General features: G+C 37.1%; 42 protein-coding genes, 5 tRNA genes and 1 pseudogene (1 of these 48 running past the window's edge). 20 read left to right on the top strand and 28 right to left on the bottom strand.

Annotation, left to right across the window (positions count from 1 at the left end):
* Both EDM02_RS02680 and lpxD read right to left on the bottom strand, forming a co-directional pair.
* Nucleotides 1-467, bottom strand: partial view of a bifunctional UDP-3-O-[3-hydroxymyristoyl] N-acetylglucosamine deacetylase/3-hydroxyacyl-ACP dehydratase gene (locus EDM02_RS02680; protein WP_123662869.1) — the start only. The gene continues 961 nt to the left of window position 1, outside the view; 467 of the gene's 1,428 nt are visible here — the first part of the coding sequence; its start codon is at nucleotides 465-467; the stop codon falls past the left edge of the window.
* 675 nt (nucleotides 468-1,142) lie between these two features.
* Complete coding sequence (lpxD, locus tag EDM02_RS02675; protein WP_123662867.1) at nucleotides 1,143-2,168, bottom strand: UDP-3-O-(3-hydroxymyristoyl)glucosamine N-acyltransferase; 1,026 nt, start codon at nucleotides 2,166-2,168, stop codon at nucleotides 1,143-1,145.
* Nucleotides 2,169-3,071: 903 nt separating this feature from the next.
* Here lpxD and EDM02_RS02670 point away from each other — a divergent pair.
* Nucleotides 3,072-3,728, top strand: coding sequence for a hypothetical protein (locus EDM02_RS02670; RefSeq protein WP_123662864.1), 657 nt, complete (start codon nucleotides 3,072-3,074; stop codon nucleotides 3,726-3,728).
* 342 nt (nucleotides 3,729-4,070) lie between these two features.
* Here the strand turns inward: EDM02_RS02670 and EDM02_RS02665 are convergent, their stop codons facing one another.
* The 4 genes from EDM02_RS02665 to EDM02_RS02650 form a co-directional block, all read right to left on the bottom strand.
* The gene (locus tag EDM02_RS02665; protein ID WP_123662862.1) at nucleotides 4,071-5,084 is read right to left on the bottom strand and encodes an IS110 family RNA-guided transposase; all 1,014 of its coding nucleotides are present in this window, start codon (nucleotides 5,082-5,084) and stop codon (nucleotides 4,071-4,073) included.
* A 673-nt stretch (nucleotides 5,085-5,757) separates the two neighbouring features.
* Nucleotides 5,758-7,917: a MutS-related protein gene (locus EDM02_RS02660; RefSeq protein WP_123662860.1), complete on the bottom strand. Its 2,160-nt coding sequence runs from the start codon at nucleotides 7,915-7,917 to the stop codon at nucleotides 5,758-5,760.
* A gap of 259 nt (nucleotides 7,918-8,176) precedes the next feature.
* Nucleotides 8,177-9,886, bottom strand: a complete 1,710-nt coding sequence (locus EDM02_RS02655) for an ankyrin repeat domain-containing protein (protein ID WP_184891102.1) — start codon at nucleotides 9,884-9,886, stop codon at nucleotides 8,177-8,179.
* A 105-nt stretch (nucleotides 9,887-9,991) separates the two neighbouring features.
* On the bottom strand, nucleotides 9,992-10,939 hold the full coding sequence (locus tag EDM02_RS02650; RefSeq protein WP_123662856.1) for a leucine-rich repeat domain-containing protein: 948 nt from the start codon (nucleotides 10,937-10,939) through the stop codon (nucleotides 9,992-9,994).
* A gap of 452 nt (nucleotides 10,940-11,391) precedes the next feature.
* On the opposite strand from EDM02_RS02650, the gene EDM02_RS02645 reads away from it, so the two are divergent.
* Nucleotides 11,392-12,216 carry a hypothetical protein gene (locus EDM02_RS02645; RefSeq protein ID WP_123662854.1) on the top strand — a complete coding sequence of 275 codons (825 nt, stop codon included), beginning with the start codon at nucleotides 11,392-11,394 and terminating at the stop codon, nucleotides 12,214-12,216.
* Between the two features lie 89 nt (nucleotides 12,217-12,305).
* On the opposite strand, the gene EDM02_RS02640 is transcribed toward EDM02_RS02645, so the two are convergent.
* Nucleotides 12,306-14,435: an ankyrin repeat domain-containing protein gene (locus tag EDM02_RS02640; protein WP_123662852.1), complete on the bottom strand. Its 2,130-nt coding sequence runs from the start codon at nucleotides 14,433-14,435 to the stop codon at nucleotides 12,306-12,308.
* Between the two features lie 484 nt (nucleotides 14,436-14,919).
* On the opposite strand from EDM02_RS02640, the gene EDM02_RS02635 reads away from it, so the two are divergent.
* The 9 genes from EDM02_RS02635 (at nucleotide 14,920) to thrS (ending at nucleotide 27,942) form a co-directional block, all read left to right on the top strand.
* On the top strand, nucleotides 14,920-16,500 hold the full coding sequence (locus tag EDM02_RS02635) for a J domain-containing protein (protein ID WP_123662850.1): 1,581 nt from the start codon (nucleotides 14,920-14,922) through the stop codon (nucleotides 16,498-16,500).
* A gap of 894 nt (nucleotides 16,501-17,394) precedes the next feature.
* A complete protein-coding gene (locus tag EDM02_RS02630; RefSeq protein ID WP_123662849.1) occupies nucleotides 17,395-19,302 on the top strand; it encodes a hypothetical protein in 1,908 nt (635 codons plus the stop codon).
* A gap of 685 nt (nucleotides 19,303-19,987) precedes the next feature.
* Nucleotides 19,988-20,515 (top strand): inorganic diphosphatase, encoded by a 528-nt coding sequence (gene ppa, locus EDM02_RS02625; RefSeq protein ID WP_123662847.1) that lies wholly within the window; start codon nucleotides 19,988-19,990, stop codon nucleotides 20,513-20,515.
* A 50-nt stretch (nucleotides 20,516-20,565) separates the two neighbouring features.
* Nucleotides 20,566-23,073 carry a DNA gyrase/topoisomerase IV subunit A gene (locus EDM02_RS02620; protein WP_123662844.1) on the top strand — a complete coding sequence of 836 codons (2,508 nt, stop codon included), beginning with the start codon at nucleotides 20,566-20,568 and terminating at the stop codon, nucleotides 23,071-23,073.
* A 261-nt stretch (nucleotides 23,074-23,334) separates the two neighbouring features.
* Complete coding sequence (locus EDM02_RS02615) at nucleotides 23,335-23,994, top strand: hypothetical protein (RefSeq protein WP_123662842.1); 660 nt, start codon at nucleotides 23,335-23,337, stop codon at nucleotides 23,992-23,994.
* Between the two features lie 138 nt (nucleotides 23,995-24,132).
* On the top strand, nucleotides 24,133-24,927 hold the full coding sequence (locus EDM02_RS02610; protein WP_221179598.1) for a hypothetical protein: 795 nt from the start codon (nucleotides 24,133-24,135) through the stop codon (nucleotides 24,925-24,927).
* A 253-nt stretch (nucleotides 24,928-25,180) separates the two neighbouring features.
* Nucleotides 25,181-25,690 carry a porin family protein gene (locus EDM02_RS02605; RefSeq protein ID WP_123662839.1) on the top strand — a complete coding sequence of 170 codons (510 nt, stop codon included), beginning with the start codon at nucleotides 25,181-25,183 and terminating at the stop codon, nucleotides 25,688-25,690.
* Nucleotides 25,691-25,707: 17 nt separating this feature from the next.
* The gene (locus EDM02_RS02600) at nucleotides 25,708-25,890 is read left to right on the top strand and encodes a hypothetical protein (RefSeq protein WP_123662837.1); all 183 of its coding nucleotides are present in this window, start codon (nucleotides 25,708-25,710) and stop codon (nucleotides 25,888-25,890) included.
* 99 nt (nucleotides 25,891-25,989) lie between these two features.
* Entirely contained in the window at nucleotides 25,990-27,942 is a 1,953-nt protein-coding gene (gene thrS, locus EDM02_RS02595; protein WP_260215030.1) for a threonine--tRNA ligase, read from the top strand.
* Between the two features lie 998 nt (nucleotides 27,943-28,940).
* On the opposite strand, the gene rpoC is transcribed toward thrS, so the two are convergent.
* The 14 genes from rpoC to EDM02_RS02520 all read right to left on the bottom strand — a co-directional run bounded on the left by rpoC (nucleotide 28,941) and on the right by EDM02_RS02520 (nucleotide 43,642).
* A complete protein-coding gene (gene rpoC, locus EDM02_RS02585) occupies nucleotides 28,941-33,251 on the bottom strand; it encodes a DNA-directed RNA polymerase subunit beta' (protein WP_123662833.1) in 4,311 nt (1,436 codons plus the stop codon).
* A 520-nt stretch (nucleotides 33,252-33,771) separates the two neighbouring features.
* On the bottom strand, nucleotides 33,772-37,647 hold the full coding sequence (gene rpoB / locus EDM02_RS02580; RefSeq protein ID WP_260215029.1) for a DNA-directed RNA polymerase subunit beta: 3,876 nt from the start codon (nucleotides 37,645-37,647) through the stop codon (nucleotides 33,772-33,774).
* Between the two features lie 229 nt (nucleotides 37,648-37,876).
* Nucleotides 37,877-38,254 carry a 50S ribosomal protein L7/L12 gene (gene rplL, locus EDM02_RS02575; RefSeq protein ID WP_123662829.1) on the bottom strand — a complete coding sequence of 126 codons (378 nt, stop codon included), beginning with the start codon at nucleotides 38,252-38,254 and terminating at the stop codon, nucleotides 37,877-37,879.
* Nucleotides 38,255-38,324: 70 nt separating this feature from the next.
* Nucleotides 38,325-38,867, bottom strand: a complete 543-nt coding sequence (gene rplJ / locus EDM02_RS02570) for a 50S ribosomal protein L10 (protein ID WP_123662827.1) — start codon at nucleotides 38,865-38,867, stop codon at nucleotides 38,325-38,327.
* A 4-nt stretch (nucleotides 38,868-38,871) separates the two neighbouring features.
* Complete coding sequence (gene rplA / locus EDM02_RS02565) at nucleotides 38,872-39,564, bottom strand: 50S ribosomal protein L1 (protein ID WP_123662825.1); 693 nt, start codon at nucleotides 39,562-39,564, stop codon at nucleotides 38,872-38,874.
* Between the two features lie 11 nt (nucleotides 39,565-39,575).
* A complete protein-coding gene (gene rplK, locus EDM02_RS02560; RefSeq protein WP_123662823.1) occupies nucleotides 39,576-40,019 on the bottom strand; it encodes a 50S ribosomal protein L11 in 444 nt (147 codons plus the stop codon).
* 83 nt (nucleotides 40,020-40,102) lie between these two features.
* Nucleotides 40,103-40,660 carry a transcription termination/antitermination protein NusG gene (nusG, locus tag EDM02_RS02555; RefSeq protein ID WP_123662821.1) on the bottom strand — a complete coding sequence of 186 codons (558 nt, stop codon included), beginning with the start codon at nucleotides 40,658-40,660 and terminating at the stop codon, nucleotides 40,103-40,105.
* A gap of 16 nt (nucleotides 40,661-40,676) precedes the next feature.
* Nucleotides 40,677-40,868, bottom strand: coding sequence for a preprotein translocase subunit SecE (gene secE / locus EDM02_RS02550; protein ID WP_123662819.1), 192 nt, complete (start codon nucleotides 40,866-40,868; stop codon nucleotides 40,677-40,679).
* A 12-nt stretch (nucleotides 40,869-40,880) separates the two neighbouring features.
* Nucleotides 40,881-40,953 (bottom strand) — tRNA-Trp (locus EDM02_RS02545).
* Nucleotides 40,954-41,065: 112 nt separating this feature from the next.
* On the bottom strand, nucleotides 41,066-42,253 hold the full coding sequence (tuf, locus tag EDM02_RS02540) for an elongation factor Tu (protein WP_123662817.1): 1,188 nt from the start codon (nucleotides 42,251-42,253) through the stop codon (nucleotides 41,066-41,068).
* A gap of 85 nt (nucleotides 42,254-42,338) precedes the next feature.
* Nucleotides 42,339-42,413 (bottom strand) — tRNA-Thr (locus EDM02_RS02535).
* A 17-nt stretch (nucleotides 42,414-42,430) separates the two neighbouring features.
* Nucleotides 42,431-42,503, bottom strand: a tRNA-Gly gene (locus EDM02_RS02530).
* Between the two features lie 55 nt (nucleotides 42,504-42,558).
* Nucleotides 42,559-42,641, bottom strand: a tRNA-Tyr gene (locus EDM02_RS02525).
* Nucleotides 42,642-42,745: 104 nt separating this feature from the next.
* Nucleotides 42,746-43,642 carry an outer membrane beta-barrel protein gene (locus EDM02_RS02520; protein WP_123662815.1) on the bottom strand — a complete coding sequence of 299 codons (897 nt, stop codon included), beginning with the start codon at nucleotides 43,640-43,642 and terminating at the stop codon, nucleotides 42,746-42,748.
* 256 nt (nucleotides 43,643-43,898) lie between these two features.
* On the opposite strand from EDM02_RS02520, the gene EDM02_RS02515 reads away from it, so the two are divergent.
* Nucleotides 43,899-43,972: transfer RNA gene (locus tag EDM02_RS02515), tRNA-Arg, on the top strand.
* 13 nt (nucleotides 43,973-43,985) lie between these two features.
* Here EDM02_RS02515 and EDM02_RS02510 read toward each other — a convergent pair.
* The 3 genes and pseudogenes from EDM02_RS02510 to dnaG form a co-directional block, all read right to left on the bottom strand.
* Nucleotides 43,986-45,194, bottom strand: a complete 1,209-nt coding sequence (locus EDM02_RS02510; RefSeq protein ID WP_260215037.1) for a toprim domain-containing protein — start codon at nucleotides 45,192-45,194, stop codon at nucleotides 43,986-43,988.
* A pseudogene (locus EDM02_RS05990) lies at nucleotides 45,183-45,455 on the bottom strand (DNA primase); the annotation flags it as partial. The gene EDM02_RS02510 and the pseudogene EDM02_RS05990, both read right to left, overlap by 12 nt.
* 369 nt (nucleotides 45,456-45,824) lie before the next feature.
* Nucleotides 45,825-46,748: a DNA primase gene (gene dnaG, locus EDM02_RS02505; RefSeq protein ID WP_123662812.1), complete on the bottom strand. Its 924-nt coding sequence runs from the start codon at nucleotides 46,746-46,748 to the stop codon at nucleotides 45,825-45,827.
* Nucleotides 46,749-47,379: 631 nt separating this feature from the next.
* Here dnaG and EDM02_RS02500 point away from each other — a divergent pair.
* On the top strand, nucleotides 47,380-49,011 hold the full coding sequence (locus EDM02_RS02500) for a hypothetical protein (RefSeq protein WP_123662810.1): 1,632 nt from the start codon (nucleotides 47,380-47,382) through the stop codon (nucleotides 49,009-49,011).
* A gap of 323 nt (nucleotides 49,012-49,334) precedes the next feature.
* Nucleotides 49,335-49,847 (top strand): hypothetical protein, encoded by a 513-nt coding sequence (locus EDM02_RS02495; RefSeq protein WP_123662808.1) that lies wholly within the window; start codon nucleotides 49,335-49,337, stop codon nucleotides 49,845-49,847.
* 501 nt (nucleotides 49,848-50,348) lie between these two features.
* Here EDM02_RS02495 and yihA read toward each other — a convergent pair.
* Entirely contained in the window at nucleotides 50,349-50,951 is a 603-nt protein-coding gene (gene yihA, locus EDM02_RS02490; RefSeq protein ID WP_123662807.1) for a ribosome biogenesis GTP-binding protein YihA/YsxC, read from the bottom strand.
* Between the two features lie 140 nt (nucleotides 50,952-51,091).
* Between yihA and EDM02_RS02485 the strand changes: the two genes are divergently transcribed.
* Nucleotides 51,092-52,291: a trans-sulfuration enzyme family protein gene (locus tag EDM02_RS02485; RefSeq protein WP_123662805.1), complete on the top strand. Its 1,200-nt coding sequence runs from the start codon at nucleotides 51,092-51,094 to the stop codon at nucleotides 52,289-52,291.
* Between the two features lie 79 nt (nucleotides 52,292-52,370).
* Here EDM02_RS02485 and EDM02_RS02480 read toward each other — a convergent pair whose 3' ends face one another.
* On the bottom strand, nucleotides 52,371-53,366 hold the full coding sequence (locus tag EDM02_RS02480) for a zinc dependent phospholipase C family protein (protein WP_123662803.1): 996 nt from the start codon (nucleotides 53,364-53,366) through the stop codon (nucleotides 52,371-52,373).
* 194 nt (nucleotides 53,367-53,560) lie between these two features.
* Here EDM02_RS02480 and rpsT point away from each other — a divergent pair, with 194 nt between their 5' ends.
* The 3 genes from rpsT to murB all read left to right on the top strand — a co-directional run bounded on the left by rpsT (nucleotide 53,561) and on the right by murB (nucleotide 55,676).
* Nucleotides 53,561-53,827 (top strand): 30S ribosomal protein S20, encoded by a 267-nt coding sequence (gene rpsT, locus EDM02_RS02475; RefSeq protein ID WP_123662800.1) that lies wholly within the window; start codon nucleotides 53,561-53,563, stop codon nucleotides 53,825-53,827.
* A gap of 30 nt (nucleotides 53,828-53,857) precedes the next feature.
* Entirely contained in the window at nucleotides 53,858-54,571 is a 714-nt protein-coding gene (radC, locus tag EDM02_RS02470) for a RadC family protein (protein ID WP_123662798.1), read from the top strand.
* A 79-nt stretch (nucleotides 54,572-54,650) separates the two neighbouring features.
* Nucleotides 54,651-55,676 (top strand): UDP-N-acetylmuramate dehydrogenase, encoded by a 1,026-nt coding sequence (murB, locus tag EDM02_RS02465; RefSeq protein WP_123662796.1) that lies wholly within the window; start codon nucleotides 54,651-54,653, stop codon nucleotides 55,674-55,676.
* A 69-nt stretch (nucleotides 55,677-55,745) separates the two neighbouring features.
* Here the strand turns inward: murB and EDM02_RS02460 are convergent, their stop codons facing one another.
* Nucleotides 55,746-56,180 carry a helix-turn-helix domain-containing protein gene (locus tag EDM02_RS02460; RefSeq protein WP_123662795.1) on the bottom strand — a complete coding sequence of 145 codons (435 nt, stop codon included), beginning with the start codon at nucleotides 56,178-56,180 and terminating at the stop codon, nucleotides 55,746-55,748.
* Between the two features lie 344 nt (nucleotides 56,181-56,524).
* Between EDM02_RS02460 and EDM02_RS02455 the strand changes: the two genes are divergently transcribed.
* Nucleotides 56,525-56,773 carry an Rpn family recombination-promoting nuclease/putative transposase gene (locus EDM02_RS02455; protein ID WP_221179597.1) on the top strand — a complete coding sequence of 83 codons (249 nt, stop codon included), beginning with the start codon at nucleotides 56,525-56,527 and terminating at the stop codon, nucleotides 56,771-56,773.
* On the opposite strand, the gene EDM02_RS02450 is transcribed toward EDM02_RS02455, so the two are convergent.
* A complete protein-coding gene (locus tag EDM02_RS02450; RefSeq protein ID WP_260215036.1) occupies nucleotides 56,696-57,214 on the bottom strand; it encodes an Rpn family recombination-promoting nuclease/putative transposase in 519 nt (172 codons plus the stop codon). The two genes, EDM02_RS02455 and EDM02_RS02450, sit on opposite strands and share 78 nt — an antisense overlap.
* Between EDM02_RS02450 and EDM02_RS02445 the strand changes: the two genes are divergently transcribed.
* Nucleotides 57,181-57,561: an Rpn family recombination-promoting nuclease/putative transposase gene (locus EDM02_RS02445; RefSeq protein ID WP_123662791.1), complete on the top strand. Its 381-nt coding sequence runs from the start codon at nucleotides 57,181-57,183 to the stop codon at nucleotides 57,559-57,561. The genes EDM02_RS02450 and EDM02_RS02445 overlap by 34 nt on opposite strands.
* The last annotated feature ends 110 nt before the right edge of the window (nucleotides 57,562-57,671 follow it).

Here is a 57,671-nt window from a genome sequence, read left to right as displayed (position 1 = left end):
CTATAATCTGTATCAGGGTAAACCTCAAAATGACTGCCTGTATCGGGATCATCATAGATAAATTTTTCCTTCAGGGTAAAAAATTTTCGCGGCGCTTCTTGCGGCAATCGTTCCGCTTCCAATAAAAGTTCTACAAAGGCCAACGCACTCCCATCTATATCTGGAACTTCTGGGCCATCTAGTTGAATACAAATATTATCAATTTGCAATCCTGCAAGAGCAGCTAACAAATGCTCTACCGTAGCCACACGTACCTGCTCTTTTTCAAGCACAGTACCTCTTTCTGTTTCTACTACATGAGCTGCTAATGCTGCAATAACAGGCTGATACGGCAGATCTACCCGCTGGAATTGTATACCCGTATGTATAGCCATAGGTAAAAACGTAGCTTTAATTTTTATGCCTGTATGCAGGCCAATGCCCTCGAAAGAGGTAATACGTTTAATAGTGTGTTGCTGCGATTGCATGAAATAAGACTCTTTAAATGAAAAATATCAATGTTATCAACGTATTCGTTCAGTTGCGTGGCAGAAATGTTGTATCCGTTCACTTGCGTGGTAGCCATATTGTATTTTTATAGATTATAGCAAATAGCTAATATTTAATAATTAATGATTTTGTCCATTTAAAAAAAAACAACTTCTGTTAAAGCTACTTTTTTTGCTTGATCAAAAAAAGTAGCCAAAAAAAATCAAGCGCTGATGAACAAAGCCGTTGAAAAATTCAGTCTGTAAGCTGAAAATCAGAACTCGCCCAGGCCTACAGCCTGGGGCTCAAACAGGCTGATTTTCTACTAGCTCTCAGACTGAATTTTTCTAATCACAGCTTTGTTCAAGGCGCGTTTTTATGATCTTGCATTATTGCGCTATTTCTAAATACGAACATAAAAAAATACGCATAGGCCACACGACTGAACGGACAATGGCGTCAACTTAAGGCAATTCATGATTAGCCTACCCTCCTATTCTACTTGGTTATCAATAACAGCTAAACCTTAAGTTGACGCCATTGACTGAACGGATACATACGCATAGGTCACATAATGGAAACTTGTACCTATTGCTAATTATTTACGAACACAGATACGCATAGGCCACATCACTGAACGGATACCTATCAACGACAAACCAGAAACAACGCGCTTATTTTGAAGATTTCTCCCTATCATTACGTTTTTCTAGTAATTGAGCCAAATTTTTAAAACGAGCATAACAAGATAAGAATTTTTTACTTTCAAAAGCAGGTGTTCCAGAAAGCGTAATATGACCTTTTTTAAAAGAGCGGGTAATACCGGCTCGACCAAGCGCTGTAACATAGTCTCCTAAGTGCAAATGACCTGCAATACCCGTTTGTCCACCCAACTTACAGTAATCACCTATCTTAGTAGAACCAGATATCCCTACTTGTGCTGCAATAGCTGTATGTTTACCTATTTGTACATTATGTGCCACTTGAACCAAATTATCTATTTTTGTTCCTTTTCCTATGATAGTTTTATCTATGGTTGCAGCATCTATAGTAGTATTGGAACCAATTTCTACCTCATCGGCTAATACAACATTGCCTATAGCCTGTATACGTTTATATGTACCTGCTGCATTGGTTATAAAACCAAAACCAGCACTACCGATCACGGCACCCGAATGGATGATACACCTACTGCCTATAACGGTATAAGGAGCTATCTTAGCTCCACTATACAATATGGTATGGTCTCCAATGGTAACATAGTCGCCCACATAAACATGTGAATAGATTTGTACATGCTTACCTATACTAACATGATCTCCAATGTAAGAAAAGGCTCCACGATAAATATTTTCGCCTACCGTAACGCCTTCCCCAATATAAGAAGGAAATTCTATACCTCTCTTAGAGGCCATTCGTTCTTGATGGACTTCTTCTATTAACATAGCAAAACATTCATAAGGATTTTCTACACTAAGCAAAGCAGCCGCTATGGATGTAGCTGGCTTAAAATCTTTGGGAACAAAAACAGCAGAAGCATTCGTTTGATAAAATGCAGTAACGTATTTGGAATTGGAGAAAAAACCAATGCCACCTGGTTTTCCTTCTTCCAGGGTACAAAGATGGGTTATAACGGTATTAGCGCTACCCAACAGGCTAGCATCAAAACGTTCTACTAGTTCCGATATGGTCCATTGCATAGTGCTAAATTTAGATATAAATGTGGCAATTTTTCGAACAAATGGGCTTGTGCTTAGGCGCTTAGAAGCACTTTGTAAAAGTTTCGCCACATAATATACGAAATTAACTAAAAATAACGATGTGTTTGTTCACTTACGTGGCAGAAATGTTGTATTCGTTCACTTGCGTGGTAGCCATATTTTAATATATTATAGCAAATGGCTAATATTTAATAATTGAAGATTTTATCCATTTAAAAAAAAACTACTTCTTTTAAAGCTACTTTTTTTGCTTGATCAAAAAAAGTAGCCAAAAAAAATCAAGCGCTGGTGAAAAAACTGTTGAAAAGAAAGGAAAAAAACCGAAAATCAAATCTCGCTCCTACGGAGCTCAGACAAAGTGATTTTCTTTTGATTTTTTTCCTTTCTTTTCTTTTCACAGTTTTTTCAAGGCGCATTTTCTATAAACTTACATTATTTCGCTATTTCTAATGGGTACGAATACAGATACGTATAAGCCATACCACTGAACGGGTACCCTAATACAACACGAGACCGTTGCAATAGGAAATAACACGGCATGATTTAGCCATATTACCGCTTCGGCATGTTACTTAATAGCTTACTGGTGTTAACTAGTTTTGGAAGTATAGTACTGATAATAAACAGGTTATAAAATAAGCATACTATAAACACCATTATATTAAGAAGTCGCGTACTCCTTCTATCTATGTATATTTTAAATTGTCTATTGCAACGGCCTCCCAATGGGTGATAATTGTTAAATCTGTAAAATTGTTTTATATTGGCCGCAGTCATAAATGGAAGTTGTATCGGTAGGAGGATGGCATGTATGGCTTTTCAGTAGGGTAGCTGGGGAATATTAGTAAAATTTGTAAAAATAACATTCAATTTGTTTAAAAGATGAAAAGTAAAATTAATTTTTTAGCTGTGCCGTTGTTGCACTTTTCTATATTTTTTTTGGCTGGATGCAGTAGCACAGCTGGTAGGTTAGGCATGGATGACCATAATAAGGTAGTTAAAGTTGAGCCTTTTAAAGAGGAGCCTTTTGAAGAGGATCCCTTTAAATTTGATTTACAGGTTCCTTCTAAGGTTGATTTTCCTGATAACCATATTATGGAAGTTCACGCTATTAAGAACAATATATGGGCATTGCAAAACTCCTTGTGCGGTGGTAATATGCATTTACACCATAAAATGGTGCAATCGTTTAAAAAAGATGTGGAAGAGGTAGAGTATTTAGCTGAGCGGGTAGTAAAGGATTCTTTAGCATTAAACCCAGCAGATGTAATGAATACCATTAAGATGGATTTGATTAAAATAGAGAATAAGCTTGTAAAAAATAAGAGTAAAGCAAAGTCTGTCCGTCAAAGAAATTATTTAAAGGAGCATAGACTCAAATTGTATGAAGAAATAAATACATTACAGTCTCTGATAGATAGGTTACTGGATAAGGGAGAGGCTGTTGGTTTAAATGATATAAATAATGATATAAATACATTACAGTCTCTGATAGATGGGTTACTGGATAAGGGGGAGGCTGTTGGTTTAAATAAATAATATAGGTACGCATGAAACTGTTAAAACAGTTAAGTCAGAAGGTTATATGGATGAGGAAGAGGATGAGGTGTAAAGTGAGGTAGTTGGTGCACAGAATAATGATTCGGAATCGGAAGATGAAGACAGTGTATCCGTTCACACAATGGCGTCAACTTAAGGTTTAGCTGTTATTGATAACCAAGTAGAATAGGAGGGTAGGCTAATCATGAATTGCCTTAAGTTGACGCCATTGTCCGTTCACTTGCGTGGTAGCCATATTTTATAGATTATAGCAATTAAAGCTACTTTTTTTGCTTGATCAAAAAAAGATACTGTCTTAAAAAGCAATAGGACGTCTCTCATTTATGTTAAAGAGTTTAAATTTCCCATTACTATTTTCTCATTTTTTCCAGCATTAACAGTAAAAGGTGTTCCATTTTTAAGTACCCCATAGACTATATGGATTAATTTGCGCATAGCTGCAATTACAGTAGTCATTTTAGTTTTTCCTGCCTCTATTAATCGTTCCGCAAAATCTTTAACCATAGGATTATATCTGATAGCAACTAAAGCAGACATATAAAAAGCTTTCCGTAACCTGGCATTACCCATTTTAGAAATAGATTTGTGCTTATTTAGAGAAGTGCCTGATTGATTTATTTTAGGGTTAAGACCTGTAAAAGCTATTAATTTTTTTGCCGAAGCAAATTTTTCAATAGGCAATAATGCTAGTATATAAGCGGTTGTTTTTACTCCTATACCAGGAATAGAAGCAAGCAGTTTAGCTTTATTAGCTAAATCTGGATGTGATTGTATCAGTTGCTTAATATTTTCTTCTGCATTTTGAATCTGTTGATCTAAAGAAACAATAGAAGTTTTAATATGTCCTGAAATACTAGCATCTAGGCACTCTATACACTCTAATCTATTGGACTCCTGTATTTTAAATGCAATTAAGTTATCTAAACGGTCTACCCATTGTTTTACAAGCATTATCTCTTCTGGCGTTGGTTGCCAAAGTCTTGGACGCATAACTTGACAAAAAATAGCAATGAGTTTACCATCTGCTTTATCTGTTTTTACCCTAGTGAGTTTACTTATACCAAACGCTTTGATCCTAGCTGGATTCACAACGCTTACTTTAAAACCAAGTTTATGAAGATACATGGCAAGCTGATTTCCATAACGACCCGTTGATTCCATGCAGGCATGTAGATCTGTTAATTTGTTCGATAGTAACCATGCTTGCAACTCCTCAAAACCTTTCGGGTTGTTAGCAAACTTTCTATTTTTAAACTTATTATCCGTTTCCAGTAAAGCAACATTAAAAGTTGCTTTGGAAACATCTATGCCTAGTATAGGAATATCCATTTTGATTAATCTTAAAATTGTATGTAACTTTACTTATTAAGAGCAGCATTAGGTAACAAACAAACTCGTGATACAGGCTCATTTCATAATAGAAAGGCCTAAGATACTGTTCGATTTCTAATACCTAATTGTTAAGGGCTGGTTGTTTAATCTTTTTTACAGGATCTAATGTCCTAAGTAGCAAAACAACATACCAGCCCATGCTCTTAAAATATTTCTTCAATATACAGATAAAAAATCTGTGCTAAATATGTCTCTCATTGTTCCTCATTAAATATCCTAAGCATATAATAAAAACATAGTAGAAAGATACGAGTAGCCAAAAAAAATCAAGCGCTGGTGAACAAAGCTGTTGAAAACTTCAGGCTGCAAGCTGAAAATCAGAACTCGCTCTATGGTTACTCAATGGATTTGGGAAGCTGACAAGGCGCGTGAGGGTGAAGCACACGCAGCATAGTACCCACTATGCGAGTACACTGAATCCCGAAGCGGAACATAGCCAGCTTTTCAAAGACGAAGAGTAGGCTCAAACAGGTTGATTTGCTACTAAGCTTGTAGCCTTTCTTTTCTAGTCACAGCTTTGTTCAAGGCGCATTTTTTACGACCTAGTATTATTGCGCTATTTCTAATTGGTGTGAACACAGATACGTATAGGCCACATGACTGAACGAATACTATTTTATAGATTTAGACTGTTGTTTGTTTTTGTTTGCTTAGGATCCGTAAAACTTTGCTTGTATTTATCTGGATTAGCTATAATATCCCTTGCTTGTTTTAGCATTTCAGATGCATAGCCTTCTTCTTCTAGAATATCTAACGCAATGGTTTGCGTAGATTCTCCCGGAATAACTTTGTAGCTATATTGGATACGCCCAACCGCATCCTTCGTGATAAAGACCTGATAGTTTTTAAATCCTTTGGTGGGTTCATTTTTTTCTAAAAGCATCACTATTGGATAATGGGTGGCTACGATATTAAACGTATTTTGATAACTGGCAATGGAACTTAATACGGAATATTCTGCCGCTGCTCCTTCCGTTGGATTGGTGCCACTAAAGGGTTCATCAAAGATACTAAAACTAAATGCATGCCGTTTCAGTTGCTTTAATCTATTTAAGTGATCCTGAAAACGGGCAACTTCTGCCATAAATAACGATTTACCGGCAGCAATATCATCGGTAATATCAATATAGGTATTGATGCTACTAAATGGGGTTAGTTCACAAGCTTGTGCAGCGGCTATACCAAAAGTTTGGCTTAATAAAACGGTATAGATCACACCAGTTAAAAAGGTAGACTTACCGCCTGCATTGGGACCAGTTAGAACAATCGTTTGTACATCACCCACATCCATCTTGATATCATTACCCACTGCTACAGTAGGTTTTAGCATAGGATTCCACATAGCAGTAAGCGCCAGATGCGGCTTGGTAGCTTGATCAGCTGCCACAAATTTAGTAAAGGTATAGGCATGCGCAGCGTCCTTGGCACGGGTTTCTTCCATTAAAGTAACGATAGAAAGTAGGGCATCCAATTGTCCCAGCTCATACATAGCATCATGAAAAGCAGCCTTATGCTCCACAAAAAGCTTATAGCTAGCTAAAAGCTTACCAGCATGGCCAAATACATAAGACCAAGCACGGAACGGCAGCTCCTCTAAATAGCGCAGCAAAGTACCTATCTCAGATTGCTCTTGCGTGCGTTCCAGCAACTTCCTAGTTGCCGCAAATTGCTCTCCATATAGCGCTTCAAACCGAGGGTTGGCTTGAATAACTGCATTAACCTTTTTAGCAACCGTAAAAAAAGTTTGTACATCTGCCATACGCAAGGCAAGATTACGCAACACACCAGAATATTCTTTATAGTTTTTATAGCCTCTATAGTATTGATAAAAGCTATGCACATTTATGGATACAAATGCAAAATTATATATAAATTTGTTTAGTGCTACCTCGATGGGTGCTCTCTTAAAAGTGATGTCTTTGAAGGTTTTATTTAAAAACCAAATACCCACTAACGGCAAAGGAAAAGGCCAAGCTTCTTTATAAAAAGCCAAAGTATTCGCCCATGTTTTTCCTATAAAAAAAGCATACATAGGCCCCATAACAGCGCCACATAGTAAGGGATACCAAACAAAGTTTGTATGAATATTCCATATATCCCTTAACAGCAATTTCCTCATTTGTAAGGGCCCCGCTTTTTTATTGGTAGCTGCTCGATCCTTATAGTAAAACAGCCGGGTCAAGTATGCCCCATACTCTTTTGTGTACAAGGGATCCGTTTCTGTCCAAAAAGACAGTAGTTGCTTTTCAGAATTTTTATATTCCCTTAAACTAACTTTTAAAGTTTGACTGGTGACCTTATCTTGACCCAATAAAGCAATCAACTGCTGGCGTTTGGTAAGCGTAGATAGATCGGCAGTAGGGGCCGCTAGCAAGGAAGCAAGTGCACTTTCTCCTAAAACGGTAATGGTTTTATTAATGCGGGATAAGAAATGGTAATTAGGCGTAGTGGTAGTACCACAAAAGAGATGCAAATCTTTCCAAGCATATTGATTCAATACCCTATCCGAAGTAGAAGTAGGATAGCAGGCTTGGTAGCGCTGACTGGTTGCAAAAATTTTATTGAAAACGATCGCCCGCTCTTCCCTAGGAGTAAGATAGATAGCTGTAATATTGGTTATCCCACTTGGCAGCCTTGCGCTTTGTAGTAGCCTGCTTGGCTGTTTTTTTTCCGATTCATCCGATTCAGATTCAAAGGATTTTAAATAACTAGCTGCTAAGGGCAACGTTATAGAACAGGTTTCTTGCTCCTTTTCAAAATATTTTTCACTACACATATTATCATTATCATAACATAACCATCCCTTTCCATGGGATTATAAGAACCTATCCTATTAATTAGGTATGTAGCTGTTTTAGCTACTACTGATTAGGCCCTAAATCTACTACTTATAACTGCAAGTTTAAGAAATTATTTACTTATTAACAATAAGTTAGCGTATAGCTTACAGCAAACAGGGGCATACAAGAAGCTAAGCTGCAAAGCCAGAGAAGCCGCAGCCCCCCAGCCCCGCTAGGGGCCCAGCGGTAGGCTTACTAGGGGATTGTTTCTTTTAGCCATGCAAGAACGCATGCAATATATACGTTACGGTCCTCTATGGTGTCTGGAAAAGGATTATTATATTGCATATAAGGATTATTACATTGCATATTTATATATGCACCAGCTTCCAGTAATATTTTAGCACATGCTAAATATTTTCCCTTAATTGCTAATTCTAAAGGGGTAAGACCCTGATTGCTTTGCACATTAACTGGTGCTTCAGCCTCTACTAATGCTTGAATAGCAGCTACCTGACCACGTAGAGCTGCTAGATGTAAAGGGGTAAAGCCAGCGTAGTTATCCTGGATGTCACGTTCTGCGCCATATTGTAGTAATATGCGGATAGCGTCTGGTTGACCATATTGAGCTGCTACATGCAAAGGCGTACGGCTATTGTAAAGATTACGTATATTCATGTCTATATTTGTGTTGTGTCTATACAATGCTTCAATAACATCTACCTGGCCATATTGAGCTGCTAGATGTAAGGCGGTATCACCGTTGCTATTGGGCATTTCAAGCGTAACACCAGTACGCTGTAATTTTTCAATAAAACTTATATCACCATTTTTTATGCAGTCCTGCAATGATCCTACCAATTCAGCATGTTTGCTTGCATAAGCTTGCAGTAATGTAGCACATTCTATACGTTGTGTACGTATTTTATGTAGTGCGGCTATCTGAAAAGCGTCGCCTTCCCATTTTTTACCTTTTATATGTACTGTACCTTTTAAATGGATATCTGCTCCAAGTTGCAATAATGTCTTAATAGCGTCTAATTTGTAATTTCTAATGGCTACATGCAAAGGCGTTTGATCGTATTTATTTTTTATGTCAAGTATTGCATCGTGTTGCACTACTAATGTTCTAATGATGTTTGCCTGGTTAGATTTAGCTGCTGCATGCAAAGGGGTATCTCCATATGTATTTTGTTTATTACACATAGCACCAGCATCTATTAATGCATCAATACACGCCGCATAACCATTTTGAGCTACTATATGTAATGGCATAGTTCTTTTCCCAGGACAATTAGTATTAACTTGATCTCGTATATTACCTTGCGATGCACCAGCCCTTCTTAATGCATCCAGTAACGTTGTAATACACGCTGCATAGCCATTTTTAGCGGCTACATATATAATAGAACGTATAGACCCGTTTGGCATAATATTAATATCTGCACCAGCAGTAAGTAATAAATTCATACACTCTGCATGGCCATGTCTAGCTGCTATATATAGAGGAGTGAACCCATTGTTAACATTTGGTAAGTCGGCATTTGCACCAGCCGCAAGTAATAAACTAACACATGCTGCGTGGCCATGTCTAGCTGCTATACATAGAGGAGTGAACCCATTGTTAACATCTGGTACGTCGACATTTGCACCATCATCAAGTAATTTACATATACATATGGCATGGCCATTTTCAGCGGCCATATGTAAACTGTTACATCGATGAAGTTCGGATTCATAGTAACCTAGCGGATATACAGACTGGTATGCATGAAGACCTCTATGGGGAAGAAACTGGGCTATTTCGCGCTGCAATTCGCGAGGTAGTTCTCTCCTTTGTGGTCTAGATTCTTGTACATGTTGCTTTATACTGCTACAGGCAGCAACTGCCCATATTACGCCCAAAATGAGAAAACGTATATGTATATGCTGTATAATACGGCGTGGTATCTTTATAACTTTCATAAATATTGATGAATCTACCATTCCATTAACGTATTGCGTACGTGCGCTCTAAAAACGCACATATTTTAGAAAAATTATTAAAATCTATTATATGTTCCAAGCAAGTTAGATTATGCTGCACCCTGGTAGACTACTTCCACTATCTTGTGTTATGCGATTCTGTTTCAAAGCCTTAGTTAGCACTGCTGCATCTGCAGCTAGCTTTGCTTCAGCTGCATCTAGCTCTGCTTCAACTGCATCTAGCTCTGCTTCTTGTGCATTTAGCTCTGCTGCTTTTGCAGCAGCCATGTTCTTCCAGTCTGGGGCAGCAGCATTAGCTCGGTCACCTAGGGCATCTCCTAGGGCATTTTTTAGACGTAATATCTCCTTACGTAACCTCTCATGAAATTCTACAAGCGGCTTGGAATCAATATTAATCCCACTAAGGTCAATTTTCGTAATGGTACTATTTGTTTCTAAAGCCTTAGCTAGCACTGCCGCCCCGCAAAAGCCGCCCATTTGATTCCCACTAAGGTCAATTTTCGTAATGGTACTATTTGTTTCCAAAGCCTTAGCCAGTACTTCTACCCCATCAATAAAAATACTATTATAACGCAGATTAATATCCGTAATTGTGCTATTCTTTTCCAAAGCCCGAGCTAGCGCTTTTGCCCCTTCAGAACCAATACTTTCGAAAGCCAGGTCAATCTTCGTAATTGTTTGATTATATGCCAAAGCTTCAGCTGCTGCACGCAAATGGTTTTCATCAGTATTATTTGGCCAATTGCGAAGTTCTGTTAGGGTACTGAATTGATCTACATAGGATCTATATAAGGCATAATAAGCTTGACGTCTAGCCAATTCAACACGCACGACAGCAGCTTCATCAGTATTTTGTGGCAAACCCTGTTGTAGCTTTTCAAGATTATATGCACCAGGCATACATTGCATTATTTGTTCCGTTAACTCATTTGGAAGCCGTTTTTTATGATCTATTGCCTGGTTGTTAACCTGACATGCCGTAAAACTGCTACCTAATAAGAACAATCTAGGAAAGATAAACTGCTTTTTCATATTTTTATTCGTTTAATTGTACTGTTTTGTATTCCAAATGTGTTAAGGACAAATCAAGCCATTGCTATACTTCTTTTGCGTTTTAATAATCAGTTATAACTATTTCAGTTATAACTATTTTATCCTTCCTACTATATAATGAAGCTTGATGGTCCTTCCCTCTCCTATTTAGGAGTATAGGGGGCACCCTTTGCAAGGATACTTATTGTTAATGGTATTTACAAAAAAATTTTACGTATTAGTTCGCATTTGTAACCATTTGGGATAACGATAGCGCTAGCCTTATTTTATCCATTGCCAATATTTTTTTTTACATTATCTTAATGTAATTACACTGAATGATTTGCGATAGGCCCAAATCTTAGGTGGTATAGCAAAGTATAAAGTATACAGGCAAACCATGCTGTTTAGCAAAGCTAGCCAAACGCATAATGACAGAATAAACATTGAAAATGATTTTAAAAAAAATAAAAAAGATACTAAAAGGCAGTGCATGGGTATGTATTACTTTACAGGGGGGGTATGATGCATATGCTGATCAGACGAGCGGTATAGATTACTGGAGGGTAGGTGCGAAAGTTGGGATAAGTAGCTCTTCTCTTTGGAGCATTTGTAAAAATTTTGATGACACTGAACTATATTCAGCTGGAATTAAAGGGGAATCAACGAAAAAGAGTTTTCTAGAAACGCCAAGGTTTACGGGAAGCATATGCGTAGAATTAGCAGTAACCCAATACACAGGTTACGAGGTTGGGTTAGGTTACCTATGCCAGGGTGGCACTTTGGTAGTGGATAAACAGAACAATTTGAATGATTCCTATGTAAAGTTCATAACCCATAACGTATTTCTCTCACCAGGGATAGTTATATATCCATTAAGCCTTAGGCCGAATACAGATATCTGGAAAATATGCTTAGCTGGCGTATTCAGTTTTACTCCTAAAAAAACGTGCCTAGTTAAAAAATCTGGGAATGCTAAAGAAGAGAAATTTGCATTTAAAGATAATTTATATAGGGATATTGCTCTATCACTTGGAACAGCTTATGAATGGACTTCCGGATTGTATCTAGATCTAAGAAGCACACTAGGGTTTTTAGGTATGCTTAAAGAAGAAATAAATTGGTTTAGCCAAACAGATCTAAGTAGGACAGGTACAGTTAAGGATAAAGAAAGTATAAAGAATTATTTCTTGTCATTTACAATTGGTTATCAGATTTTCGGAAACAAGAATGAAAATATATACGATAATGATATAGAAAATGAGGCTATAGATTAAAGACGGAATAGATTCTTAAAAGCCACATAACTGAACGAATAGAAAAAAGGAACAGATGGAAGGATCTAGCCTAGTATGGTAATTAAAAATTATTTATATTTCTTCTGTGCTTTTGCCCAATCGATTCTATACGGTTTAAAATCTTTTGGTCTTTCCGTTTTTTGCATAGATTCTTGTAATATCTCCTTTACATAATTAATTTGTGCGCGTCCTACAGATGATTCTATTTTCTCAAACAGATCTAACGGTGTAGCCCCATCAGTATTTTGATGATGGGGATTAGCTCCAAAATCAAGCAAAACTTTAATACATTTCAAAGAACCATGTTTTAGGCCATTTTTTACTGCACAATGTAAGGCAGTTTCCCCTAAACAATTATCTTTTCTGTTTGGATCAGCCCCAAGATTAATCAATAATATTATGCAATCTAAATGGCCATGTTCGGCTGCGAACTGTAAAGGTGTCCAACCAAACATAGTTTCTGTTATGATTATCGTTTCATACACTCTGTCTTTATATGTAATTTCAGAATAATACTTAGTTCCCTCATTTACATCAAGGCCATTGGCAATTAAGATTTTAATGTAATGTACATTACCACTTTGAGCCGCAAGATGGAGCGCATTCCGACCGTCTACCGTACACTCCCTTATATTGGCACCCTGATCTATTAGTAGAGATATATCATTTGAATGACCATTAAGTGTTGCACAATGCAATGGCGTCCATCCTTTTTTATCCTTTTTATTTACATCACTACCATGCTCAATCAATGTTGCCATACAATCCCTATATCCATTTTCCGCCGCATAATGTAAAGGAATTTTTCCAGATTTATCCACTTTGTGTACATCTGCACCCTTGCCAATCAAAAATGTAGCACAATCTAGATGGCTATTTTCAAGTGCAAGATGTAACACATTCGAATCTTCCTTGGTACACTCCTTTATATTAGCACCCTGATCTATTAGTAGAGATATACTATTTAAATGACCATTAAATGCTGCATAATGCAATGGCGTCCATCCTTTTTTATCCTTTTTATCTATGTCACTATCACGCTCAATCAATGCTACCATACAATCCTTATATCCTTTTTCCGCTGCATAATGCAAAGGAATTCTTCCCGATTTATGCACTTTGCGTACATCTGCACCCTTGCCAATCAAAAATGTGGCACAATCTAAGTGGTTATTTTGAAGTGCAAGATGTAATACATTCGAACCTTCTTTGGTACATTCCTTTATATTGGCACCCTGGTCTATTAGTAGAGATATACCATTTAAATGACCATTATATGCTGTGTAATGCAATGGCGTCCATTCCTTTTTATCTTTTTTATCTATGTCACTACCATGTTCAATCAATGCTGTCATACCATCCTTATACCCTTTTTCCGCTGCATAATGTAAAGGAATTTTACCCCATTTATTCGCTTTGCGTACATTTGTACCCTTGCCAATCAAAAATGTAATACAATCTGGATGGCTATTTTGAAGTGCAAGATGTAACACATTCGAATCTTCTTTGGTACATTCCTTTATATTAGCACCCTGGTCTATTAGCAGAGATATACCATTTAAATGACCATTATATGCTGTGTAATGCAATGGCGTCCATCCCTTTTTATCTTTTTTATGCTTAGCACCATGCTTAATCAATATTGAAATAGAATCCAGGTTTCTCCTTTCTGCAGCAAGATGCAAAGGTGTACAACCTTGCTTATCTTTTACATTCACCTCAGCGTTCTTATTTATTAAATGTATAATGCAATCCGTATAATCCTTCTGTACTGCAAGATGCAAAGGCGTTTGCCCCTTTATATTGACTTTATTTACATTTTTACTTAAAGCTTCAATACAATTTACATGCCCCCTATCCATTGCATAATGCAAAGCATGCCAACCATGCTTATCTTTGGCATCTATAACCGCTTTATGCGCAATTAAAGTTGTGATACAACGTAAAGATCCTTTAGATGCTGCATAATGTAAAGCTGTACAGCCACTGCTTTTTTCTCTTTCATTTGCATTAGCTCTATTTGCAAGCAAGGCTGTCACACAGGAGATGTGATCCGCTTTTGCTGCCTGGGGTAAATTGACGCAACAAGCGGCTGTATGATGGACAGCTGCTGGTTTTTCTTTTTCATTTGCTATAGCCCTATTACCATTACCCACAACAATAAAGCCACAACTGATTAATCTTAATATAAAACGCATACCCTATAATATATTTAAACGTAATTACCATAAAACAACTTGCGTTCCGGATTAAAGAAATACCAAAACTTATGAAGTCTAATATTTCTGGTTCCTTTTTGCTTGAGAAAGTAGCCACAAGAAAAAGCAAAGCAACTTCTCCTAAAACGCATTTTTTGAAATGCTAAACTTTAATATGTAAACATAAAAAGAATGATTCTCATTTTTTTTAGAAAACTTTATCCGAAATTAGGTTAATTTATGCTCTAATATAATAATAATTACGTCATAAGCTTATGCTATTATCCCTAGTCTAGGATGTTCCGTCAAACTAAAATATGGATACAAAAAAAGCACGGATACGAAAAAAGCTATAAGATCACCCAAATTTGTATTTGGGTGATTATTTCCTTAAACTTGCATAGTTAGCTAGCGGTAGCTAATACTAAACAGTAAAATTACATTTAAACTTTTAAACTAATTAAGTAGTAAATAATAAAGCATTATGACAAACCAAAATTATAGAAATAGGGTATTAGGAACTCCTTTCTTTTACTTATCTACCATTGCGTTGGTTGGGTGTAGTAAATCAGTAAGTAAGCTTACTGTAGAAAACAATTATGAAAATAACAGTGCCCATGTTAGCACATTGTTATTGGATGATAAAAAAGACGATTCCCCATGGGTAGTGGTAGATCCCAACAAGCTTGACGTAAAAAAGGTTGCAGAACAAACCAAAGCTATTGCTGAAGCTGCGCAAGAAGCTGCACATATTATGGAAATGTATGCGAGTGAAATTGATACTGATGCAATTTGTGCACAAGGGGTGATGGTACATACACAGTATAGTGCAACCGCTTGGCCTAGTAGATTACGAGAAATTTTACATACCACGTCAACTGATCTTAAAACTGTATCCGCATCTGCAGTTAGCATAAGTGAAAGTCTAAAAAAAATAGCTAAGATTAGGAAAAAGGCAGCGGATAAGATAGCACCTTTAGCTGATATGCTAATGCCTAAAGAAAACAAGAAGTTTTTTAAGTTAAATGAGAACATCAAGCGTGTAATTGATCTAATAGCTGAGATACAAGTTAAAGAACGGGAAAGCATTGCTGCAATCAAAAAAGAACTTTATGCAGCTTTAAGCTGTTATCGTATTGAAGAAACAACCATGACCGACAGAGTGATAGCGTATGTTGAGGAAATAGCAGCTATGCAAAATGTAGCAATAGATCAAACTGATGGTGTATTGACCTATCTCCGAAAATTATTACAACATGCTTGTCGGATGCATCTTCTGATGTGTATTCCTGGTGAAGATATCAATACTGTGCCATCAGCTGTAAAACCTATGCCATATGCACAAGATGGCACAGTAGAGGTAACCATGCTGAAAAATAGAAGTGGATATCTTGCTAAGATTAAGGAAATTTTAGGGGAGTGTGGTACGGGTTTATCGCAAGCTGCTGCACATGGTATGACAATGGCCAGTACGGGTCTTTCTTATGCTGCTAGCAAGGGTGCAGCCGGTATTAAATATGCAACCCCCATTGCAGCTTCTGCAGCCAAGTATGCTGCCGTTAAGGGGGCGCAAGGGGTTGTCTATATGGCGCCCATTGCAGCTTCTGCAACCAAGTATGCTGCTGTTAAGGGGGCAAAGGGGTTGTCTTATATGGCGCCCATTGCAGCTTCTGCAGCTAAGTATGCTGCCGTTAAGGGGGGCAAAGGGGTTGTCTATATAGCGCCCATTGCAGCTTCTGCAGCCAAGTATGCTGCTGTTAAGGGGGCGAAAGGGGTAAGGCATTTGTACCATCATACACAACACCTTACTTCTTCTTATGTGCATGATGCATCAAATTATACTTCTAATCATATCGAACCAAGCAGGAACATAGCAGCTAAAAGGATGTCTCAAGTGGAGGCTAGGCGCATCTTGGGTTTGGGTGTGGATGCTAATCAGAAAGCTATTAGGAGTGCCTATTATCAATTATCTTTGCAGTGGCATCCAGATAAAAATAATAATTCTCCAGTAGCTAGGAGCATGTTTCGACTAGTTAATGCAGCCTATAGAGAGCTCCAGCCATAGCAAAGAACGGGGGCAAATGTCTTAAATTGTATCCATTCACTTGCATGGTAGCCATATTTTATAGATTATTGATGATTTTATCCATTTAAAAAAAACTGCTTTTTTTAAAGCTACTTTTTTTGCTTGATCAAAAAAAGTAGCCAAAAAAAATCAAGCGCTGGTGAACAAAGCTGTTGAAAATTTCAGTCTGAAAGCTGAAAATCAAAACTCGCCCTTCCTACGGTTACTCAATGGATTTGGGAAGCTGGCAAGGCGCTCGAGGGTGAAGCGCACGCAGCATAGTACCCACTATGCGAGTACACTGAATCCCGAAGCGGAACGCAGCCAGCTTTTCAAAGACGAAGAGTAGGCTCAAACAGGCTGATTTTCTACTACCTTTCAGACTAAAATTTTCTAATCACAGCTTTGTTCAAGGCGCGTTTTTATGATTTTGCATTATTGTGCTATTTCTAATTGGTACGAACAGGGATACGCATAGGCCACATCACTGAACGGATACAAGCAAAGATATAGCGTACAACAGACCAGATTGGTTAAAAAAACTGTTAAATACGTAAAAATATTTGGATATTTATAATAATTTGCTTAAAATTGTGAGTTCCATTTACAATACCACCTAAAATTTTAGGCATTTTAGGTGGATATATAGATACCATCTAGGTGGATATATAATAAACACTTGATTATAAAATTTATTATATAAATCTATGCCTTGATTACATAACAACATTATGCAAATTATGCAAAAGCATTACGGTTATGGCTGATACTGATTTCAATGTTTGGCTTACTCGACTGGTATCGGATCGGCTTAGCACTTTTGCCTTTTGTTGCGTGTTGAATTTATAATCTACCATTTTATCATAATACTAAATATATAAAATAAAACTAAATATGCAAATGAAAAATTCTTTTACTAATATGGTTGTACCTGCTTTTTTTATGTTTAATTTTTCTTGCGTTGATAATAAGCATAAAGCAGTTATGCAAGAATTAAAAATACTCCGCGAAAACCAAAAAGATATGCAACAGACGATAGAGCGCTTATCGGCCATGCGTATAGATGAAGTACTGGAGGATGTTTTACAACGGCTTAAGAAGATACAAGAAATAGATATAAAAGAGCTATTGGATACGTCATTGGCAACCTTTAAAGGAGAAATAAGCCAGGATATGGCAAAATTAAAGGAAGGGATCAGCCAAGATATGGCAAAATTAAAAGAAGAGGTAGACATGTTGCCTTATTATATGCCTAGTCTAGGACCATTACAGCAGTTGATAGAGGGGTATAAACAGCAACAAATACCTTCTAATCAATTAAAAGGATTAATTGAGGAAGCATTAGCAGGAGTTAGTTCAAAGATCATTTCAAAGATCATGGGTAATAGACAATCATTTAAGGATATAATAAAAAATTTAAAAAAGTGTATCCTCGATGATGATGATGATGATGATGATGATGATGATGATGATTATGATGATAAAAATAAAAGTTTATTAAAAAAATTAGCAAAAAAAATGAAGCTAAAATATAATGAAATTTTTAATAACAATAATGGAATTTTGGAAGGAATAAATACCTCACTCACGAAACTGTCTGAGGAAATAAAAAATAAAAATATTCACATAGAAAATGTACAAAGTAAGGTAAATGATTTAGAAAATTGTTTAAAAACTTTAGAAGGGAAATGTAAAGATTTAACAGATCTATTTGATAATCTGGTAGAAAGTGTATCATCAATAGAACAAGAAAATATATTTTCTTTAAAAACTGATGTGCTTGCTTTACAAAAATCAATTAAGGAGAGTGCGGGTGATTTAGAGGAATTACGCAATGATAATAAAAAAAATTTACCTAAAGCTACGGTATCACAAACCATTACGAAAATTATAAAAATCGTAAACCCTATGAGAATAGGACTAGGAAAAGTTATTAAGAGACGTGGCCTATCCAGAAAGCATTACAATACGTTAAAAAATTTAGACAAGGGGTTGGATACTAGTATAAAATTACTCAGAACTTCAGCTGATTATATCATCAATGATAATGATGAAAGTCTTAGACCTTCAACAAGTGTTGTAGGAAATGCATCTTCTAGCTCAATCGGGCCATTTTTGTCCATTAACAATATCTCCCAAGTTCCAGTTTCTTGTATACCTAAACCTATTAGGCCTAAGAATCCTGTTCCTGGTGCTAGCTCAAGTTCGTTTGTTAATATTAATGATGGTAGTAATAAAGAGAACCAACTTCATGCCTCTCAATCTGTATCCCTTCCTAATCAGGGTAATACATCTTATATAATAAATTATCTAAAAGATGTTTTAAATAAAAAAATAATGGGTAAGAAACTAGGATCCACCCAATCGGTTCATTTGAAGGAGATTGAAAAAAATTACCAAAGTGCCTTATCTGCATTGGCTACTAAACTTTCTTCCGCATACCACGACGAGACCAATACCCAGGATAAGAAGATTGCTTTAAGAAAAGTAATAGAAGAAAAAAATAAATCTTTATCTATATCTTATGAAGAATTTCAAAATATCATAAAAAATTATGAATATGAAAATAAAAAATACACAGAAAAAGTAGAAGCAGCCAAAGAAAATAAAAAAGAAAGTGTAAAAACATCCTATAAAAATTTATTAAAAATTATACGACCTCTAGAAATAGAAAATAAAATACGATTAGGCATCGTATTAGGCAACGTGGTTAATACTATTGAAGATTACATAAACACCGAAATTAATAATTATAAAGAGAAAACAATTATGAAATGTTTTATAATAAATTTATATAAATAAAAGAGTAAGAACAAAGGTTAGCCTAATCCCATAAGGAAGAGCTAACTTATTATCTAATTTGCTGCGTTCTGGGGCCGTTGCAACGGCCTGCTTTGATGTATAGAGATAGTTTATACTGATTTTCACCAAGTATCTCATTCCTCTTTGTTGATTTTTTTTACCTTGCTATTGACGCTGATTGCTTGTAAATAGCTGAATAGTAGCAGCTTCTATGGCTTTACCATTTATTAATGCTTTATGGATATCCGTGCAAACAGAAATGCGCCTTGAAAAAACTGTGGAAAGAAAAGAAAGGAAAAAAATCAAAAGAAAATCATTTTGTCTGAGCTCCGTAGGAGCGAGATTTGATTTTCGGTTTTTTTCCTTTCTTTTCAACAGCTTTTTTCACCAGCGCTTGATTTTTTTTGGCTACTTTTTTTGATCAAGCAAAAAAAGTAGCTTTAACTTTATTTTAAAAAAATAGTTTTAAAAAAAATGGATAAAATCATCAATCATTAAATATTAGCCATTTGCCATAATCTATAAAAAATATGGCTACCACGCAAGTGAACGGATAATTCTATTTGCCTCTTGATTCATAACAATTTTGTAGATTACGGTTTGCGTATGGTCAATATATGTAATATGTAAGCCAGCACGCATGTTGATGAACTGTAACTAATTTAAATATACAATACATATTGTTATGAATATAGAAAAGATAACATTAGGAGATAATTTCCCCAATGATATGCATGTAATCATTGAAATACCGATGCATCATAATCCTGTAAAGTATGAAATGGATAAAGCCTCTGGTGCTTTATTTGTGGATAGATTTATCTCAACGGCCATGTATTACCCTTGTAACTATGGATTTGTACCCCATACCCGTTCTGGTGATGGAGATCCTTCTGATGTTTTGGTAATCACTAGTTGGCCTATTATGCCTGGTGTGGTAATTAAAACTAGACCTATTGGCGTACTATTGATGGAAGATGAAGCGGGACCTGATGAAAAAATTATTGCCCTACCTACCCAAAAAGCAGCGCCTGAGTTTGCGTATATGGAAGATATTGAACAAATCGATCCCCTTTTAAAAGGACGTATTATGCATTTTTTTAGCCACTATAAAGATTTAGAAAATGAAAAATGGGTAAAAATAAAGGGATTTGAGGGGAAAGAAAAAGCCGTAGCATTGTTAATGGAGGCGGTCCAAAGAGCTAAAAAATAAAAGCTTTCCAAAATGGTTAATAAGCTACCAACTGGCGCTATTTTACGATTATGAAGGAAGAAGCATATGGTCTAGTGCCTAGTTTGCAGGATGGAACTAAGGCAGCAGGTGTGCCTCCTATGGAGGTGATGTATAAGCATTGGTTTTTAGCATACGCTTCTTACGTAATCTTAGAGCGTGCCATACCTGCTATTGAAGATGGTCTTAAACCTGTTCAGCGCCGAATTCTCCATGCCATGTACCTTATTGATGATGGTCGTTACAATAAGGTGGCTAATATTGTAGGACAAACCATGCAATACCACCCCCATGGGGATGCCTCTATTGCAGAAGCTATTGTAGGAATGGGCCAAAAAGAATTATTAATAGATACGCAAGGTAATTGGGGAGACGTGCGTACAGGGGATAGTGCGGCTGCTGCACGTTATATAGAAGCCCGGCTTTCGCCAGTGGGTAAAGAAATGCTTTATAGCCCACAGATTACAACATGGCAGCTCTCTTATGATGGTAGAAAACAGGAGCCCCGTACCCTACCTGTTAAGTTCCCTTTGTTACTGGTACAGGGTGCTGAGGGCATTGCGGTGGGGCTCACTACCAAAATTTTACCCCATAATTTTATAGAACTGGTAGAGGCATCTATTGATCTACTCAAGGGCAAAGCGGTTACCTTATGGCCAGATTTTGCTACTGGTGGATCGGTAGACTGTACGCATTATCAGGCAGGCCAAAGAGGAGGGAAGGTTCGTGTGCGTGCTACTATAGTAATCCGTGATAAACAAACATTGGTCATAACGCAAATACCTTACGGGACTACTACGATCAGTTTAATCGATTCCATTTTAAAAGCACATGAAAAAGGTAAAATAAAAATTAAAAATGTCACGGACAATACTGCAGAAAATGTTGAAATACTGGTTAATTTACTTCCTAACCAGTGGGCAGAAACCGTGGTAGATGCACTCTATCTTTTTACAGATTGTGAAGTAAGTTATGCCACTAATGCTTGTGTGATTCAAGATGAGAAGCCCGTTTTTCTAACGGTCAATACATTATTAGCTTATACGGTAGACCGTACTACTGCTTTATTGGAACAAGAGCTACAACTAGCCCAAAAGGCTTTAGAAGAAAAATTACTTTTTGCCAGTTTAGAGCAAATTTTTATAAAAAATCGTATCTACAGAGCGATAGAAGCATGTAAAACTTGGGAAAGTGTTTTAATAACCATAGCAGACCATCTGAAGCCCTATGCAACTGATTTGTATAGGTCTATTGTAGAAGATGATATTATTCGATTAACAGAGATTAAGATCAAGCGCATTTCGCAGTATGACAGCTTGCGTGCGCAGGAAATATTGATGCAGCTTCAAACAGATTTAGCCACTACTATACACCATTTAGCTAATGTAAAGGATTACACCATAGCTTGGTATGCTAAATTGCTTGAAAAATATGGCAAAGGTCGAGAAAGAAAAACCATTTTGACCCGTTTCGATCCCATTCAACGGCATGAAGTAACCATAAAAAACCAGGGCTTGTATGTAAACCGTAAGCAAGGCTTTATAGGGTATGGACTTAAATCAGAAGAATTTGTATCGGCTTGTTCAGATATGGATGATGCCATCGTTATTCGAAAAGATGGCACATGCATCATTACTAAAATCACAGATAAGGTTTTTGTAGGGAAAGACATTATACATACCGCTATGTATGAAAAGGGAGAGACCAGGCGCTGTTATAATCTTATCTATGTAGATGGCGCTACGGGTATTACCTTTGCAAAACGTTTTCAGGTATTGGGTATCACACGGGATAAAACCTATAAGGTAACGTCAGGTACAGCTGGTACTAGCATACTTTATTTGAGCGATAATCCTAATGGAGAGGCAGAAACGCTTACCATTTTACTCTCTCCTATCAGCAGCGCTATTAACAAAAAAATTATCTTTAATTTTGCTAATGTATCCATAAAGGGCCGTTCTGCTAAGGGGAATATCCTGACCAAACATTCCATTTATAAAGTTCAGCTCAAAGAGCAAGGTATTTCTACCTTAGCAGAAATTGAGCTATGGTACGATAAAGGTACCGGTCGCGTTGCACATAATGGTCGGGGACAATTATTGGGTTCTTTTGGTCCTACAGACAAAATACTTTTGGTGTTTAAGGAAGGGTACTATCTCTTAACTACCTATCCACTAACTTTGCAACTAGATCCTACTAGCGTTGTGCTTATAGAGCCATTACAAGGTTCCCCTTTGCTTTCAGTTGTGTATCGTATACAAAAAAAATATTTTGTAAAACGTTTTATAATAGATAAACAGGTTTTAGATAAGAAATACCACCTATTCTTTTTAGAGTCAGATACTGCTAAGGTAATGTTAGCTACTTCTTCCCTAAAACCTACCTTACAATTGCATTATTTGGTGCATCCTCCTACTACTAGTAACGATAAGCAATCGATTTTGTATGATTTGGAGAAAATTGCTATTAAAACCATTAAAGCCAAAGGGACCCTACTTTCTAAATATATGATTACACAAGTAGATTTTTGGAATGCATAATGGTATATTACACAAAAATGCATTATATTTACCTATATAGATTTCGTTATTTGTATTTTAGAGCGGAGGTGAGAGATAATATAGAGCGAAGTTGAGATAATAATAAAATCTATCTTAATCTTACTTACTGTAGGCTATTGAGCTATCTCTGTAGTCTGTAGCTGTTGAGTTGTGGGTTGTAACTGTAGGAGCACTATAACGATTTAGTATAGTAGGAAGTAAGCTTGTGTCAGATCAGAAAGGATCTTTAAATATATTTTTATGAATATTTTTATGATAAAATTGCGTGTAACGTTATCGGCTACTTTAGCCATATCTTCCTTTTTTTTCTTGTCCGGCTTGTCCGGTTGTGGTGATGAAAAGTCTGAGCGCGGGTTATATACCCATCCGCAAGGCCATCCAGTTAGGGATACAAGTCCAGTTCCTGAAAAACAAATTGCTAACGTTAAGCCGCTGCACTTTGATAGGGATACAAGCCCAGTTCCTGAAAAACAAATTGCTAACGTTAAGCCGCTGCATTTTGATAAAGATAACCCAGATCAGGCTTGTTTAAAAATATTGTTATATGCAGATCGCAAAGAAATAAGTAATAAGATAAAGTCTAATCCTGTGCTATTGAATAGCTATCGTAACTATATGGGATGTGATCCGACGGGTGAGGATATCGGCAATTGCCTACTGGCTGCTTCTGTCTTTTTTACGGAAGCTGATAGGCTAGTGATAGAGCTAGGGAAAAAGGCAACGCATCCTGCTTTTGAGGTTATGCTTGATTTTAGGGCATTTATTGCCAATAAACTTGCTTTGAGATACAAAGTAAATTTGGATGCTCCGGTAGATCAATATGCACTGGAGTGTTGGAATGCATTTAAAAACGATCTAAAACAACTCACAACCGTAATTAGTAAAATTATGAACGTCTAAATGCACAATTAATAAATATTGATTATGTATTATTAGTGGATAGCGTTCCAATCGAATAGGCCATACGCTAAATAATAACCAATGTATAAAAGCACATCTACTGTGTACATAAAAATATAATATAACACCTTACATATAATGAAAAAGATACAAAAAATTGCAGCATGCGTTATGTTATTGGCATCATTGTTAAGCCATGAACCAAACTTTGCGATAGAGGAGCCCAACTTATCTCCGGATGAAGAAAATAGCTTTTTCGCTAAAAATAAAGAATGTCCCTGGTATTTTGGCCTCAAAGGTTGGGGTAAGTTAAAACAACAAGCCATTGAAAATGATTGGGGCGTGGGTATAGAAAGTGGAATTGGTCCTTTTGTAGAATGGCATCCTCTAAATGGAATGGGTATTCAAACTGGATTGCTTTATAGTTACCATTATCTTCTTCCGGTAGTACAAGTTATGCTAGATAAGGAACGACTATTAGGTACAGGCTTATGGCCTATTAAAGATAATGCTGCTGATATGCTTAAGAGTTTTAAGTGGGATGAAAATGTATTGACCAGTGATGTACATAAAGTTACTTTTCATGCCATTAGTGTACCATTATATTTGCGGTTGTATCCAGAAAAAACGCGTCAGTTGGCATTGTATGGGGGACCTCGTTTGGTTGTAGCGTGGGGTGCAGAAAAATGCAAAATTTGGCATATGAATACCTCTAATCTAAAGTATAAGCTACAGCAGCGAGGCCTGCTAGATAAAAATCTTTTGAGTGATCTTTTCGCCCATACGCCTGGTGGACCAAGTCAAACCGTTGATTTAAATATGATTTGGAACTGGGATTTGGGATTTGAGTTTAATGGAAAAAATGGATTTATATTAGGTATCAATGGTTGGGGTCTTGTGTTGGGTTATGATTGCAGTCGGTTATTTGTTTAAAAATAGTTTGCGTCGGGGAACATCACTTATGCACTGTTTTGGGTTAATTTTTTCTGTTTGAATACATTATATGGGTATTTGTTCACTTGCGTAGTAGCCATATTTTATAGATTACAAAAAACGGATATTTATATGGTTACAGAAAGCATAATAAATTAGAAATATAAACATATAAAACGTATGTTTACATAAACAGTATGAATCGTATATATTAACATTTTTAAATTCTTGAATTTTTAAATTTTTAATTCAAATGACAAAGATACTTAAAGGCATTGTAGTGTTTATTATAACAGTGTTATTTGGGAACCATGAACCCGCTTTCAGTACAGAACCTATTGATCATTTGGATCAACAAAATAATTCTATTGCTACAAATGAACCTTCCACCTTACATTTTGGTATAAAAGGCTGGGGTAAGCTTTATATAAGATATCTTACTAATAAAATGGGCAATCCCCTCGATAACATAGTCCTTGGTCCCGAATACGCCATTGGTTCTTTTATAGAATGGCATCCTATAGATTGGTTTGGTATGCAAACTGGATTAATATATAGTATAAATGAGCTTACGGAGGACTACACACCATTAAGCTTATTAGGTGCAACGCAGTCTGTTCCAACAAATCGTATTGAATTTGGTGCAGTTAATTTGCCACTATATTTTCGATTTTATCTAGGGGAGAAGGGCAATTCGTATTATACGGAGGAGGACGTGCTATATGGGCTCATAATGTTAGAAAAAGCTATAATAATAATATAAATCACTATAATATCTCTGTGCCACCAGACTGGCAAAAGGGGTTTAAACTTAATCCTGATGAATCAGAAAGCCGGTTGGTTGAGATTGCTAATGGCAAGTTTGATTGGACTTTAGATTTTGGGTTTGAATATATCAAGAATGGCTTTATAATAGGTATAAATGGATTGGGGTTGGCCTTGGGTTATGATTTTATGCGCTAATGTACGTATGTAACGGGTTAGCCTAAGCCAAATAGCGTAGCTTTGCATACTGCTGTCTTACACGATCATTGGAAGATAATTGGAAAATATAGTGAAGTCATGTACAACAATGATCCAAACCAAATGATTACTATTGTAGTTGATACTATTCCACAACAATTTCCAAAAGGTATTACGGGTTTGCAAATTGCCCATCAAATCGATCTGCCATTTATACAAAGTGTTTTAGCACTGCAGGTTAATGGTGTAACCTATGATTTAATGCGTGCTATTGAAGTGGATGCAACTATTCGGTTTCTTACCTGGGATGATCAGGAGGGCAAACAGCTGTTTTGGCATTCTTCTGCCTACCTTTTGGCTTCAGCTTTAACCATACTTTATCCGGATATTAAATTAGGTATAGGATCCGCTATTGATCAAGGGTTTTACTACGATGTAGATATAGGGATACATGCATCTGATGGCCTAAACATAGAAGCCATAGAAAAAAAAATCTTGGCATTAGCGTCACGCAAGGAGCCTTTTATTCGTCAAACGCTTGCTAAGCAGGAAGCAGTTGATTTTTTTGCTAACCAAAAAAACGCCTATAAGTTGGAATTAGTAGAAGGGCTTGAAGAGCACACGATTACCTTTTATCAGCAGGGAAATTTTATAGATGTATGTAGAGGCCCTCATTTGCCCCATACCGGATTTATTAAGGCCGTTCGTATTTTAAATATGGGTGGAGCTTATTGGCTTGGCAATGAAAAAAATAAACAACTAACCCGTATTTATGGTATTACCTTCCCCGAAAAAAAAGCGTTAACTACGTTTCTAACGTTACGAGAAGAGGCAAAAAAACGCAACCATCAAAAAATAGGCAAAGCGCTTGGACTTTTTACTTTTTCTGAAAAAGTAGGTCTGGGATTACCCCTTTGGTTACCCAAAGGGGCCTTATTGTGTGACACTTTGGTGCAGTTTCTTAAAAAAGAACAAACTAAGCGAGGTTATCAGCCTGTTATAACGCCTCATATTGGTCACAAAGCGCTCTACATTACTTCTGGCCATTATGATAAATATAAGGAGGATTGTTTTCAACCCATTTGTACAGCTGAATCAGATGAGACGTATCTGTTAAAACCGATGAATTGTCCCCATCATTGTGAAATTTATAACAGTGAGCCCCGTTCCTACAAAGATCTACCTTTGCGTTTGGCAGAGTTTGGAACCGTTTATCGCTATGAACTACATGGGGCCCTACATGGGTTGACACGTACACGTTCTTTTACCCAGGATGATGCCCATATTTTTTGCTGCCCAGATCAAGTACGAGAGGAGTTTGCAGCTGTAATAGATTTGGTGTTATACGTGTTTGGTATATTTCATTTTACCAATTATACCGCTTGCCTCTCTTTTAGAGATCAAAATAGTGATGCGTATATAGGTAGGTCAGCGGATTGGGATCTGGCAGAGCAAGCCATTCAAGAAGTTACACAAGAGAAAGGTTTACAAACGATTTGTGCTATGGGTGAAGCTGCTTTTTACGGTCCTAAGGTAGATTTTATTGTACAAGATGCTTTGGGACGGAAATGGCAATTGGGTACGGTGCAGTTGGATTACCAACTGCCTATGCGGTTTGGTCTTTCTTATATAGGTGCTGATGGCCAGAAGCATACACCTGTAATGATTCATCGAGCACCATTTGGTTCTTTGGAACGTTTTATTGCTATTCTTATTGAGCAAACGGGAGGTAATTTTCCCTTATGGTTGGCACCAGAACAAGTAGCCTTATTATCCCTTTCGGACAAGCATAATGTCTATGCTATGGATGTCCATCAAATGTTGCTAGAAAGAGGTGTGCGCAGTGTGCTGGATCTACGTAATGAAACGATTGGAAAAAAAGTTCGGGATACCACATTGCGCAAAGTTCCTTATATACTCGTTGTAGGCGACAAAGAAATGATGGATAAGACCCTTTCCGTTCGGAAGCGAGGTGTACCCACAAACATTCCTGTAAATGATTTTATTGAACAGGTTTGTGCGGAAATACTTACTATGGAGGCTTCCCTTTAGTGGCAGGTAAGAAGAAAATTTTGGTGTCCGTTCATTCAATGGCGTCAACTTAAGGCAATTCATGATTAGCCTACCCTCCTATTCTAATTGGTTATCAATAACAGCTAAACCTTAAGTTGACGCCATTGTCCGTTCATTTGCGTGGCAGAAATGTTTTTAATTTAATTATTTAATTACTAAATTATTCGTTACTTTTTTGCTTGATAAAAAAGTAACCAAAAAAATCAAGCGCTGGTGAAAAAAGCTGTTAAAAGTTTAGTCTGCAAGCTGAAAATCAGAACTCGCCCAGACCTGCGGCCTAGGGCTCAAACAGTACGCATAGGCCACACCACTGAACGGATACATTAGGTATTAGAAATCAAACCGTATATTAGGCATTGCTGTTATGATAGGATTAAACCTTACCTTTCTCCCACGCAGCAACTCCTGCCGGATCTCTTTCCGATTTAGCCAATTCCGTAGGCTCGCTTGGATTTTCCGAAACTCCTGACAGGCCTTCGCGTCCTGCTTCCAATTCTTGGGGGGCTCCTCCGGAAACAACCTATGATCATACAGGTCAGTCCACACGGAACACCACACTTGCAGATTATTCTCCAGGAGACNTTCTTCTGTTGCTGCTCCTATTCCTCCTCCACCTCCTCCTGAAGCAGGATTTATTTTTATTTCGCCCTTACTGTCTTTCTTTTCATCCTTATTATCTTTCTTTCCAGATTGATTCTTTTCAACATGATTATGGCTTCTATTGCCGATTTTACTGCCCCCACAATTACTTGCTAATACCACTACAGAAAGAAACCATAATGGTGCAACTTCTTTTTTTAGATTTTTATTTTGCATATATTTGCATATAGATAGCGCTTGATTTTTTTTGGCTACTTTTTTGCTTGATCAAAAAAGTAGCTTTAAAAAAGTAGCTTTAAAAAGTAGCTTTTCGCTATAATCTACAAAATATTTCTGCCACGCAAATGAACGGATAATTAAATTTATTTAAAACCTCCTTAGTTATTACCACTCATAACTTCTGCTACATGGGTTTTAGCACCCACCAAAGCATCATATTCTTTTTTAGAAGTTACTACCAATTTTCTATATTTTTGCATACCTGTTCCGGCAGGAATCAAATGACCGGCAATAATATTTTCTTTTAACCCTTTTAACTTGTCATATTTAGCACTAATAGCAGCATCACTCAATACTTTAGATGTTTCTTGGAAAGAAGCTGCGGACAAGAAGCTTTCCGTGGCCAAAGAAGTTTGGGTTATACCTTGTAACCTTGGCTGGGCAATAGCCAATTCTACTACTCTTGCCTGCACAACCGCCAATCCTTGTTGTTGCAGTTTTTCATTTTCTTGTAGTAACCTACGATGGGGAACAAACTGCCCTAATTTAAATAATTTAGAATCCCCCAGCTCTATAATAATATACTGATCACGAATTCTATCATTCTCCTCAAAGAATTTAACCTTATCAATAATTTGCCCGTGCAATAAAGTAGTATCCCCTGGATCAATCACTTCTACCTTACGCATCATTTGCTTAATGATGATTTCAATATGTTTATTATTAATTTTCTCACCTTGTAAGCGATATACGCTTTGTAATTCATTTAAAATATATTCTTGCGCTACTACTGGCCCTTTGGTTACCAAAAGATCGGAAGCAGCTACAGCTCCATCTGTGATCAGCTCCCCTACTTTAACGTAGTCATTGTCTTGAACCAAGATATGTTTAGACAATGGTATCATATACTTAACCTGTATGCCTTCTTTGGACTCAATAATAATGGTCCTGTTTCCTCTTTTAATGCCACCATAGGTAACAATTCCACTCAATTCACTAATAAAAGCAGTATTAGCAGGTTTTCTAGCCTCAAAAAGCTCCACGACACGCGGCAAACCACCGGTAATGTCACGAGATTGATTAATGATACGCGGAACCTTAGCCAACACTTCTCCTTTGTAGACTTTATCCCCTATTTCTACTGCCAGCTGGGCCTTAATAGGAAGCGAATAAGAAGCAACTGTTTTATTATTTACATCGCGTAAAACAATACTTGGATGCTTTGTCTTATCCCTAGACTCAATCATAACCTTTGCCTTACGACCTGTTTGCTCGTCAAACTCCTCCTGATACGTAATGCCTTCCTCAAGATCTAGGAAGCTGACCAACCCATCTTGAGTAGCCAACAAGACCACATTGTAAGGATCCCAATGGTAAAGTTCTTGATCATAGCTTACTTGTTGATTATTTTTTACCTTAAGATGTGCACCATATGGTATATGCGTGCTCATTAATATTTTTTTTGTAATAGGATTTATAATCTTCAGTTCAGAAGAACGACTCATGACTACTTCAACCATTTCTCCATTTTCGTCTGAATAGTGGGTAACCATAAGTTCTTCAAAATGTATAGTACCTGCATACTTTGCTTTGACCTTAGACTCAACTACAATATTAGAAGCAATACCCCCTACTTGGAAAGTTCTCATAGTAAGCTGCGTACCAGGCTGTCCAATAGATTGGGCAGCAATCACGCCTACCGCTTCACCTACTGATACCGTATTACAGGTAGCTAAATTTCTACCATAACATTTTACACAAACCCCTTGAGACAAATCACAAGTCAACACAGAACGTATAAATATCTCGTCTATGCCAGCTGCTTCTATTTTGGAAGCCATTTGCTCATTAATTTCACTACCACGATGGATCAATAATGCTCCTGTTTTAGGATCAATTACATCATCCACAACCACACGACCCAATACCCGTTCTGCAAGCGATTCCACCACTCTATTTTCAACTTGTACAGCTTGTACAGTAATGCCCTTGATGGTACCACAATCTTCCATAATTACGGTTAAATCTTGCGATACATCTACTAATCTTCTGGTTAAATATCCAGCATCCGCTGTTTTTAAAGCGGTATCGGCTAACCCCTTTCTGGCACCGTGCGTAGAAATAAAATACTCAATTACATTCAACCCCTCTTGGAAATTAGAAATAATGGGATGTTCAATAATTTCTCCTACTGCACCTTGTGTGCTTTTTTTAGGCCTAGTAATCAACCCTTTCATTCCTCCTAATTGACGAACCTGCTCACGGGAACCCCTTGCGCCAGAACTCATCATCATGTAAACAGAATTAAAGGAATGTTGATCTTGTTCCAGCTGCTCCATCAGTTCATTGGTAATACGCGTATTGGTTCTGGTCCAAACGTCAATAACTTGGTTATACCTTTCATTATCGGTTATCAAGCCTAGCATGTAATTATCCCCAATCGATTCTACCTCTTCAGTGGCTTGTGCAATAAGTAAACTTTTAGTCGCTGGTATTTTAACATCATCTAACCCAATGGTCATTCCCGCTTTGAATGCTGCTTCAAAACCCAATGTTTTAATGTTATCTAAAAATTTAACGGTAGCTACCGTACCAAATTTGCTGTACATATCTGATACAATGCGTTGCATATTCCTAACATTAAGCGTTTCATTCACAAATTCCATCCCATCCGGGCAATATTCATTGAATATTACGCGGCCAACTGTAGTTTCCATTAATGTATGTGCAGTCGATCCATCTGCATGCTTTGTAGCCATCCGAAGCTTAATATAGGCGTTTTTAGAAATTTTTTCATGAGCCAATGCCATTAACACTTCTTGCGAAGCATAAAAACACATGCCCTCTCCCAATACACAATCATCCGGCGTACTACGCCTGCCTTTGGTCAAATAATGCAATCCCAAAATCATATCACGTGATGGAATGGTAATAGGCACTCCATTTGAAGGATTTAACACATTGCAAGAGGCTAACATAAGCAACGAAGTCTCGGCAATAGCTTCTTGACAAAGCGGAACATGAACAGCCATTTGGTCACCATCAAAATCAGCATTAAAAGCAGTACATACCAAAGGATGCAATTGAATGGCTTTACCCTCAATCATTTTAGGCTGAAACGCCTGTATACCCAATCGATGAAGGGTGGGTGCTCGATTGAGTAATACTGGATGCCCTTTCAGTACATTTTCCAAGACATCCCAGATAACAGGTTCTTTTTCTTCAATGAGTTTTTTAGCAGCTTTTACCGTTTCTGCTACCCCGCGTTCTATTAATCTGCGGATAATAAAAGGCATAAAGAGCTCAAGCGCCATTTCTTTAGGCAATCCGCACTCATGCAATAAAAGCTCAGGCCCTACTACAATAACAGATCTACCAGAATAATCTACTCGTTTGCCTAGCAAATTCTGCCTAAAACGGCCTTGCTTGCCTTTCAACATATCTGACAAGGATTTCAAAGGTCGAATGCCTTCCGAAGCCACAGAATTTACTTTACGAGAATTATCAAACAAAGAGTCTACTGCTTCCTGTAACATACGCATTTCATTGCGTATGATGATCTGAGGTGCCTTAATATCCAATAGCCTTTTAAGCCTATTATTTCTGATAATAACCCTGCGATACAAATCATTTAAATCAGAAGTAGCAAATTTACCGCCTCCAAGAGAGAAAAGTGGACGCAGCTCGGGAGGGATAACAGGTAATATACGCATCACCATCCACTCTGGACGATTTTCTATTTGTTTATTGGTATCTCTAAACCCCTCTACAATTTTTAGCCTTTTTACAATTTCCAAACGACGCTGTTGAGAGGTATCGTTAAGCAACTGTTCCCTTAGTTCAATGGTAAGTTTTTCTAAATCAAGCATTTTTATAATACGCTCAATCGCTTCTGAACCAATTTGAGCTATAAATTTATGGGGATCTGAGTTGCTCAGTAACTGGTTTTCTGGGGGCAATTGATCTAAAATATCAAGATATTCATCTTCAGATAACAGATCCATAGCGGCTATCCCATTTTCCTGCTTGATACCTGGTTGGATCACTACATACCGTTCATAGTATACAATTTGTTCAACTTTTTTAGTAGGTATGCCAAGTAAATAACTAATCTTACTGGGCAATACCCTAAAATACCAAATATGGGTTACTGGAACTACTAGCTCAATATGCCCAACGCGTTCCCTACGTTGCTTTTTCTCAGCAATCTCGACTCCACACCTATCACATACGATGCCTTTATAGCGAATGCCTTTGTATTTTCCACAATGGCATTCCCAGTCTTTTACAGGACCAAATATACGTTCACAAAACAATCCTTTTGTTTCAGGTTTGTAAGTTCTATAATTAATAGTCTCTGGCAGGGTAACTTCTCCAGATGAACGCGACAAAATCACCTCTGGAGAGGAAAGACTGGCAACAATACCAGAAAACTCAATGGATTGTGAATTATTTTTTCTAAACTTCATAGGGTTAAACTTGTTACACGAGATGTTATGAGATATGAAAAGCTAAAACAAATTCGCTATATATTATGTATCCGTTCACCTGCGTGGCAGCCTTATTTTATAGTATCCTTTCACTTGCGTAGTAGCCATATTTTATAGATTATTGATGATTTTATCCATTTTTTTTAAAAACTACTTCTTTTAAAGCTACTTTTTTTGCTTGATCAAAAAAAGTAGCCAAAAAAAATCAAGCGCTGGTGAACAAAGCTGTTGAAAATTTCAGCCTGAAAGCTGAAAATCAAAACTCGCCCAGGCTTGCAGCCTTGGGCTTAAACAAGTTGATTTTCTACCAGCTTTCAGACTAAAATTTTCTAATCACAGCTTTGTTCAAGGCGCGTTTTTTATGATCTTGTATTTGTTGTACCTATTGCTAGGTACGAACGTGAACAAATACGGATAGGTCACACGATTGAACGAATACCTATTTCTAATTGGTACGAACACGGATACGCATAGGCCACATGACTGAACGGATACTATATTATACCAATGTAATTTCAAGTCCTAAGCCCCTTAGCTCGTGAATCAATACATTAAATGATTCAGGCAAATTCGGCTTTGGAATATTGTTACCTTTAACAATTGCTTCATAGGCTTTAGATCTACCCACTACATCATCTGATTTGGTATTGAGCATCTCTTGTAATGTATAAGCTGCGCCATATGCTTCTAGCGCCCATACTTCCATTTCACCAAATCTTTGTCCTCCAAATTGGGCTTTACCTCCTAATGGTTGCTGGGTAATAAGAGAATAAGGTCCCGTGGAACGGGCATGCATTTTATCATCTACTAAATGGGCAAGTTTAAGAAGATATACTATCCCAACGGTAACTTTTTGCTCAAATGGAAGACCTGTCCCACCGTCATAAACAGTTGTTTTACCAAAATCAGGTAGGCCAGCTCTTTGAAGCTCACAAGAAATCTCATCTAAACCCATCCCTTCAAAAATAGGATTGGTATAACGCTCGCCTAATGTATACCCAGCCCACCCCAATACGGTTTCATATAATTGACCTAAGTTCATACGAGAAGGCAATGCAAGCGGGCTCAATACCACATCTACAGCTGTACCATCTGCCAAAAAGGGCATATCTTCTTGCGGTACTATTTTACAAACAATGCCTTTATTACCATGCCTTCCAGACATTTTATCGCCAACCTTGAGCTTTCTTTTTTCTGCAATATACACTTTGGCTATCTTTACAACGCCTTTAGGTAATCCATCGCCTGCTTCTAGTGTGAATTTTTCACGCTTAAAACGCACAATACATTCCGTACGTTTTTTAGTATAGTTCCCTATAATATGCTGCACCAGCTCATTTTTATGTGCATCATGGGTCCAATTACTAAGCAAAAGATCACCCATCAGGTTAACTTCTTCTGGAAGATGGTAGAGCGATTCATCCCGGTAAATATTTTTCTTAGGGAAGAGTTTTTCGGCAATCAATGCAGGGGTAAATGGTGTCCCTTCTGCTATAATTTCATCACCAAACTGATGATAAATACCATTTGTAACCACCCCATCCAATACCATTACCAATTTTTGGATAGCTGTTTCACGTAACGTAAGCAACGTCCTAGCATGTGCTTTTCTCAATAAGTCTAGTTCTTTTTTCACTTTGAGCTTACTTTCTTTGCTTTTTTCGGGACTAGAGAAAATTTTAGTATCTATAACGATACCTTCCATACCAGGAGGAACCCTTAATGAAGTATTCTTTACATCACCTGCCTTATCGCCGAAAATAGCTTTTAAAAGTCTGGCTTCTGGGGTTACATCTATTTCTCCTTTTGGGGTGATTTTACCAATCAAAATATCTCCTTCCTTGACTTCTGTTCCTACTTTAATAATGCCATTAGGATCTAATTTACCAATGGTTTCTTCACTAACATTTGGAATTTCATTGGTCAGCTCCTCTGCACCAAATTTAGTATCCTTGACTTCTAAAACAAATTCTTTAATGTGAATAGAAGTAAAAACATCATCATATACCACACGCTCAGAAATAACAATACCATCTTCAAAGGTATATCCTTTCCAGGATAAGAAAGCAACTTTTAAATTTTTACCAAGTGCCAATTCTCCATTTTTAGTAGCATATCCTTGGCAAAGTAGTTGACCTTTTTGTACCAGATCTCCCTTGGCTACCATCGGGGATAAGTTAATACAAGTACTGCGATTGGTACCTCTAAACTTATCAATGGTATAGCTTACGGAAGCATCAGAAAATGCCACAAGTGCCTCTTCCTCTGAACGATCATAATGAATGGTAATTTTTCTACTATCTACATAGGTAACCACTCCGCTACCTTCGGCAGTAGGCAATCCCCTAAATTCCTTCGCAACTCTTTTTTCCACACCTGTACAAACAATTGGCACATCTGGCCTAATCAAAGGCACCGCTTGACGTTGCATGTTAGATCCCATTAGCGCACGACTGGCATCATTATGTTCCAAAAATGGAATCAAGGAAGCAGCAACCGAAGCAATCTGACTACTAGAAATATCCATATAGTCAATCTGATCTTGTTTGACCAAAGGATACTCATCTCCATTTCGGACTTTAACGCGTTCGTCCAGGATGGTTCCCTTCTCATCTAAGCGAATACTAGCTGGTGCAAAATTTGCCCCTTCTTCTTCTGCAGCATTGAGGTAACAAATCTCACCACTTAAGTTAACTTTACCCTTCTCCACTTTTCTATAGGGGGTTTCAATAAAACCCATACGATTTATACGTGCATACATACAAAGTGAAGAGATCAAACCAATATTCATACCTTCAGGTGTTTCAATGGTACACAACCTGCCATAATGGGAATAGTGTACGTCTCGTACCTCAAAACCAGCACGATCTCTCGAAAGTCCACCAGGCCCTAGAGCGGATACACGACGCTTATGGGTTATTTCTGCAAGTGGATTGACCTGATCAATCAACTGGGAAAGCGGATTTATTCCAAAGAAAGAATTGATAACAGAGGAAAGCGTACGCGCATTAATAAGGTCTGCAAGTTTAAAGGTTTCATTATCCCTAACGTTAATTCTTTCTCGAATGGTTCTGGCTAAACGAGAAAGCCCTACACCAAATTGTGTATAAAGCTGCTCTCCAACAGAACGTACCCGGCGGTTGCTTAAGTGGTCAATATCATCTACTTCTGCTTTACCATTCACCACTTTAATAAGATACTGAATAATTTGTATGATATCTTCTTGCGTTAAGACACAAGTTTTTATCGGTACATCCAAATGTAATTTTTTATTGATTCTATAGCGACCAACTTCCCCTAAGGTATACCGCTTGCTACTAAAGACCAGGCCTTCTACCGTGTCACGTGCAATTTGCCAATCAGGCGCTTCTGTATTACGTAACTGGCGGTAAATTTGCTCTATGGCTTCCTTTGTATCATTGGCACTGTCTTTGTTAAACGTATTATAAATAACGTTATAGTCTGCATAAACAGCATCTGATTTATGCAAAAAAACAGAACTAACACCAGACGATAATACCATTTCTATAGATGCTTCATCTAATGTGGTATTACGTTCCACAAGGACTTCATGCCTGGTATAGGGAAGCACTTCACCTGTTTCTTCATCTATGAACTCTTCTGCCCAACTTTTCAAGACCCGGGCAGCTATTTTACGGCCCATATGACTTTCTAGCGTTTCCCTAGTGGCTTCCACCTCTTCGGAAAGACCAAATATATCCAGAATATCTTTATCGCTACTATACCCAATGGCACGCAGCATAGTCGTAATAGGAATTTTCTTTTTCCTATCTACATAGATATACATCACGGAATTGATATCAACAGAAAACTCAATCCAAATACCTTTGGCAGGCACAACCTTGGCAGAATAAACGTTGGATCCACTAATGTGTTTATTTTCAAAAAAGAAAATACCGGACGATTTATGTACCTGGGAAACAACTACCCGCTCCACACCATTTAAAATAAAAGAGCCTTGTTCGGTCATATAGGGAATGTTACCCAAAAAGACCTCTTGTTCCATTCCTTCATATTTGCCCGTTTGTTCATCATTTTGCAGCAAACGTAATTTGGCTTTCAAAGGAACGTCGTAGGTTAACCCACGGTCAATGCACTCTCGTGGGGTATATTGGGGCAGCTCTAGATTATAATCGATAAACCCTAACGTATAGTTACGTTTAGCATCTTCGATAGGGAAATGCTCCATAAAAACCCTATAGAGCCCTTCACTCATTCTATTTTCTGGACTAACACCCAGTTGAAAAAAGTCTCTAAAAGACTTTATTTGAACTTCAAGCAAATCGGTATAATTTGCAGAGGCATCAGCAGAAGACACATGGCCATTCTGCTTACTAGATTGTTTTTTCTTCACTAAGATAGGACCCGTTTATAGTTTATGCATACAGGAAGTAAGAAAGAGAAGCACTTTAACTTATACTAAGTTACCTATGCAAAATCTTGAAAGGAGCCAAATGCACAAGTATTATTCAAAAAGAGCCCCCGGAACCCATTTGCAAATGCTCTTTGTACATGTCCTGATAGGCAACTGTTGCGTTCAATGCCTTATACAACATATTATATATGCGCTTTTAGGGTATGCGTTACTTTAACTCAACTTCTGCACCAGCTTCTTCTAGTTTTCTTTTTATTGATTCTGCTTCTTCTTTAGGAAGTTTTTCTTTTAACGTACCTGGGGCAGCATCAACAAACTCTTTGGCTTCTTTCAATCCCCATCCAATGATTTCCTTTACGAGTTTTACTACTGCAAGCTTAGAAGCGCCTGCTGATTTTAAAATAATATCAAATTCTGTTTTTTCTAATACCGTTTCAGCTGAAACGGCAGGGCCAGCAGCCATCATAACAGGAGCTGCCACAGCCGGTTCAATACCATGCTCCTTTTTCAAAATATCAAACAACTCATTGGCCTGTTTAACAGTTAAATTAACAAGTTGTTCCGCTAAACTTTTTAAATCAGTCATGTTTATAAATGTTTATTAAAATGTGTATTAAAAGATTAGATGGCTAGATATAAAACAGAAATTACCCTTGTTAAACAAATGCATTCGACAAGGTTTCTACAGCTCCCATCAAACGTTTTTCTCCAGATTGAAGTGAAGCCATAACATTTGACATGGGCGTCTTTAAAAGTGCCATAATATCGCCCACTAATTCATCTTTTGATTTTAGGGTGCTCAACCTATCCAAGCATTCTACTCCAATGAATAGATCACCATAAATAGAAGCCCCCTTTAAAATAGGTAGATTCAATTTTTCTGCTGCTAAAAAGTTTTTTAACATTTTTGCAGGCGCACTTCCCGCTTCACTGGTAAACAAAATACCAGAAAAGCCTTTCAATACTTTTGAAAAGAAAGTTGCATATTCCTCATCACGCGCTCCCGATTGCTCAAGTGCGTGCTGAATTAAGGTATTTTTAGCAACTTGATAAACGAGGTTATGCACAACACAACTTTTTCTAAATTTATTTACTTGTTCTACTGTGAGACCCATAGCGTCTATCACATAAAAACAACCGAAAGTAGAAAGTTTTTCCACCAGACCTTCTATAACCTGTAATTTTTCTACTCGTTTCATTTTTCTAAAGCCCCACAGAAATACTCCTATCTACAAAAATGCCTCTACTCATCGTGCTAGATAGGCTGATACTATTTACATATAATCCTTTTGAAGAGGCAGGCTTCAATTTAACAATAGTTCTTAACATTTCCATTATATTCTCTACTATCTTTTCCTTAGCAAAAGATACACGACCTACGCTACTGTGCACAATACCATATTTATCAGCCTTAAAACTCACCTTCCCCCCCTTAACCTCTTTAACCATTTTAGCAACATCCATTGTCACCGTACCTACTTTAGGATTAGGCATGAGTCCACGAGGGCCTAATATGGTGCCCAACTTACCTAGTTTAGCCATAACGGTTGGCATGGTTATAATAACATCTACATCTGTCCAGCCTTGTGCTATCTTTGCTATATAGTCATCCAACCCTACATAATCAGCACCAGCCAGTTTTGCCTCTTGTTCTTTGTCAGCAGTACACAGCACTAAGATCCTACATTTCTTCCCCGTTCCATGAGGAAAAGTTACCGTTCCCCTAACCATTTGATCAGATTTTTTAGGATCAATACCTAAGCGGATCGCAATATCCATTGAAGCATCAAATTTTGTAAAAGTGTGTTTTTGCACAAGCTCAACCGCTTCACTTAAAGGATATACCTCTTTAACAGCAACCGCATTGCTGCGTTTTTTTATTGGTTTAATCGCCATTTTCCTATCTTTTATTTAATCCAAGGCGCAATACCTTGTACGGTAACGCCCATGCTCCTGGCTGTTCCAGCTATCATCCTCATAGCAGCATGTATATGTAAAGTATTTAAATCTTGAAGTTTAGCCTCTGCAATTTGCTGAACTTTTTCCCAAGTAATATGCGCAACCTTGCGTCTATTCGACTCAGCAGAACCTTTTGTGATCTCAGCAAGTTTCATAATAGAAATAACAGTAGGAGACGTTTTAACAATGAAATCAAAAGTCTTATCCTGATAAACCGTAATAATTACAGGTACAATCTCTCCCTGCTGGTCTTTGGTTCTAGCATTAAACTGCTTACAGAACTCCATAATATTGACGCCTTTACTACCTAATGCTGGACCTACTGGTGGAGAAGGATTAGCTGAACCACCTTTAACCCGTAACCTTACATAACCTAAAACTGGCTTAGACATACCCATATATAAATTTTAAAAACATAATAATTAGAAATTAAGGCTTAGTAACCTTACCCAATCCCTATCAACATTGCTCTGAACTAAAAAAGTTTTTTGACTTGTGTATAACTTAATTCTACAGGAGTACTTCGTTCATCAAAAATTTTAACAACTACCGTAATGGTTTTCTTTTCTTCAAAAATTTCCTGCACTTTTCCAGAAAATCCTGCAAAAGGTCCATCTATAATTTCAATCATTTCCCCTACGGTAAAAATAGTGCTTAGCTTTAGATCTGGCTCAACATCACTGGTTTTACCTATAATACGATCCACCTCTGCTTGGCTCAATGGAACGGGCGGGCTAGCAGCTCCCCATCCCCTAACGCCTAAGAAACCCAAAGCTCCATTTATATTTTTTAGTAATTGTACAAAGAGGTCATTGGTTAGATCGGCTTGTAATAATATATAACCAGGAAATAAGTTTCTATTTTTCACATGTTTTTTTCCAGCACGAACTTCGTACACTTTCTCATAAGGTATTAATATTTCACCAACCGCATATTGCAAATTTTCTTTTATAAGTTCTGCCTGCAGATTAGCCTTTATTTTTTCTTCCCGCTTACTGACTACCTTAAGCACATACCACTGTAACGTATTCATTCAACTAGTCCGTTTTTTAAAAAGCATTATAAAGCCAGACAAAAGCTTTTTTCAAAGACCAATCCATTAATCCAATAAGAAGCCCAAATAATAAAGAAGCTACCAGCACAACTACAGCACTGGCTTGCAACGTATCGTAAGTAGGCCAGGTAATCTTACACCTTATTTCCTGTATCAAATTTTGTATAAATATCTTTGCTTTTAACATATCGTTTTAATGCACGGGTGGAGAGAATCGAACTCCCAGCCTATGGTTTTGGAGACCATCACTCTACCAATTGAGCTACACCCGTAATCTGTTAAACACGCACCTGTAAAACAAACAGGGATGGCAGCCACAACCGTCTACATCATACCACTAAACTTTTTTGCTCTTTATGAAAACAAAAGATACAACAGCCAGGACTATTCAATAATAGCTGTAACCCTTCCTGCACCCACCGTTCTACCACCTTCGCGAATAGCAAAGCGCAATCCAACTTCCATAGCAATGCTATTGATAAGCGTAATTTCTAAATTGACATTGTCACCGGGCATAACCATTTCCAAACGTTCAGGAAGTTTTATCTCACCCGTAACATCTGTTGTTCTGAAATAACATTGTGGCCTATATTTATTGAAAAACGGAGTATGACGACCACCTTCTTTTTTCGTTAGAATATAGACTTCAGCATTAAACTTACTATGGGGCTTAACACTGCCTGGCTTACAAATAATCATACCACGTTGGATACGCTCTTTATCAATACCACGAAGCAATAGACCAACATTATCACCCGCTTCACCCCTATCTAAAATTTTTCTAAACATTTCTATACCTGTAACAGTAGAGGTCAACTTTTCAGCTCCCATACCAATAATTTCCACTGGATTACCTGAATGTATCACACCTTTTTCGATTCTGCCCGTAGCAACCGTACCACGACCTGTAATGGTAAATACACCTTCTACAGGCATCAAGAAATCTTGATCTACTAATCGTACAGGAAGCGGAATATAGCTATCTACTGCATCCATTAATGCTTGTATTTTTGCTTCCCACTCGGGTTCTCCATTCAACGCGCCTAAAGCAGAACCATGCACAATAGGGGTATTATCCCCATCAAACTTATAAGCATTTAAAAGTTCTCTGACCTCAAGTTCTACCAACTCGAGCATTTCTGGATCATCCACTGCATCCACTTTATTCAAGAACACTACGATATTAGGCACACCAATTTGATTGGCCAAAAGAATATGCTCCCTCGTTTGAGGCATAGGGCCATCTGTTGCAGCTACTACCAGGATAGCGCCATCCATCTGTGCAGCACCCGTAATCATATTTTTAACATAATCAGCGTGACCAGGACAGTCCACATGGGCATAGTGCCTATTTTTGGTCTGGTATTCCACGTGAGCAGTATTAATAGTAATACCACGTTCTCTTTCTTCTGGAGCAGCATCAATGGTTGAAAATTCTTTTTTTTCTGCCAACCCTGCCTTAGCCAAAACAGAAGTAATGGCAGCCGTTAAAGTTGTTTTACCATGATCAACGTGCCCGATTGTACCAATGTTCACATGTGGTTTTGACCGATCAAATATCGCTTTTGCCATAAATTATATTCTTTAGATTTTACAATAAAATATTAACCAAATACTTTTGGGTTTACCCAAACCTATACCTCCATCAGCTCCAACATGGAGCCAATGACGGGATTTGAACCCGTGACCTCTTCCTTACCAAGGAAGCACTCTACCACTGAGCTACACCGGCCCTAATAGAACCCCAAGAGCGGAAGACGAGGCTCGAACTCGCGACCTACAGCTTGGAAGGCTGTCGCTCTACCAACTGAGCTACTCCCGCCTATTGCATACATACCCGCTACCCTCACCATATTCCAGTCCAACCCTCAACGCAGTGGGGAGAGAAGGATTCGAACCTTCGAAGCTATACAGCAACGGATTTACAGTCCGCCCCAATTGGCCACTCTGGCATCTCCCCATGTAATGCTGCTAAAAGAAGATCCATACCTTCACACTATTTCTTCAGCACAGTGAAGCGAATATACGAAAAATAAAGAAAAAATATACCCCATTACAAATGATCTAAAACAGATCTAGTTGGACACCTATAGATAAAGGCCTGATCCGATTCGTACCGCTGGGACCCTGTCCATCTTCAAAAAGAGAATTAAAACTATATCCAGCCGTCAAACCAAAACGGTGATACCCCATACCAAGTTGTACACCCCAAACATATCTCCTAAGATTATAATATTCAGTAGAACTTAAAACAGATGATTCATCATATTTCGAAAACGTTATACTGGAAGAGGCATCTATACGAATACCCAATTTGCCACCTAGCCAAACATAAAATCCATCCTTAGGTTCATCTAAAACACTATTAAACCGCAATCTAAGTAAGATATCAAAGTAAGAAACACTAAAAGTAGAGGACGATACTTTTGCTTTTGCCTCTGTATCTGCTACATGCAAATCGGCAGCAGGGTCTATGTCTGAACACTCTGTATCATCCTTCTTGACCCTTTTAAGTGCTGGAAATATCATTTCCTCACCAGATTTATGCCCCTTAAAAGAATATTTCAAACTGCTACAACCAATGCCTGGACAAATGGCAAAACGAGAGGTATGGATACGCATACCATATGTGAACGCTATGTTTGGTGAATGCGCCAAACAAGCTAGCGAAAATTTTTCCACAGGAAGCGGTGGCTTGCCATTATCCAAGTTTACCAAAAAATCCAGTGGAAAATCTATCATGCAGCTATAATAGTTTGTAATAAGTGGCGTATAGCTATCATCTCCTTTAGCTGCGTCCTTCTGGATAAGGGCTTCCTGCGTATGGACATTCGGAGGGGAAAGCGTGTTTGTAGAACTATTTGTAGAACTATTTGTAGAGCCATTTGTAGAGCTAACCACTGCATGAGCAACAGGGGACCCAACAAAAGATAATAATAAGAGAGGCAGCGTTTTTTTCATATGAATCAATTAATTATTGATATTAAGAATTAAGTATATAAATATACATATTAGGATATTAATAATCCATTCATGCATGTTACGTATGTATCAAACGACCCGATCGTCTTGTATAGAAAAATGCATAAAATATTATACCTATTTAGGATACAATAGTTTTCACATAAAGTTACTTTTTTTCTGGGATATGTCAAAATATTATTTTGATCTATTTTTTAATTACCTTTGATAAAGGCTAAAATAGTAAAGCAAAAATGGACTTGTAGCTTAACTGGATAGAGCACTGCACTACGGATGCAGCGGTTAGGGGTTCGAATCCCTTCAAGTCCACATTTTTTCTTTCTCATTGCGCTACCACGGTACCCAGTCTTTTGGCTATACTACACTCAGAGGCTTTGAGTGACTGGTGTACCTGTAATAAGTGTTCTTCTGCTTCTAACGTCAATTCTTTGGTAAGCTCTTCCCTATTTTGCTCAATAAGTTCCTGTACCAGGCGAATTTTTAGCCTAAGAATTACTTCTAAGCTCATCTGATATACATTATCTATCTCCCCTACCGTATAAATGCCATATTTTTTAACCCAAGCTTCGCTAATTTCATGTGGAGAAGCCATTAGATCAATCGCTATTTTTTTTATTGCTTCATCCATACCATCTAAACAACATTGGATATCAACTGTACCACCAAGCTGGAGAACTTTTTTAAAATAATCAAAAAGCATTATACAATTTGCAGATCTAAAGGCTATATCACCCAATTCCAAGAACATATATTCATACAAATACTGCTCTTCCGATAATTTAACACAACCATACGTCAGCACAATACGCATAATTTCTTGCTCATAGGCTTCAATACTTGTAGTAAGTTTATTGATGAAATGCAGTTTTCTGTGGTCTACGTAGGGGCTATGGTTACCTGTACCATGGCGTTTGATAAATGATCTTTTTTGCTGCAATAAAGGAGTGGATGTAGCCTGATTGCACAATTCATGATAGGTAGAGAGCAGCAGTGCTTCTTCTATGGAAAAAAGCTTACTGCATTTTTTAAGAAATAGGCTCCGTGTTATTTCATCTGGAATAGCTACAATACTTCGGACAATATCTCTTATACATTGTGCCTGCTCAACCGGATGCTGCTCACTAGTATGATTTAGTAGGAAGCCAGCCTTAAAAGTAATAAAATCTTGAATCGCATGGTTAAGATAATGGATAAAAGCAGCTGCACCTATTTTACGCAGATAACTATCTGGATCTTCTCCTGGAGGCAACAATATAATCTTAACCTCAAATCCCTTGGCTAATAATTTATCTATACCGCGCAAAGCAGCTCGAATGCCAGCCTGATCTCCATCAAATACAAGTGTAATTTTAGTGGTAAAACGGAACAAGTAACCCATCTGCGCTTCCGTAAGGGAAGTCCCAGCAGAAGCTACTACCTGCTCCCACCCTACCATATGATGAAAGGCGAGCACATCGGTATACCCCTCTACCAGATAACAGTTATTTTCTTGTTTAATACGTTGCTTCGCAAAAGAAAATCCATATAACAATTCTCCCTTATGGTAAATACTGGTTTCAGGTGAATTAATATACTTGGGGCTATCTCCTGCAACAGTAGTCATGTGTCGAGCAGCAAAAGCCACGACTTGTCCCCTACTATTGTGAATAGGAAACATCAGGCGGCCCCGAAAACGATCATATATTTTTGCACCATTTTGTATAACCAACCCTGCTGCAACCAATTCCTCCACACTTATCCCTTGTCCTATTGCAAATGGATAGAATCCATCCCAGCTGTTTAAACTATAGCCTAAGGAAAATTTTTAAAGGATTTGGATAGAGGAGGAAAAAGAGGAGGAGAAGGTAAGGAATTGAAACGGATGGGAAAAATGGGGGAAAAGCCTAAAATGGAATATTTGTAGAGGCATCAAAAAGGAAGAAGGAAGAAGGAAAGGCAACAACATTCTTTATTTGTCATCCTTTAAATTAAAAAAAAAAGTCAGATGGACGCTAAATACAGGTTTTTTATTGGAGGCTCCAACTTTTTAGCAATAATTCAAGAGTGGATTTATTAAATCGGAGGTGGCGAAGCGAATAACCAAATTGGGGAGGAGACAGGAGAGGCGAGAGGAGGAAGAGGAGTGAAGGGGAAGGGGATGGCGGAAAAAATTGGTCTCCTCTCAATCAGCAGCGTNACGGAACAAGTAACCCATCTGCGCTTCCGTAAGGGAAGTCCCAGCAGAAGCTACTACCTGCTCCCACCCTACCATATGATGAAAGGCGAGCACATCGGTATACCCCTCTACCAGATAACAGTTATTTTCTTGTTTAATACGTTGCTTCGCAAAAGAAAATCCATATAACAATTCTCCCTTATGGTAAATACTGGTTTCAGGTGAATTAATATACTTGGGGCTATCTCCTGCAACAGTAGTCATGTGTCGAGCAGCAAAAGCCACGACTTGTCCCCTACTATTGTGAATAGGAAACATCAGGCGGCCCCGAAAACGATCATATATTTTTGCACCATTTTGTATAACCAACCCTGCTGCAACCAATTCCTCCACACTTATCCCTTGTCCTATTGCAAATGGATAGAATCCATCCCAGCTGTTTAAACTATAGCCTAAGGAAAATTTTTTTGCTATTACTGGTGAAATTTCTCGTTGATTAAGATAGGGCAAAGCTACTTGAGCAGCTTCTGGATGGTTCCACAGTAGATTGCTAAAATAAGCGGTGGCTAGGTTTAAAAGTGCATAAAGCTTTGCATTTGTATCGACTACTTGTCTATTAGTTGCTTTATCCAGCTCTGCTGGGACAATCGCTATCCCATATTTTTGAGCTAAATAGGTAATAGCCTCTACAAAAGAGCAATTTTCTATCTCTTGTACAAACGTGATGGCATCTCCTGCTGCGTCACAGCCAAAACATTTATAAAATCCTTTGATAGGAGAAACAGCAAAAGAAGGCGTATGTTCCTGATGAAAGGGACAACAAGCCCAAAAATTTTGTCCCTTTTTTTTAAGAGGTAAAAAATCAGCAATCACTTCCTCAACACGCACCATGCTTTGGAGGGATTGGATGGTTTCTTCACTGATTAACATAAATAGTATAGATAGTATAGATAGTATAGATAGACTATATAAAATTGCTAGTATTCAATAATAGATTTCTTTCATCAAAATAGCTTTAGATAATATTTATGCCTATATTTGTTAATATTTTTTTAGAGTATCCGTTCACTTGCGTGGCAGCCGTATTTTAATAGATTATAGCAAATTGCTAATATTTAATAATTAAAGCTACTTTTTTTGCTTGATCAAAAAAAGTAGCCAAAAAAAATCAAGCGCTGGTGAACAAAGCTGTTGAAAAATTCAGTCTGAAAGCTGAAAATCAGAACTCGCCCAGGCCTGCAGCCTTGGGCTCAAACAGGCTGATTTTCTACTACCTTTCAAACTGAACTTTTCTAGTCACAGCTTTGTTCAAGGCGCACTTTTTATAAACTTACATTATTGCGCATTTCTAAATACGAACGTGAAAAAATACGAATAGGCCGGCCACACCACTGAACGGATACTTTTTAGAGTATGTTTTAATTTTACAATAAGGGGTCCATGATCAAGCATCAAACTTGTGCATACAGGCCCATTAAAACATTTCAAGGCCTAAGATACCCTCCGAAATCAGTGTTAAATTTTGTTCGGAATATCGGCTACATGATATAAAATTTATGATATGAAAAGAAATAATTGCTTACGGTATTTATGGTTTAGTATTACGTTAACCTTAGGTAACTGTTCCATGCACCAGAATCATATGAAAAATTTAGAACGAGAACTAAATATAGATAAAGGGAACGAAACAATAGCACAAAATTTTAAGATAGCAGAACCGAAACACACATTAGGAAAAGAAACGCCATCAGTTCTTATAGACCTATTAGCTGTTTTTGAAGAATTTTCTCGTAACCCGCTTCCTGCTAAGAAAATAGATTTTTATCAACGATTTCTACCTGAGCTGATCACTTGGGTGGGGGTGATGTATGATACGTTTTCTCGACATTATGCTACTTTTTGTAGCCGTAGCGTAGGAGGGACAGAATCTTTGTTTTTTGACCCCCATCTAAAAGGACAATTTTTATCTCCTTATTGCATGGCCTTTAAAAAATTTCAAGATTGTATTGATACTATTTTTGCAAATATAGCGCACCAATATCCTGGTGTCCTTAAAGAGGGCCAAGCCTTATCAGTAGTAACATGGGAGAAGTGTGCGTTCGAAAGTTTTACCAAACTCATGAAAACCATACAAAATCATTGCCAAAATACTACACAATGTCAAGAATGGAATGAAGTAAAGGCAATGAAAAATGCAACAGGCGAAGAGATATTGAATGGATTCTCTAATCTAATCATGCATATACGAAACAATGGTTCACAATATACATTACTTTGGCGGAAAGAAGCACAGCATTATGTTGTTATGCCCTTAATCAAAAGTTTATTAAAAACAGTTTGCCTCCCAACACTATGGACGTCTAATGATAGGGGTCCTATGTCGCATTTTATTTTTTCCTCAAAAGGGGAAATAGAAAGGAGAGCAGGTATTCTAATAAATTTCATACGTTGCCCTGATGACAATATCGTTTTAGCATTGTATGATGGAATGAATTCGAGTTCAAGATATCAGCACCGCATTCCATCTAAGAAAGAATTTTTAGAAGATTTGTTACAATTATTCTTTGGTTATAATTATCAAAAAAGACCAGACTTAGTAGAAAATACGTATTCCACGTTTATTCCACTACCGAATAAAATAGATGACGTTTTTGACGTTATTGGTGAGATAATACATCAGGAAATTCATCCAGGGAATAAAACTTATGAATTTCTGGATGCTTATTTTCATTTATCAGAATCAAATAAAAATAAAGAAGATAACGTAAATGAACTGGCTGCAGCAGTAGAAGAAACTTCTGTAAGTAGGCAAATGCAAGAAACACCGCTGCAATCGGAAGAAACACAAAGTAGTAGTAAATCATTGAAAAAAATACAAAAATCAATAAGAAAAAAGCAACAAAAAGAGGAAACAGAACGTACAAAACAGCAGGAGCGACGTCATATAGAAAAATTCGAAACGCTCCATGAAAAAGCAAAAATTACATTTCCAGAATTGATCAAGCTTATAAATATTTTTAGTAAGCTTAATCCAGAAGTGGGGGAAGGAACAGTAACCCAAAAAGGTTCACATACTACGATGCATAGTGCTGGATCAAAATCTATAACGATTGTTAAATCACATGGTAAACAGAAGGGAAATGAACTATCTAAAAAAGGAACCAAACAATTTTTTAAAGATTTCGAATTGTAAAATGCTTTTATATAAATCAATTTAAAAATAATTTCTGCTATACTAAATATGGCTCTTATTGATCCTGATTAGATATCGTAAGGATATAATAAAAACATATTAGAAAGATACGAGAAACTAAAAATAGCAAGCGCTGGTGAACAGATATCATGAAAAATTTACTGATTATAAGTCGAATATAAAGGCATATATCATTTGCATATAATGTAATATATATTTAAATTAAGCCATATTAAAATTACATGCCTAGACAGGCAGTATTTAATTTTAACTTACAAGAAGAGGCCAATGATTGTATTTTACAATTTTAAACAGCAATTACTATGTTAACATACAAGAATAAAAATATTTGTGGAAGAGGAGGGCTATTGTCATTTTTAACCATTTTAGGCTTAACCTTAAGTGCAGGTGGGTGCCCCCCTAAATCTCAGTCAAAATCGGAGCAAGAAAAAACAAAGGTCCTACAATTGTTAGAAGGAAGCCGTAAAATCACAACAATATTACGGCAAAAAACATTGCCTGAAATCAAGAAAGTCCTTAACACAGATGAGGTAAAGGAACTAGAGAAAGCGATTAATGAATGGGACCAAGAGATACAAAAAGGCATAAAAGTAACAAAAGACTTAACAGAAGCAGACAGGGAGACAGAGACAGGGGCAAGGGTAACATACGTGGAACAAATGCAGCATGTGCGCGATAAGTATTTAGAAATAGACCGCATAAAAGATAATATTTACAATCAAATAAATTCAGGAAAAGTCAAAGCTACTCTTGCCAATGCAGATAAGGACATAGAAAATATTAAAAGTAAAGACAAGCAATTCTATTCAGAGTAGTACAATTAGGCCGTATCAGCAAAATACGGGTTTTTGTTCAAGGCGCGTTTTTTATGATCTTGCATTATTGTACTATTTCTTCTAATTCTAATTAAGTACGAACACGGACGCATTTCCCAAAGCGTTTTTCAAATACCGATGCACATCATGTGGGTGCGATAGGTGGTACCTTTATTAAAGGTGCAACTGAAGCTACACCGAATCATGACCAAGTTTCTAAGATATTGGATAATGCAAAAGCATACTTTTATGGGGCTTCCTAATATAGGCATTAGGTAGGGTAACCCATAAAAGATAATGCATGGTGGTCGTGAAGTTGCAAAAGAGTAATTTTTTGTAATTACCGATAATTTTTTGATCTGATTGATAGAGTATACGGAATATAAAAAAAATTTTTCTTATCAAAAAAGATACAGGTACCCAAAATAGTATGACATAGTCGGAAAAAGAGAATGCAACAAGTTGAAACAAGCGGGAGGTAGTAGATCAGTGTACTGCAAATCATTTGGGTTGTTTAGCAGTAATATTTTGAATATAGGCTAGCACGGCTTCCATACCCAATTTGTCATGGGCAGAAACCAGAAATATAGGCGGCATAGTTGTCCAATCTTTTTCCAAAAAAGCCATTAGCATCCTATAGTTTTTTTGAGCTACTATTTTATTTTTTCTGTCTGCTTTTGTAAACACAATAGCAAAAGGAATATGACAGGCTCCCAGCCAACGCATAAAGGCAAGATCGATATCTTGAGGGGCAATTTTACTATCTATCAATAAAAAAACGGAGAGCATTTGTGTTCTATATAATAGATAATCACGTAACATTTTTTCCCACTTGGTTTTTATGGCATGGCCTACTTGTGCCCATCCATATCCTGGAAGATCTACAAAATAGAGGTGATTATTGACCAAAAAGTGGTTGATACGTGCTGTTTTTCCAGGTGTTTTAGACGTTTTAGCCAATTTTTTCCGCTGTAAAAGTGCATTAATCAGAGATGATTTGCCTACATTGGAACGGCCAATAAAGGCAACTTCTGCTCTACCGTCATGGGGGCACTGTTTATAGTCTGCGTTACTAGAGGTAAAGTAAGCAGTATAAATTTTCATTATATAGTGGAAAGTTGATAGAAGAACAAAACTAACTAACAAAGGTAAAATATTCCATACGACTTTACGACTTTTTCTAATTTTTTTAGCTAATGATTTTTGGTTAATTTGCGACCAATATTTCAATTGCCTTACCCAAAATGATAAAAGCCGACAGACATCGATGGCTCAGTGACCATTTACAAATGGCCACTGAGCTAGTACATGCGGGTGTTAGCCCAGAACCACATACAGGCGCTATACTTACGCCTATTTTTCAATCAACTGTATTTGTGCAAGAATCGGTCGAGCACTACCTAGCAAAAGGGCATTCCTATTCTGGATCAGCGAACCCTACTGTTTCTGTTCTAGAAGCAAAAATTGCCACGTTGGAAAAAGCTAGCATAGCCTATTGTTTTAGTTCAGGCATGGCTGCTATTGTCACCACCATGGCAAGTTTTTTACGGCAGGGGGACCACTGTGTCCTCTCACACGCTTGCTATGGCACTACGCAAGAGGTTGCGCATGATCTTTTTGGGCAGCTAGGGGTGGAATTTTCTTTTGTAGATTTTAGAAATATAGCGCAAGTAGAAGCAGCCATACGACCAAATACTAAATTGCTTTTTTCAGAATATCCGACTAATCCAACCCTCTACCTCACGGACTTAACAGCAGTTAATGCCGTAGCCCAAAAAGCAGGCGCTAAGCACGTTTGTGACAGCACGTTAGCTTCCCCCATGATCATTTGTCCACTAGCATTTGGTGTAGACATAGTTATTCATTCGACAACCAAATATTACGATGGCCATAATATGACCATTGGTGGAGTAGTAGCATGCGCATCTGCTGAGGATGGTGCCAAAATTTTTGCTTACAGAAATAAACATGGAAGCACTATGAGTCCTATGGTAGCTTTTTTTACATTACAATCAAGTAAAACAATGCATTTACGCCTACGGGAGCAATCTAAAAATGCCCAACAAATTGCCACATTTTTAGAAGGGCATCCTAAGGTGCAAGCAGTAGGCTATCCAGGATTAGCCTCTTTCCCTCAAGCAGCATTAGCAGAAAGGCAGCATAAAAATGGGCTACATGGTGGAATGCTATACTTGATTCTAAAAGGAGGAGCCCATATCAGAAAGAAATTCCTCAAGACCCTGTACCGCCCATGGAGTTTTGGTGCTAATTTGGGAGCTGTAGAAAGTTTGGTCTCTTGTCCTGCTGTAATGTCCAATAGCAATATGAGTCCAGCACAACTGAATGGCATTGGCATAAGCGAAGGTTTTGTACGCATATCTTGTGGTATTGAAGACGCACAAGACCTTATTCATGCACTAGAGGTAACGCTTACAGCATTGTAAAGTCCATATCAAAGCAGGTGAACGAATACAAAACATGGCTGCCACGCAGGTGAGCGGATATAAAAATCTTGCTAACAGGTTAACCTAAGCGGGTACATTGGTCACTATATATCTTAATATCAGCTATGGTTTCCTGTATAGGCTGCTCTTTTTGATCTTGCATAACTGTAATATCTTCAAAATCATCTAAACTGGGAGAACCTGCATTCATCCAAGCAGTTAACCAAAAATTTCCTACTTGTATAATAGACTGTCGCAAACGTTCTTCGACCTGTCCTTGTAACGCCTGATGATAAAGAGTAGAAAACTCAACAGAATATTGTTTTTTCAACAGTTTGCCACTTTGTTCAAAACTATACTTTAACAGAACCGGACTTTGTGCTGAAAGTTGTTTTTCTAAAGCTAATACTTTAGGAACCATAGTATGAGACTGTATCACAATATCCCAAATGTGTAATAAGGGATCCTCAATATAACTGGCCTGACCTACAAAAAAATTATAGAGACCAATAAACAAAGTGGGCAATCTTGTTTCCCATAAAGCATGAATCCCCTCTTGCCCTGTCATTTGTCCATCGTAATTTTGAGTAGTATGCAAAGGCACATGTGCATCCGCTATATAATGACCTAAATCTGCCGAAAGCTTCAGAATTTTGGGAATATCCCTATGTATAAAAGCTTGCGTTAACTTTTTTTGTACGTTTAGAACAGCCCAAGGCAATTCACCATGGGAAACAATTATATCTTTAGGAATATCCTGTTTTTCAACTCTTTTAAACAAATTTTTGTTCTCATGCAATGAACTAGTTTGATACATCTCAAGATCTATAAAGTGTTTCGCCGCTTCATGCTTTATCATATATCGACGTTTATCTGGATTTACAGACTTTTCGGTTAAAAAGGTTAAATGTTTTTTATAAAATCTAAACATATCGGGTGGTAGTGTAGTAATAGCATACCGATTAATCTGTTTGTGCGCAAAGAAACCCCAAGCCTCAGCTGAAAAAGGCAATTGGGTAAAAACCACTAAAAACAAAGGAAATGTTTTTAAAAATAATAAAAGACGTTGTGTCATTTTATGAGCAATACATTTAAACTGTTTAAACTTTAAACTATCAGATAACCCCACTAATTAACTTTTTCGCAAAAACAACTTCTTTTTTTTAAAAAAAACTACTTCTTTTAAAGCTACTTTTTTTGCTTGATCAAAAAAAGTAGTATTTTGCGTCAAAGTTATAAACAAACCTAATATCTATTATATTTATTTATATGACAAATCATAAATCAGCTGAAAAACGCATAAGGTCAAATCATACAAAATACTTGCGCAATCGCTATCAGTTAAAAACATGTAGAACATATATCAAAAAAGTTAAAAAGCTTACTGATAAAATGGCTGCAGCGGAATTATTGCCTAGTGTGTTTTCTATGATAGATAAACTCGCAGCGAAAAATATAGTACATAAAAATAAAAGTGCTAACAGCAAAGCTAAGCTTGCTAAATATGTAAATGGATTAACCCCAGGAGTAGACTAAAATAAAGACTCAATAATTGGATTAAGTGGTATGCCAAATAAGATAGATTTAACAGCCCCACTTAAAATCCAAGATTGGGCAGAAGAAGACCGACCGAGAGAAAAGCTCCTAAAAAAAGGGGTGTCCTCCTTAACCGATGCAGAGCTCTTGGCGGTTTTGATAGGCTCTGGCACACGTGATATAAGTGTTGTAGTATTGGCGCAGCATATCCTTAAGGCGAACGGTAATAGCTTACAAGAACTAGCCAAACGTTCTGTACAAGAGTTTAAGCAATTTAGGGGTATAGGAGAAGCAAAAGCCATTATCATTGTTTGTGCTATGGAACTTACGCGTAGACGGGTTTATGAAAGTGGAAATAAAAGAGAACTCGTGAACAGTTCTTGTAAAGCCTATGCGCTGTTACAACCAGACCTAACCGATAAACTTATAGAAGAATTCTGGATCTTGTTATTAAATAAATCAAAGTATCTGATCAAGAAAATAAAAATCAGTAGTGGCGGTACAAGTATAACCGTTGTCGATCCCAAACTTGTCTTTAAGTTAGCGCTGGAACATCAGGCGGCTGCTATTATAGCAGCCCATAATCATCCTTCTGGAAATCCTTCTCCAAGCATTACCGATATCCAATTAACGAAACGCCTTTCAGAGGCTGGCCAATTGCTTAACATAATCATTACCGACCACATTATATTCACAGACAAAACATATTTTAGCTTTGCTGATCAAGGAATCTTATTATTATAAACTAAACCTGTTGTAAGGCACAAATGGATGCAGTTATACATCTAGTAGGTATTGCATATAAATTATCCTAATATTCCTTATGCCTCTGTTTAAGCATTATTCTCTACAATCTATAAATAGCTTTAACGTGCCAGCTCTTGCAGCCCATTATATTCCATGTACTTCTCTAAAAGATATAGAAGATTTTTGTGCGACAGTATATTCAACCAAAAAACATTTTTACATCTTAGGAGAGGGTACCAATACCCTGTTTGTTGGAGATTTCCCTGGTTATATACTTCATATACAGCTACCAGGTATTGAAATAATACAAGAAACATCCCATAAAGTATTGATTAAAGCAGCTGCAGGTGTAAATTGGCATAAGTTGGTCTTATTCTGTGTAAATAGAGGATATGGAGGGATAGAAAATCTATCGCTGATTTCAGGGACGGTTGGCGGTGCACCCGTACAAAATATAGGTGCTTATGGCGTAGAACTTAAAGATGTAATTCATTCTATTGAAACGATTGCATTAGCTACTGGCAAAAAAATAATTTTTAAACCATCAGAATGTGCATTTGGCTATAGAACCAGTATTTTTAAAACAAAATTACGTAATCAATATATAATTACTGGAATCGTTCTAGCTTTAGATAAAACCGCAAAATTCCGTCTAGAATATATAGATATTCAAAAAAAAATAGAAAAAATGCAACTAAAACAACTCTCCTTTAAATCTATAAGTGATGCAATAATTGCTATCCGCCAACAAAAACTACCGAATCCTATTATGTTAGGTAACGCTGGCAGTTTCTTTCAAAATCCCTTAATCCCTATCGAACAGTACCAATTACTCAAATCACAATATCCTGAATTAGTTTTTTTTACTACATGTAATAAGAAATTTATAAAAATTTCAGCAGCTTGGCTTATAGAAACAGCGGGCTTTAAGGGCTTCCGTCAAGGAAATGTAGGTATTTATGACTTACATGCACTCATATTGGTCCACTATGGAGGCGCTACTGGTAGAGATGTTATAAATCTAGCCAATCACATCAAACAAAAAGTAAAAAATCAGTTTAATATCACTCTAATACCAGAAGTTAATATAGTGGAGCCGTGATGGCATCACGTACGGGATATGCTATTTACGAATTTTATGTATAATCAAAGTATATCTATAAAAGTATATCTATATTTCATCTTGTTTTTCCTCGTTTTCCAAAAATTCCATAATCTCCTTCTTAATACCCATTAATTCGTTGCTATTGGCCAGCAAAATTAAAATTTTCAAAAGTTTATTATAGTCTTCAAGAAGCTTCAAATATTTTCTATTTAATTCTTGTAGTTGGGTAAAATCAGGATTTCTATATCCAGCACTTTTATATAAGACTTGTGGCTCTTCAACATAAGAAGATTGAGATGTATCTAATGCTGGAAAATCTATAGAAAAATCATAATGTATAATTTTACCAATCTTTAAGATAAATGAATCGTCTAAATCCATTTCCTTCATCCTGGTATAAAGCGTATTACGAGCAATACCCAATCGCTCTGCTAACGCCTTAACTTGATAACCACTTTTTTTAATGGCCTCTTCGACTATTTTCCCTTTATGTTGCTTCATATATTATGCAATATAAATGGCTTCTCACAACATAACGCAGTACGATTTTTGCTTAATTATGCTTACATAAATATCAATCAAATGCGCATATGTTGTTTTGATAGCGCTGAATGTACTAAATGTACTATTTGGAAAAAGGTCACTACTGCTAAGGATAGCAAAGATTATTTTTCCTAAAACAGATTTGCTAATTTACACAAAATAAAAGATGATTACAAGGATTTTACAGTAGAGCATTAAGGTGTATCCGTTCCTAGGAAAGCAACAGCCACTACTTTTTATTTTTTAGTAGCAACCAAATTTATATATTCCTACACCATTATGCTTCAATATATTAAGCCGCTATGACCAGTAACCTAAAACATGATGCGTTAATCAAGAAAATTTTAACCAACCCAGTAGCTGCACAAGAGTTTTTAGAATACTATTTACCAGCTGATTTTAAGGCCATAGTAGATTTAACAAAAATTACTATAGAAAAAGAATCTTTTGTAGAAGAGGATCTAAGGAGAAAATTAAGTGATCTTGTATTTTCTGTGCAAACCAAAAACCACGATACGGCATTTGTTTATGTATTGATTGAAGCANCATAACAACGTCTTTATACAAAGATAATTTTTTTCTTTATCTACTAAAACGGCATATGGGCATTTTGACAAAAGTTCTGCCCATACTTTTAATAAATCCCGTTTATGAATGTATTTGAGCATATATTCAAACATACCCAACTGTTTTTTCTTTAGGATCTCATCCTCTGGCATGCTTTGTAAATCAATCAGCTGATAATCTTCTGTCATGAGTTTTTTAGCGTGTTCAGGATGGCTAAACAATTGCCATAAATTTCTGGGTGCATTATATGTTTTAGCGCCATGATAGATTAAAAGAGGACAAATTAAGGGTAAACCATCTTTGCTTTGCTTATGTCGTTCGCATAATAAAAGTATGTACTTCCATAATCGCAAGGCTATCCAATGGTCTGGTGTAGCTTGCGCCTCAATCAATACATAAACAAAAGCCGTATCGTGGTTNNNNATTATGGAAGTACATACTTTTATTATGCGAACGACATAAGCAAAAAAAAGATGGGTTACCCTTAATCTGTCCTCTTTTAATCTATCATGGCGCTAAAACATATAATGCACCCAGAAATTTATGGCAATTGTTTAGCCATCCTGAACACGCTAAAAAACTCATGACAGAAGATTATCAGCTGATTGATTTACAAAGCATGCCAGAGGATGAGATCCTAAAAAAAAAACAGTTGGCTATGTTTGAATATATGCTCAAATACATNATATCCGTTCAGTCGTGTAGCCAATTAGCAATTGGCGCAATAATACAATATTATAAAAAAACGCGCCTTGAACAAAGCTGTGACTAGAAAAGTTCAGTCTGAGAGCTAGTAGAAAATCAGCCTGTTTGAGCCCAAGGCCGTAGGCCTGGGCGAGTTCTGATTTTCAGCTTTCAGGCTGAAATTTTCAACAGCTTTGT

Source organism: Candidatus Cardinium hertigii (assembly GCF_003788695.1).
This window is presented reverse-complemented; position numbering and strand designations above follow the sequence as displayed.

What these genes read in the sequence shown, in the direction of transcription:
- rpoC (WP_123662833.1), bottom strand. Translation starts at nt 33,251, where the DNA reads ATGAAGTTTAGAAAAAATAATTCACAATCCATTGAGTTTTCTGGTATT.
- ppa (WP_123662847.1), top strand. Translation starts at nt 19,988, where the DNA reads ATGAATATAGAAAAGATAACATTAGGAGATAATTTCCCCAATGATATG.
- EDM02_RS02605 (WP_123662839.1), top strand. Translation starts at nt 25,181, where the DNA reads ATGACAAAGATACTTAAAGGCATTGTAGTGTTTATTATAACAGTGTTA.
- EDM02_RS02645 (WP_123662854.1), top strand. Translation starts at nt 11,392, where the DNA reads ATGATTTTAAAAAAAATAAAAAAGATACTAAAAGGCAGTGCATGGGTA.
- radC (WP_123662798.1), top strand. Translation starts at nt 53,858, where the DNA reads ATGCCAAATAAGATAGATTTAACAGCCCCACTTAAAATCCAAGATTGG.
- EDM02_RS02650 (WP_123662856.1), bottom strand. Translation starts at nt 10,939, where the DNA reads ATGAAAAAGCAGTTTATCTTTCCTAGATTGTTCTTATTAGGTAGCAGT.
- secE (WP_123662819.1), bottom strand. Translation starts at nt 40,868, where the DNA reads ATGTTAAAAGCAAAGATATTTATACAAAATTTGATACAGGAAATAAGG.
- EDM02_RS02495 (WP_123662808.1), top strand. Translation starts at nt 49,335, where the DNA reads ATGTTAACATACAAGAATAAAAATATTTGTGGAAGAGGAGGGCTATTG.
- rplJ (WP_123662827.1), bottom strand. Translation starts at nt 38,867, where the DNA reads ATGAAACGAGTAGAAAAATTACAGGTTATAGAAGGTCTGGTGGAAAAA.
- EDM02_RS02660 (WP_123662860.1), bottom strand. Translation starts at nt 7,917, where the DNA reads ATGTGTAGTGAAAAATATTTTGAAAAGGAGCAAGAAACCTGTTCTATA.
- EDM02_RS02620 (WP_123662844.1), top strand. Translation starts at nt 20,566, where the DNA reads ATGAAGGAAGAAGCATATGGTCTAGTGCCTAGTTTGCAGGATGGAACT.
- lpxD (WP_123662867.1), bottom strand. Translation starts at nt 2,168, where the DNA reads ATGCAATGGACCATATCGGAACTAGTAGAACGTTTTGATGCTAGCCTG.
- EDM02_RS02485 (WP_123662805.1), top strand. Translation starts at nt 51,092, where the DNA reads ATGATAAAAGCCGACAGACATCGATGGCTCAGTGACCATTTACAAATG.
- nusG (WP_123662821.1), bottom strand. Translation starts at nt 40,660, where the DNA reads ATGAATACGTTACAGTGGTATGTGCTTAAGGTAGTCAGTAAGCGGGAA.
- EDM02_RS02615 (WP_123662842.1), top strand. Translation starts at nt 23,335, where the DNA reads ATGAATATTTTTATGATAAAATTGCGTGTAACGTTATCGGCTACTTTA.
- yihA (WP_123662807.1), bottom strand. Translation starts at nt 50,951, where the DNA reads ATGAAAATTTATACTGCTTACTTTACCTCTAGTAACGCAGACTATAAA.
- EDM02_RS02635 (WP_123662850.1), top strand. Translation starts at nt 14,920, where the DNA reads ATGACAAACCAAAATTATAGAAATAGGGTATTAGGAACTCCTTTCTTT.
- EDM02_RS02610 (WP_221179598.1), top strand. Translation starts at nt 24,133, where the DNA reads ATGAAAAAGATACAAAAAATTGCAGCATGCGTTATGTTATTGGCATCA.
- EDM02_RS02500 (WP_123662810.1), top strand. Translation starts at nt 47,380, where the DNA reads ATGAAAAGAAATAATTGCTTACGGTATTTATGGTTTAGTATTACGTTA.
- EDM02_RS02520 (WP_123662815.1), bottom strand. Translation starts at nt 43,642, where the DNA reads ATGAAAAAAACGCTGCCTCTCTTATTATTATCTTTTGTTGGGTCCCCT.
- EDM02_RS02670 (WP_123662864.1), top strand. Translation starts at nt 3,072, where the DNA reads ATGAAAAGTAAAATTAATTTTTTAGCTGTGCCGTTGTTGCACTTTTCT.
- murB (WP_123662796.1), top strand. Translation starts at nt 54,651, where the DNA reads ATGCCTCTGTTTAAGCATTATTCTCTACAATCTATAAATAGCTTTAAC.
- rplL (WP_123662829.1), bottom strand. Translation starts at nt 38,254, where the DNA reads ATGACTGATTTAAAAAGTTTAGCGGAACAACTTGTTAATTTAACTGTT.
- EDM02_RS02480 (WP_123662803.1), bottom strand. Translation starts at nt 53,366, where the DNA reads ATGACACAACGTCTTTTATTATTTTTAAAAACATTTCCTTTGTTTTTA.
- EDM02_RS02655 (WP_184891102.1), bottom strand. Translation starts at nt 9,886, where the DNA reads ATGAAAGTTATAAAGATACCACGCCGTATTATACAGCATATACATATA.
- rpsT (WP_123662800.1), top strand. Translation starts at nt 53,561, where the DNA reads ATGACAAATCATAAATCAGCTGAAAAACGCATAAGGTCAAATCATACA.
- EDM02_RS02460 (WP_123662795.1), bottom strand. Translation starts at nt 56,180, where the DNA reads ATGAAGCAACATAAAGGGAAAATAGTCGAAGAGGCCATTAAAAAAAGT.
- rplA (WP_123662825.1), bottom strand. Translation starts at nt 39,564, where the DNA reads ATGGCGATTAAACCAATAAAAAAACGCAGCAATGCGGTTGCTGTTAAA.
- tuf (WP_123662817.1), bottom strand. Translation starts at nt 42,253, where the DNA reads ATGGCAAAAGCGATATTTGATCGGTCAAAACCACATGTGAACATTGGT.
- EDM02_RS02630 (WP_123662849.1), top strand. Translation starts at nt 17,395, where the DNA reads ATGCAAATGAAAAATTCTTTTACTAATATGGTTGTACCTGCTTTTTTT.
- rplK (WP_123662823.1), bottom strand. Translation starts at nt 40,019, where the DNA reads ATGTCTAAGCCAGTTTTAGGTTATGTAAGGTTACGGGTTAAAGGTGGT.
- thrS (WP_260215030.1), top strand. Translation starts at nt 25,990, where the DNA reads ATGTACAACAATGATCCAAACCAAATGATTACTATTGTAGTTGATACT.
- EDM02_RS02640 (WP_123662852.1), bottom strand. Translation starts at nt 14,435, where the DNA reads ATGCGTTTTATATTAAGATTAATCAGTTGTGGCTTTATTGTTGTGGGT.